48 protein-coding genes (1 of these 48 cut by a window edge) are annotated in these 52753 nt (G+C 64.9%); 19 read left to right on the top strand and 29 right to left on the bottom strand.

Annotated elements, in window-relative coordinates:
- Nucleotides 1-114: 114 nt before the first annotated feature.
- Nucleotides 115-594 carry an Lrp/AsnC family transcriptional regulator gene (locus LR948_RS11345; protein ID WP_232754132.1) on the bottom strand — a complete coding sequence of 160 codons (480 nt, stop codon included), beginning with the start codon at nucleotides 592-594 and terminating at the stop codon, nucleotides 115-117.
- 142 nt (nucleotides 595-736) lie between these two features.
- Here LR948_RS11345 and LR948_RS11340 point away from each other — a divergent pair, with 142 nt between their 5' ends.
- From LR948_RS11340 to LR948_RS11325, 4 genes are read left to right on the top strand one after another with little or no spacing between them, the layout of a single operon-like run.
- Nucleotides 737-1774 carry a zinc-dependent alcohol dehydrogenase family protein gene (locus LR948_RS11340; RefSeq protein ID WP_232754131.1) on the top strand — a complete coding sequence of 346 codons (1038 nt, stop codon included), beginning with the start codon at nucleotides 737-739 and terminating at the stop codon, nucleotides 1772-1774.
- Between the two features lies 1 nt (nucleotide 1775).
- Nucleotides 1776-2576, top strand: a complete 801-nt coding sequence (gene proC / locus LR948_RS11335) for a pyrroline-5-carboxylate reductase (RefSeq protein WP_232754130.1) — start codon at nucleotides 1776-1778, stop codon at nucleotides 2574-2576.
- A gap of 3 nt (nucleotides 2577-2579) precedes the next feature.
- The gene (locus LR948_RS11330) at nucleotides 2580-2906 is read left to right on the top strand and encodes a hypothetical protein (protein WP_232754129.1); all 327 of its coding nucleotides are present in this window, start codon (nucleotides 2580-2582) and stop codon (nucleotides 2904-2906) included.
- 6 nt (nucleotides 2907-2912) lie between these two features.
- The gene (locus tag LR948_RS11325) at nucleotides 2913-4100 is read left to right on the top strand and encodes an aromatic amino acid transaminase (RefSeq protein ID WP_232754128.1); all 1188 of its coding nucleotides are present in this window, start codon (nucleotides 2913-2915) and stop codon (nucleotides 4098-4100) included.
- Between the two features lie 441 nt (nucleotides 4101-4541).
- On the opposite strand, the gene LR948_RS11320 is transcribed toward LR948_RS11325, so the two are convergent.
- From LR948_RS11320 to dctP, 7 genes are all read right to left on the bottom strand, one after another.
- Complete coding sequence (locus tag LR948_RS11320) at nucleotides 4542-6050, bottom strand: aldehyde dehydrogenase (NADP(+)) (protein WP_232754127.1); 1509 nt, start codon at nucleotides 6048-6050, stop codon at nucleotides 4542-4544.
- 10 nt (nucleotides 6051-6060) lie between these two features.
- Nucleotides 6061-6786, bottom strand: coding sequence for a ribonuclease activity regulator RraA (locus LR948_RS11315; RefSeq protein WP_232754126.1), 726 nt, complete (start codon nucleotides 6784-6786; stop codon nucleotides 6061-6063).
- Between the two features lie 7 nt (nucleotides 6787-6793).
- Nucleotides 6794-8527 carry an L-arabinonate dehydratase gene (gene araD / locus LR948_RS11310; protein ID WP_232754125.1) on the bottom strand — a complete coding sequence of 578 codons (1734 nt, stop codon included), beginning with the start codon at nucleotides 8525-8527 and terminating at the stop codon, nucleotides 6794-6796.
- A gap of 4 nt (nucleotides 8528-8531) precedes the next feature.
- The gene (locus LR948_RS11305; RefSeq protein ID WP_232754124.1) at nucleotides 8532-8729 is read right to left on the bottom strand and encodes a hypothetical protein; all 198 of its coding nucleotides are present in this window, start codon (nucleotides 8727-8729) and stop codon (nucleotides 8532-8534) included.
- Between the two features lie 11 nt (nucleotides 8730-8740).
- On the bottom strand, nucleotides 8741-10057 hold the full coding sequence (locus tag LR948_RS11300) for a TRAP transporter large permease subunit (protein ID WP_232754123.1): 1317 nt from the start codon (nucleotides 10055-10057) through the stop codon (nucleotides 8741-8743).
- Nucleotides 10047-10568, bottom strand: a complete 522-nt coding sequence (locus LR948_RS11295) for a TRAP transporter small permease subunit (protein ID WP_232754122.1) — start codon at nucleotides 10566-10568, stop codon at nucleotides 10047-10049. The genes LR948_RS11300 and LR948_RS11295 overlap by 11 nt, the downstream gene beginning before the upstream one ends.
- An 80-nt stretch (nucleotides 10569-10648) precedes the next feature.
- Entirely contained in the window at nucleotides 10649-11674 is a 1026-nt protein-coding gene (gene dctP, locus LR948_RS11290; RefSeq protein WP_232754121.1) for a TRAP transporter substrate-binding protein DctP, read from the bottom strand.
- Nucleotides 11675-11802: 128 nt separating this feature from the next.
- Here dctP and LR948_RS11285 point away from each other — a divergent pair, with 128 nt between their 5' ends.
- A complete protein-coding gene (locus tag LR948_RS11285; RefSeq protein ID WP_232754120.1) occupies nucleotides 11803-12522 on the top strand; it encodes a GntR family transcriptional regulator in 720 nt (239 codons plus the stop codon).
- A gap of 515 nt (nucleotides 12523-13037) precedes the next feature.
- Here LR948_RS11285 and LR948_RS11280 read toward each other — a convergent pair.
- The 3 genes from LR948_RS11280 to LR948_RS11270 all read right to left on the bottom strand — a co-directional run bounded on the left by LR948_RS11280 (nucleotide 13038) and on the right by LR948_RS11270 (nucleotide 15331).
- Nucleotides 13038-13517, bottom strand: a complete 480-nt coding sequence (locus LR948_RS11280; RefSeq protein ID WP_232754119.1) for a DUF411 domain-containing protein — start codon at nucleotides 13515-13517, stop codon at nucleotides 13038-13040.
- Nucleotides 13518-13577: 60 nt separating this feature from the next.
- The gene (locus LR948_RS11275; RefSeq protein ID WP_232754118.1) at nucleotides 13578-14045 is read right to left on the bottom strand and encodes a plastocyanin/azurin family copper-binding protein; all 468 of its coding nucleotides are present in this window, start codon (nucleotides 14043-14045) and stop codon (nucleotides 13578-13580) included.
- 527 nt (nucleotides 14046-14572) lie between these two features.
- Entirely contained in the window at nucleotides 14573-15331 is a 759-nt protein-coding gene (locus LR948_RS11270; protein WP_232754117.1) for a glutaredoxin, read from the bottom strand.
- 1057 nt (nucleotides 15332-16388) lie between these two features.
- On the opposite strand from LR948_RS11270, the gene LR948_RS11265 reads away from it, so the two are divergent.
- Nucleotides 16389-18659, top strand: coding sequence for a hypothetical protein (locus LR948_RS11265; RefSeq protein ID WP_232754116.1), 2271 nt, complete (start codon nucleotides 16389-16391; stop codon nucleotides 18657-18659).
- A 572-nt stretch (nucleotides 18660-19231) separates the two neighbouring features.
- Here the strand turns inward: LR948_RS11265 and LR948_RS11260 are convergent.
- Entirely contained in the window at nucleotides 19232-21313 is a 2082-nt protein-coding gene (locus LR948_RS11260; RefSeq protein ID WP_232754115.1) for a TonB-dependent receptor domain-containing protein, read from the bottom strand.
- Between the two features lie 215 nt (nucleotides 21314-21528).
- Between LR948_RS11260 and LR948_RS11255 the strand changes: the two genes are divergently transcribed.
- The 4 genes from LR948_RS11255 (at nucleotide 21529) to LR948_RS11240 (ending at nucleotide 25370) form a co-directional block, all read left to right on the top strand.
- Nucleotides 21529-22587, top strand: coding sequence for a hemin-degrading factor (locus LR948_RS11255; protein ID WP_232754114.1), 1059 nt, complete (start codon nucleotides 21529-21531; stop codon nucleotides 22585-22587).
- Nucleotides 22588-22679: 92 nt separating this feature from the next.
- Complete coding sequence (locus LR948_RS11250; RefSeq protein ID WP_370634938.1) at nucleotides 22680-23522, top strand: hemin ABC transporter substrate-binding protein; 843 nt, start codon at nucleotides 22680-22682, stop codon at nucleotides 23520-23522.
- Nucleotides 23523-23556: 34 nt separating this feature from the next.
- On the top strand, nucleotides 23557-24591 hold the full coding sequence (locus tag LR948_RS11245) for an iron ABC transporter permease (protein WP_232754142.1): 1035 nt from the start codon (nucleotides 23557-23559) through the stop codon (nucleotides 24589-24591).
- The gene (locus LR948_RS11240) at nucleotides 24588-25370 is read left to right on the top strand and encodes a heme ABC transporter ATP-binding protein (RefSeq protein WP_232754112.1); all 783 of its coding nucleotides are present in this window, start codon (nucleotides 24588-24590) and stop codon (nucleotides 25368-25370) included. Before LR948_RS11245 ends, LR948_RS11240 begins: the two co-directional genes overlap by 4 nt.
- A 2-nt stretch (nucleotides 25371-25372) precedes the next feature.
- Here the strand turns inward: LR948_RS11240 and LR948_RS11235 are convergent, their stop codons facing one another.
- The 6 genes from LR948_RS11235 to LR948_RS11210 all read right to left on the bottom strand — a co-directional run bounded on the left by LR948_RS11235 (nucleotide 25373) and on the right by LR948_RS11210 (nucleotide 32275).
- The gene (locus tag LR948_RS11235; protein ID WP_232754111.1) at nucleotides 25373-26449 is read right to left on the bottom strand and encodes a DUF1513 domain-containing protein; all 1077 of its coding nucleotides are present in this window, start codon (nucleotides 26447-26449) and stop codon (nucleotides 25373-25375) included.
- A complete protein-coding gene (locus LR948_RS11230) occupies nucleotides 26449-27438 on the bottom strand; it encodes an imelysin family protein (protein ID WP_232754110.1) in 990 nt (329 codons plus the stop codon). Before LR948_RS11230 ends, LR948_RS11235 begins: the two co-directional genes overlap by 1 nt.
- On the bottom strand, nucleotides 27438-29033 hold the full coding sequence (locus tag LR948_RS11225) for a di-heme oxidoredictase family protein (protein WP_232754109.1): 1596 nt from the start codon (nucleotides 29031-29033) through the stop codon (nucleotides 27438-27440). Before LR948_RS11225 ends, LR948_RS11230 begins: the two co-directional genes overlap by 1 nt.
- A gap of 159 nt (nucleotides 29034-29192) precedes the next feature.
- Nucleotides 29193-30455 (bottom strand): imelysin family protein, encoded by a 1263-nt coding sequence (locus LR948_RS11220; protein ID WP_232754108.1) that lies wholly within the window; start codon nucleotides 30453-30455, stop codon nucleotides 29193-29195.
- A 206-nt stretch (nucleotides 30456-30661) separates the two neighbouring features.
- Nucleotides 30662-31123 carry a hypothetical protein gene (locus tag LR948_RS11215; RefSeq protein WP_232754107.1) on the bottom strand — a complete coding sequence of 154 codons (462 nt, stop codon included), beginning with the start codon at nucleotides 31121-31123 and terminating at the stop codon, nucleotides 30662-30664.
- A gap of 279 nt (nucleotides 31124-31402) precedes the next feature.
- A complete protein-coding gene (locus LR948_RS11210; protein WP_232754106.1) occupies nucleotides 31403-32275 on the bottom strand; it encodes a LysR family transcriptional regulator in 873 nt (290 codons plus the stop codon).
- Nucleotides 32276-32403: 128 nt separating this feature from the next.
- On the opposite strand from LR948_RS11210, the gene LR948_RS11205 reads away from it, so the two are divergent.
- Complete coding sequence (locus LR948_RS11205; protein ID WP_232754105.1) at nucleotides 32404-33288, top strand: SDR family oxidoreductase; 885 nt, start codon at nucleotides 32404-32406, stop codon at nucleotides 33286-33288.
- Between the two features lie 56 nt (nucleotides 33289-33344).
- A complete protein-coding gene (locus LR948_RS11200; protein ID WP_232754104.1) occupies nucleotides 33345-33998 on the top strand; it encodes an NADPH-dependent F420 reductase in 654 nt (217 codons plus the stop codon).
- Nucleotides 33999-34330: 332 nt separating this feature from the next.
- On the opposite strand, the gene LR948_RS11195 is transcribed toward LR948_RS11200, so the two are convergent.
- Entirely contained in the window at nucleotides 34331-34819 is a 489-nt protein-coding gene (locus tag LR948_RS11195) for a GNAT family N-acetyltransferase (protein ID WP_232754103.1), read from the bottom strand.
- 169 nt (nucleotides 34820-34988) lie between these two features.
- Here LR948_RS11195 and LR948_RS11190 point away from each other — a divergent pair, with 169 nt between their 5' ends.
- Together LR948_RS11190 and LR948_RS11185 are read left to right on the top strand one after the other, a co-directional pair.
- The gene (locus tag LR948_RS11190) at nucleotides 34989-35621 is read left to right on the top strand and encodes a tyrosine-type recombinase/integrase (protein ID WP_232754102.1); all 633 of its coding nucleotides are present in this window, start codon (nucleotides 34989-34991) and stop codon (nucleotides 35619-35621) included.
- 439 nt (nucleotides 35622-36060) lie between these two features.
- Nucleotides 36061-37101: a calcium-binding protein gene (locus tag LR948_RS11185; protein WP_232754101.1), complete on the top strand. Its 1041-nt coding sequence runs from the start codon at nucleotides 36061-36063 to the stop codon at nucleotides 37099-37101.
- 1293 nt (nucleotides 37102-38394) lie between these two features.
- Here the strand turns inward: LR948_RS11185 and LR948_RS11180 are convergent.
- From LR948_RS11180 to LR948_RS11145, 8 genes are all read right to left on the bottom strand, one after another.
- The gene (locus LR948_RS11180) at nucleotides 38395-39471 is read right to left on the bottom strand and encodes an ABC transporter ATP-binding protein (protein ID WP_232754100.1); all 1077 of its coding nucleotides are present in this window, start codon (nucleotides 39469-39471) and stop codon (nucleotides 38395-38397) included.
- Nucleotide 39472: 1 nt separating this feature from the next.
- On the bottom strand, nucleotides 39473-40459 hold the full coding sequence (locus LR948_RS11175; RefSeq protein ID WP_232754099.1) for a levansucrase: 987 nt from the start codon (nucleotides 40457-40459) through the stop codon (nucleotides 39473-39475).
- 25 nt (nucleotides 40460-40484) lie between these two features.
- Nucleotides 40485-41363, bottom strand: coding sequence for a carbohydrate ABC transporter permease (locus LR948_RS11170; protein WP_232754098.1), 879 nt, complete (start codon nucleotides 41361-41363; stop codon nucleotides 40485-40487).
- On the bottom strand, nucleotides 41363-42439 hold the full coding sequence (locus LR948_RS11165; RefSeq protein ID WP_232754097.1) for a carbohydrate ABC transporter permease: 1077 nt from the start codon (nucleotides 42437-42439) through the stop codon (nucleotides 41363-41365). Before LR948_RS11165 ends, LR948_RS11170 begins: the two co-directional genes overlap by 1 nt.
- Nucleotides 42440-42495: 56 nt before the next feature.
- Nucleotides 42496-43755: an extracellular solute-binding protein gene (locus tag LR948_RS11160; RefSeq protein ID WP_232754096.1), complete on the bottom strand. Its 1260-nt coding sequence runs from the start codon at nucleotides 43753-43755 to the stop codon at nucleotides 42496-42498.
- 25 nt (nucleotides 43756-43780) lie between these two features.
- Nucleotides 43781-44815 (bottom strand): LacI family DNA-binding transcriptional regulator, encoded by a 1035-nt coding sequence (locus tag LR948_RS11155; RefSeq protein ID WP_232754095.1) that lies wholly within the window; start codon nucleotides 44813-44815, stop codon nucleotides 43781-43783.
- A 350-nt stretch (nucleotides 44816-45165) separates the two neighbouring features.
- A complete protein-coding gene (locus LR948_RS11150) occupies nucleotides 45166-45357 on the bottom strand; it encodes a hypothetical protein (RefSeq protein ID WP_232754094.1) in 192 nt (63 codons plus the stop codon).
- Complete coding sequence (locus LR948_RS11145) at nucleotides 45354-45521, bottom strand: hypothetical protein (protein WP_232754093.1); 168 nt, start codon at nucleotides 45519-45521, stop codon at nucleotides 45354-45356. Before LR948_RS11145 ends, LR948_RS11150 begins: the two co-directional genes overlap by 4 nt.
- A gap of 761 nt (nucleotides 45522-46282) precedes the next feature.
- Here LR948_RS11145 and LR948_RS11140 point away from each other — a divergent pair.
- The 3 genes from LR948_RS11140 (at nucleotide 46283) to LR948_RS11130 (ending at nucleotide 50562) form a co-directional block, all read left to right on the top strand.
- A complete protein-coding gene (locus LR948_RS11140; protein WP_232754092.1) occupies nucleotides 46283-47071 on the top strand; it encodes a hypothetical protein in 789 nt (262 codons plus the stop codon).
- A 225-nt stretch (nucleotides 47072-47296) separates the two neighbouring features.
- Nucleotides 47297-49186 (top strand): hypothetical protein, encoded by a 1890-nt coding sequence (locus LR948_RS11135; RefSeq protein WP_232754091.1) that lies wholly within the window; start codon nucleotides 47297-47299, stop codon nucleotides 49184-49186.
- Nucleotides 49183-50562, top strand: coding sequence for a hypothetical protein (locus tag LR948_RS11130; RefSeq protein ID WP_232754090.1), 1380 nt, complete (start codon nucleotides 49183-49185; stop codon nucleotides 50560-50562). Before LR948_RS11135 ends, LR948_RS11130 begins: the two co-directional genes overlap by 4 nt.
- A gap of 17 nt (nucleotides 50563-50579) precedes the next feature.
- On the opposite strand, the gene LR948_RS11125 is transcribed toward LR948_RS11130, so the two are convergent.
- Nucleotides 50580-50825: a hypothetical protein gene (locus LR948_RS11125; protein ID WP_232754089.1), complete on the bottom strand. Its 246-nt coding sequence runs from the start codon at nucleotides 50823-50825 to the stop codon at nucleotides 50580-50582.
- A gap of 429 nt (nucleotides 50826-51254) precedes the next feature.
- Here LR948_RS11125 and LR948_RS11120 point away from each other — a divergent pair, with 429 nt between their 5' ends.
- Complete coding sequence (locus LR948_RS11120) at nucleotides 51255-51638, top strand: hypothetical protein (RefSeq protein ID WP_232754088.1); 384 nt, start codon at nucleotides 51255-51257, stop codon at nucleotides 51636-51638.
- Nucleotides 51639-51771: 133 nt separating this feature from the next.
- On the top strand, nucleotides 51772-52200 hold the full coding sequence (locus LR948_RS11115) for a hypothetical protein (RefSeq protein ID WP_232754087.1): 429 nt from the start codon (nucleotides 51772-51774) through the stop codon (nucleotides 52198-52200).
- 132 nt (nucleotides 52201-52332) lie between these two features.
- On the opposite strand, the gene LR948_RS11110 is transcribed toward LR948_RS11115, so the two are convergent.
- Nucleotides 52333-52753, bottom strand: the final stretch of a protein-coding gene (locus tag LR948_RS11110; RefSeq protein WP_232754086.1) for a type I secretion protein. It continues 1313 nt past the right edge of the window; the window shows 421 of its 1734 coding nt (coding positions 1314-1734); its start codon lies beyond the right edge, outside the window — the gene reads right to left on this strand; its stop codon occupies nucleotides 52333-52335.

Here is a 52753-nt window from a genome sequence, read left to right as displayed (position 1 = left end):
AGCCCTTTCACGACATTCATACGCCGCGCAGCTTCTGTATAAACTCCGGCAAGGTGGGCCAGGTGTGCTATTTTCTCCGAACGAGCACGTAGTGTAACCTCCACAGTCTTCGGTTCAGCCCCCATTGGTTGAAGTCACCGGCAGCTTGCTCGACGCCTTCATCTCCTTCAGGGACAGGTTGGACCGTATGCTTGTTACGCCTGGCAGCCGACGCAGCGTGCTGTCGACGAAGGCGCTGTAGTCGTCGAGGTCGCGTGCCACCACGATCAGCAGGAAATCGTCCGCCCCAGTTGTGTTATGGCAGGCGAGGATGTTCGTCGTGGTCTCGACAATACGTTGGAATTCGGCAGTAGCACGCTGGTCATGCTCGGAGCAGCGCAGCTGCACGAAGGCCATCACGCCGATGCCCAGCTTGCGGCGGTTCAGGTTGGCCTGGTAGCCTTCGATGATGCCGCTTTCTTCAAGCCGCTTCAGCCGCCGCCAGCAGGGCGTCTCGCTCATCCCGAGGTGATCGGCGAGCTTGGCGTTGGTCATGCGACCGTCCTCCTGCAACAGGGTCAGAAGCTGGGCATTGACGGCGTCGATCTCTGGCATTGGGGGTGGTTTCCCTCTCAAAATGGCCCGCCATTAGCGGAACCTGCCCTGAATATCCGTGATGGAGGGAAGATTGGCAAAGGTATTTCACGTCCGTGGGGCTAAGCTGGCGCCAATCCGCCTCAAACCGAAAGGCCCTGCCATGAAAGCCGTCCTCTTCGAGAAATTCCAGGAAACCCCCAAGGTGACCACCGTCGCCGACCCTGCGCCCGACCCCCACGGTGTGGTGCTGAAGGTCGCCGCCACCGGCGTTTGCCGCAGCGACTGGCACGGCTGGATGGGCCACGACAGCGATATCGAGCTGCCGCATGTGCCAGGCCACGAACTGGCCGGCGTGGTCGAGGCGGTGGGCCGCGACGTCAAGAACTGGAAACCCGGCGACAAGGTCACCGTGCCCTTCATCTGCGGCTGCGGCAGCTGCTCGGAATGCCATTCCGGCAACCAGCAGGTCTGTCTGCATCAGGAACAACCGGGCTTCACCCACTGGGGGTCGTTTGCGGAATACGTGCCGATTCATCAGGCTGACTTGAACCTCGTGGCGCTGCCTGAGACGATGGACTTTGCCACCGCCGCAAGCCTTGGCTGCCGCTTCGCCACGTCATTCCGGGCGGTGATTGATCAGGGCAAAGTCAGCGCGGGCCAATGGGTCGCGGTGCATGGCTGTGGCGGCGTCGGCCTCTCAGCGGTGATGATCGCCGCGGCTGCGGGCGCAAACGTGATCGGCGTTGATCTCGACCCGGCGAAACTCGCCATGGCGCAGGAGCTCGGCGCGGTGGCGGTGATCGACGGGCGCGAGGCCGACGTCCCCGCCGCCATTCAGGAGATCACCAAGGGCGGCGCGCATGTCTCGCTCGACGCGCTGGGGCATCCCGTGACCATGACCAACTCGATTCTCTGCCTGCGCCCGCGCGGCAAGCACGTGCAGGTTGGCTTGATGCTTGGCGAGCACGCGGCCCCTGCGATCCCGATGCCGAAGATCGTCGGGCAGGAGATCGAGCTGCTCGGCTCTCACGGGATGCAGGCGCACCGCTATGGCGCGATGCTGGACATGGTTGCCAGCGGGCGGCTTGACCCGTCGCGGCTGGTGGGCCAGCAGATCAGCCTCGCCGAGGCCCCCAAAGCCCTGATGGAATTGGACAAGTTTCAGTCCGTCGGCGCCACCGTGATTACGCGATTCTGACATGGGAAGCATCGCATTTATCGGCGGCGGCAACATGGCCACCGCGATCCTCGGCGGGCTGATCGCCAAGGGCATGGCACCAGATCAGATCACCGTCGTCGATCCGGGTGCGGAGCAGCGCGAACGTTTGCAGACCGGCTACGGCGTCCGGGTCACGGATGACCCGCGCGCAGGCTGTGCCGGGGCCGACACCGTGGTCCTTGCGGTCAAGCCGCAGGTCATCGTGCAGATGGCCGGGCAGCTTTCCGGCACGCTGGACGGCAAGCTGCTGATCAGCATTGCGGCGGGGGTGCCGGTGGCCCGGCTGGAGGAGCTCTTTGGCCTCCGCGCCATCGTCCGCACCATGCCCAACACCCCGGCGATGCTGGGGCTGGGCGCGACGGGGATCTTTGCGAACGCCCATGTGGACGACGCGCAACGGGCCCGCGCGCGCGACATCGTCGAGGCCTTCGGTCTCTGCATCGACCTTGCGCGCGAAGACCTGCTGGATGCGGTCACCGCCGTCTCCGGCAGCGGCCCGGCCTATGTCTACCTGCTGATCGAAGAGATGACCCGCAGCGGCGTCACCTTAGGCCTGCCCCCCGAGGATGCCGCGACGCTGGCAGTGCAAACGGCGCTTGGCGCGGCCACCATGGCGGCGACAGGCGACGCCGCGACAGAGGAACTGCGCCGCCGCGTGACCTCGCCCGGGGGCACGACCCATGCGGCGATCACCTCGATGCAGGCCAACGGCTTTGGTGATGTGATCGCAAAAGCAATGACCGCTTGCCGCGACCGCGCGGTCGAACTGGGCAAGGAATAGAACATGATCATTCGATGGTGGCGTGCTGTTGCAGGCTCTCAAGAGGTGCTTCAGCACTATGCGGACCATCTGGACCGCACGACATTCAAGGAGATGGCTGCATTGCCCAGTCATCTCGGCGCGTCTCTTGCGGTCAAGGTGAACGGAACCGATTGCGAGTTGGTCGTGACCAGCCTTTGGTCAGACCTTGGCTCTGCGGGGCATTTTGAACAGGGGGCGTTCGATGACGCCGTGGTCAAGCCGAGCACCCAGAAGCTACTGAAATCCTTTGACTTGAAGGTCGAATATTTCGAGACGCTGGTCACAACCGGGATCTTGAAGGGGGAATGATGCAGGATGTTTGAACAAGTCGAAGACTACCCCATCGACCCGATCATGATCGGCGCCGATCTCTTTGCGCAGGACCCGCGCCGTGACAAGCTGAACCTGACCGTGGGCATCTACCAGGACGCCCACGGCCGCACCCCGGTGCTGGAGGCGGTGAAGCGCGCCGAACAGCGGCTGGCCGATACGCAGGACAGCAAGTCCTACCTCGCCCTGACCGGGGACAAGGACTACTGCGACACACTGGGTCAGGCGGTGCTGGGCGAGGCGTTTGATGCGGGCTGGGTCGCAGCACAGACCTCCGGCGGCGCGGTGGCGTTGCGGGTGATGGCGGATTTGCTGGCGCAGATGCCAGAGCGCCCCACCGTCTGGCTGCAATCGCCCACTTACGGCAACTACGTCCCGATCCTGACCGCCGCCGGGGCGCGCTATCAGGCGCTGCCCTACTACGACCGGCTGCGCGCGGAACTGACGTTTGACCAGATGCTGGACGGGTTGCAGGCCGCCCGCCCCGGCGATGTCTTTTTGATGCAGGGGGTGTGCCACAACCCCACCGGCGCGGATATGTCCGAGGACCAGATCACAGCGCTGCTGGATCTGCTGGAGGCGCGTGGCATCATACCTTGGATCGACCTCGCCTACCTCGGCTTTGCCGAAGGGTTCGAGGCCGATTGCGCCGTGTCCCGCCGCATCGCCGCGCGTTTCCCGGAATGCGTCATCTGCATCACTCTGTCCAAATCCTTTGGCATCTACCGCGACCGCGCAGGAGCGCTGTTCGTGAAAACCCGAGCGCAGGACCACGCGCGCCTCACCCGTGCCATCACCGCCATCGTGCGCTCCGGTGCCTCGCACGCCCCGGACCACGGCCCGTCGGTGGTGCGCACCATCCTGCGGGACCCGGAGCTGACGGCCCTCTGGCTGCGCGAGCTCGACCAGATGCGCCAGCGCGTTGTTCGGATGCGAAAGAAAATCGTAGTCATAGAACGCGAGCTCTTCGGCACCGACCGCTTGGTCTACCTCGCAGGGCAGTCAGGCATGTTCTCGCTGCTGCCGCTGGACGACGCACAGGAAACGGCCCTGACCCGCGACCATGGCATCCACGTGGTCCAGGGCGGCCGGATCAACGTCGCCCGCCTTGGCAACGACGACGTCGGCTGGCTGGTCAAAGCGGTATGCGGGCTTCTGTCACCGTCCATCTGAAAATGCGCGAACCCGCTATGCTCTTTCTGCTGCCTCGTGACTGGTGATCGGGCGACGAACATGCCGCCTTCTGCGAAGCTGCGGTGCAGAAAGCCCCAGTCATTCGATGTCTGGAGGGGGCCGGTTGGGCTTGCGGTGTGCTCTTCCAGTTTGACAGAGCAAGTCCGTTTCCTGCGCATTCTGGTCGTTCGCACGTAGCGCAGCGAACTTCCGCTCCCCGCCCAATGCGGCCCTCCGCATCACCCCCATTGCAACCCCGGCTCTGGTGCCGGGGCCGCCTCCTTCACGGCGACCCAACCGGCCATTTCCCTGGCTGACCGCTTGCCGAGCTGCCAGGCCGACACAGACGTCTCAGATGCTACCCCAGGCCAGTGGGAGCGTGCTGCTCACCACCTCTCATCCGCCAAAATAGCGTCGTGTCGGGGGCGATCGCTCTCAGCCTCAGCCCGCGGGCATCAAATCGTCTGGCATATTCTGATAGCACACCGGTCGCAGGAAACGGCGGATTGACAGCGTTCCGACCGATGTGGCGCCAAAGTTGGTCGAGGCAGGATAGGGGCCGCCATGGACCATTGCGTCGGCCACCTCGACACCGGTCGGGAAGCCGTTGACCAGCAGGCGGCCTGCCTTGCGTTCGAGCACGGGAACAAATGATCTCGCAACCTCGGTGTCGCCGTCATCCATCTGCAGCGTGGCTGTGAGCTGCCCCTTCAGGCTGCGCGCCACCTCGAGCATCTGCTCGGACCCCGAGGTCGTGACGATGATCCCGAGCGGGCCGAACACCTCTTCGGAAAGGGCCTCGTTCGCCAGCCAGTCCTCGGCGCTCACCTTGAAGACCGCGGGCGCGGCATTGCGGCGCTCGCAAGGCGTGCTGATCATGTCCTGGACACCGGCCGCCCCGGAGACATCGGCCACGCCGCGGCGATAGGCTTCCGCAATCCCTTCGGTCAGCATCACGCCCTCGCCTGCTTCAGAGAGGGCATTGGCGGTCGCCTCTGCGAAAGCGTCCAAAGCGCCGCCTTTGGGCGCGACAACGATGCCCGGGTTGGTGCAGAATTGACCCACGCCCATCGTCAGGGACGCGGCCCAGGCTGCGCCGAGCTGGGCGCCACGATCGGCCAGCGCCTGCGGCATGACGAAAATCGGATTGACCGAACCGAGTTCGCCAAAGAAGGGGATCGGCTCTGGCCGTGCCGCGCAAAGATCGAACAGCGCGCGCCCCGTGCCGAGCGACCCGGTGAAACCCACGGCGCGGATCAGAGGATGACGCACAAGCGCCCCGCCGAGGTCGTGGCTGGTCCCTTGGATCAGCGAAAAGGTTCCCGAGGGCATGCCGGTCCGCTCTATGGCGGCCGCTATGGCCTCCGCGACGATCTCGCCGGTCGCGGGATGGGCCGGGTGCCCCTTGACCACGACCGGGCAGCCCGCGGCGAGCGCGGAGGCCGTATCACCGCCGGCGGTGGAGAAGGCCAGTGGGAAGTTCGACGCCCCGAAGACCGCGACCGGCCCGATGGGCCGCTGCACCATCTTGAGGTCGGGGCGCGGCAGAGGCTGCCGGTCCGGCAGCGCTTCGTCGTGGCGCCGGTCAAGGTAGTCGCCCGCACGGATGTGGTCGGCGAACATGCGCAGCTGGCCGGTTGTGCGGCCGCGTTCGCCCTGCAGGCGTGCCTCGGGCAGGCCGGTCTCTGCGCAGCCCAGCCTCGTGATGTCGTCGCCGCGCGCTTCGATCTCTTCCGCGATGGCTTCAAGAAAGACCGCACGCGCCTCGCGCGAAGTCCATCCGTAGGTGAGGAAGGCCTCTTCGGCCGCCTGCACAGCCTGTTCGACCTCAACGGCGCCGCCAGAGGCGACCGTCAGCGGATCACCGGTGACCGGTTGCGACGTGAAGGTATCGTCCGAGCTGATCCACGTCCCGGCGATCAGGTGTTTGCCCAGTGGCTGATAGGTCATGGGGTCCTCCTTACTGGCTGCGCGCGCGCTGCCAGTCTTCGAATTTCTTTTGGTTTTCGTCCTTGGTGCAGGGATACAGGCCAATGATCGGCGTGCCCGCGAGGACCTCCTCCAGAACGAAGGCCTCGAAGCTTTCCATCCCGGAACAAACCTCGGCGATCTCGTCCGCAAGGTGCATCGGGATCACCATGACGCCGTCGCCGTCGCCCACCAGAACGTCGCCCGGGAAAACCGCGACACCGCCGCAGGCGACAGGAATGTTGCGCTCCATGGCCTCGTGTTTCGTCAGGTTGGTCGGTGCCGAGGGGCCGGCGCAAAAGGCGGGCATGTCCAACTCGCCGATGCCGTCGAAGTCGCGGAAGCCGCCATCCGAGACCACGCCGGCGCAACCGCGCACCTGGAGCCGCGTGACGAGGATCGAGCCGGCTGTCGCCGCTGAGGCGTCGCCGCGTGCATCCATCACGAGGATCTGGCCGGGCGGGCAGGTCTCGACGGCGACGCGCTGCGGGTGGTCGGCGTTGCGGAACACCTCGAGCGGATTGCGGTCCTCGCGCGCGGGCAGGTAGCGCAGGGTAAAGGCCTGGCCGACCATGTTCTCGGCTTTCTTCGACACCGGGCGCACGCCCTGCATGAACTGGTTGCGCAAGCCCCGCTTGTAGAGCTGCGTGGCGATGGATGCCGTTGATATCCGCTTGTACCGCGCGCGGGTTTCTTCGGAGAGTACGTAGTCGGTCATATGTGCCTCAGAAAATATCGGGCTCGCCCGCCGCGCGGCCGAAATCGGATTGCAGGAAGTCGAAGTCGCAGCCGGCGTCCGCCTGGGTGACGTGCTTGAGGAACATGTAGCCGTAGCCGCGTTCATACCGGGGCTTGGGCGGCGCAAGCGCCGCGCGACGCGCCTCGAGCTCCGCCTCGTCGACCAGCATGTCGAGCCGCCGGTTGGCGAGATCCAGGCGCACGGTATCGCCGGTCTTCAGGAGCGCGAGCGGACCGCCCACGTGGCTTTCCGGCGTGACGTGCAGCACGCAGGCGCCGTAGGAGGTGCCCGACATCCGCGCGTCGGAGATCCGCAGCATGTCGCGGTGCCCCTGTCTGATCAGCGCTTTCGGGATCGGCAGCATCCCCCACTCGGGGAAGCCCGGACCGCCCTGTGGTCCGGCGTTGCGCAGCACCATCACGTGGTCGGGCGTGATCTCGAGGGTCTCGTCGTCGACGGCCTTCTTCATCTCGGGATAGCTGTCAAAGACGATCGCCGGTCCCTCATGCCGATAGAACCGCGGATCGCATGCGGCCGGCTTGATCACCGCACCCGAGGGACAGAGATTGCCCTTCAGCACCGCCAACGAGCCTTCGTGGTAGACCGGGTTCGACAGGGGCCGGATCACGTCATCGTTGTAGACCTCGGCGCCCTCGAGGTTCTCGGCCATCGTCTTGCCGGTTACCGTCAGGGCCGAGGTCTCGAGCATGGACTCGATCTGCTTCATCAGCGCGCGGAGACCGCCGGCATAGTAGAAGTCCTCCATCAGGTAGTCCCTGCCCGCAGGCCGCACATTCGCGATCAGCGGGGTGACGCGCCCCAGGGCATCCAGATCGTCGAGCGTGAGCGGCACCCCTGCGCGCCGCGCCATGGCGATCAAGTGAACCACCGCGTTGGTCGAACAGCCTGTCGCCATCGCCACGACGGCGGCGTTGCGGCAGGACTCGGGGGTGACGATGTGATCCGGGGTCAGGTCTTCCCAGACCATATCGACGATGCGGCGCCCGCAGGCCGCCGACATGCGCTGGTGGCCGCTGTCGACCGCGGGGATGGACGAGGCGCCGGGCAGCGTGAGCCCCATCGCGTCGGCGATGGCGGTCATGGTCGATGCCGTGCCCATCGTCATGCAGGTCCCGGCAGAACGGGCGATACCGCCCTGCACGCCCAGCCATTCCTCGTCCGAGATATTGCCGGCGCGGCGTTCGTCCCAATACTTCCAGGCATCCGAGCCGGAGCCGAGGATCTTGCCGGCATAGTTGCCGCGCAGCATGGGGCCGGCGGGCAGGTAGATCATCGGAACACCGGCGCTGATCGCGCCCATCACCAGCCCGGGCGTGGTCTTGTCGCAGCCGCCCATCAGCACCACGCCGTCCAGCGGATGCGAGCGGATCATCTCCTCTGTCTCCATGGCGAGCAGATTGCGGTAGAGCATCGAACTGGGCTTGGTGAAACTCTCGTCTACCGATAGCGACGGCATCTCGACGCCGAATCCACCGGCCTGGGCGACGCCGCGCTTCACGTCCTTGACCCGTTCGCGGAAATGCGAATGGCAGGTATTGAGCTCAGACCAGGTATTGAGCACCCCGATCACCGGCTTGTCGCGAAAGTCCTCTTCGTCATAGCCGAGCTGCATCATGCGCGACCGGTGGCCGAAACTGCGCAGGTCGTCCGGGGCAAACCAGCGCGCGGAGCGCAGGTCGCCTGGCGTTTTCTTCGTCATCGGATCACCCTGTGAAGCTGAAGCTGTACCAGATCACGGCGACCGCGAAGGCCAGCCCGACCAGGTCGGGCCAATTGCCGAAATCATGTTTGTCCTTGATCTCATCGGCCGTGAAATGGGCCTCGTCGATCTCCTCGTCCTGCCGCGTCAGGTCCCTGTCGTCATCCTGACGGGGCGGGCCCCGGTCGTCGTCCTGGGTCATGACGGATCTCCTCAATCGAGTAGGTTTGGCAGCCAAAGTGCGATGTCCGGGAAGAACAGCACGAGGGCGAGGCCGAGGGCCTGCAGCGCGATGAACGGCAGCACGGCGACGAAGATGTCTTGAAGCTCGATCCCTTTTGGGGCGACGGATTTCAGGAAGAAACAGGCCGGGCCGAAGGGCGGCGACAGGTAATAGATCTGGATGTTCATGGCGAAGAGGACGCCGAACCAGACCGGGTCGAACCCGAGGTCGACCACCACCGGCGCGAAGATCGGAACCGTGATGAAGATGATCGCGATCCACTCGAGGAAGGTGCCCAGCACCATGACGATCAGCATCATGACCAGCACGATCATCAGCGGCGGCAGGTCGAGGCCGGTCAGCAGTCCCCGTAGGAAGTCGCCGCCGCCGATGCGGTTGTAGATCCCGATCAGCGAGACCGCGCCCAGGACGAGCCAGATGATCGAGCCAACGGTGAGCACGGTCTGGCGCATGGCGTCGCGTGCCATGGTCCAGTTGAGTTCCTTGCGGACGCCGGCCACGACCAGCGCGCCGACAGCCCCGATGGCCGCTGCCTCGGTCACTGTGGCGATGCCCGAGTAGATCACGCCCAGCACGGTGAAGATCAGCACGCCCGGCAGGATGATGCCCTTGAGGAACTTCAAACGCTGGAAGAAAGGCAGCCCGGTTTCGGGAATATCGTAGATCGGCGCCATTTCCGGCTTCAGCCGCACGCGCACCAGGATGTAGGCGATATAGAGCGAGGCCAGCATCATGCCGGGCATCGCCGAGGCGGCGAAGAGCTTGGTGATCGAGACCTGCGCGGCGAGCCCGTAGACGATGAGCACGACCGACGGCGGGATGAGCGTCGCCAGAGCGCCCGCGGCGCAGATGATGCCGATCGACAGTTTCTTGTCGTATCCCAGTCGCAGCATCTGTGGCAGCGCGATGAGACCCAACATGACGATCTCGCCGCCCATGATGCCCGACATCGCCGCGAGCAGCACCGCCACGATGCAGGTCTGCACGCCGACCGACCCGCGGAACCGTCCGCCGGCGATGGCCATCGAGTCGAAGAGCGATTTGGCGATCCCCGATCGTTCGAGGACGTTCGCCATGAAGACAAAGAACGGCACAGCGATCAGCTCGTATTTGTGCAGCACTTCGCTGACGTTCGCGGCCACGATGAAGAAGCCCGCGCGTTCGCCGAAATAGAGGATCGCCGTGACCAGCGAGACCGACAGTGTGGTGATGCCCAGCGGCACCCCGATCGCCATCAGGCCCAGAAGGGCCACGACGATCAAAAGCGTGATCAGTTCAATGCCCACCGGACAGGTCCCCCTCGGTCTTCTGGAACCAACGAATGATGTTGGCCAACAATTGCGCCAGGTAGAGACCGCAGCCGACGACGATCAGAACCTTGAGATACGTGGGCTGGGGCGAGTTGAATGCCGTTCCGGAATGCTCGGGACGTCCGAGCACCTTCTCGGCGGGCCCCCAGAGCGCCATCGCCAGAACCAGGATTGCGGCGAAGGCGATCAACAGCTGAAGCAGCCGGAAATATTGCCACATGCGCGGGCTCACGAGCAGTTCCAGCATGGTGATGGAAATGTGCCGGTTGCGCTGGGTCACGTATCCGACCGACAGAACCCAGACAGTCGCGCACAATGTCATGGCAAGCTCGGTCGACCAGACCGTCGGGCTGTCGAAGCCGTAGCGCAGCACGACCTCAAGTGCGGAGACCGCGATGCAGGTGAAGAACAGCGTGGAACAGGCATGCCCGATGAAGACGCTGAACCGGTCCATCACCTCGGCGTAGCCCGCGAGTAGGCGTTTCATGGGTCCCTCCCATTGGCTTGAAACAAATCCCGGGTGCGGCGACGTTCAGAACGTCGTCGCACCCGGGGCGGGAGAGATGGTTATTCCTTGAAGAGGCCGATCTCGGTCATGTAAGCGAGGTGCGCCGCAAGCGCTTCCTGTGCCAGCTCGGACTTCTGGGCGTAGTTTTCCCACTCCTTGCGGGCCACTTCGCGCAGCTGGTCGCGATCTTCCTGCGCCCAGTCGATTACCTCGATATCGTCCTTCTGGTCGTCGCGCTCTGCCAGCTCGCGATCCAGCTTGGTCGTTTCGGCGGCCATGGCCCGCATCGCGTCGTACCACCAGGTGCGCAGCGCCTCTTGATCCTGCGGCTCCAGCTCGTCCCAAACCTCGCGGTTCACGGTGAACTGCATCGCCGGCATCGAGTGGATCCCCGGGTAAAGCGGGTAGGGCGCCACGTCGTGCAGGCCGGTCGCGTCATTGTTCACATAGGCCGAGGCATCGGCGGCATCGACAATGCCCTTTTCGATGGCACCGAAGACCTCCGAGAACGGGATCGCGACGGGCGACGCGCCCGCGGCCTGGAAGACGGCCGCTGCCAGCCCCTCGGGCGAGCGGATCTTCTTGCCTTCGAGATCCTCGAAGGTGCGGATCGGCTCGCGGGCGACCAGTGCCTCGCGCGAGTAGGGACCGCAGGCGACGACCTTGACCTCGCCGCCGGTGATCGCGTCGGCGGCCTTCTGCATCATCTCTTCGCCGGGACCTTCCTGGCAGAAACCGATCATCTGTTCGGGCGTGTCGTAGCCCGAGATCAGGTCGCCCAGCAGAGCGAAGGCGGGTTCCTGGCCGGAGAAATAGTTGACCGAGGTGAAATCGCCGTCCAATGCCCCTGCGGCGACGGCCTCGGGCGTGTCGCGCGCCGGCACAACCGACCCGTTCGGCGTGAGCACGATGGAGACACGCCCCTCTGTCATCTCCTCGATCTTCGGCAGCCACTCCTCCGTGATGTACTTGGTGGAGAAGTCCCCTGCGTTGAAAGAGGTCTGGACGTTCAGCGTCTCGGCATGGGCCAGTCCGGCGAGCATCGAGACGGACATGGAAAGCGCGGCGGTTCTGGAAAAGGTCATAAAGGTCCTCCCTTGGACATCACCAGGGGCCTCCCCCCTCGGCTTCTGATGTACTAATATATTAGTGTATCTTTGGCAAGAAGGCTCTATGCTCTCGAACAAGAAAGCGACAGGATCAGCGGACGCAAATGGCAGAAAGCACTGACACTCAAACGAAAATGAGAGCTGGGCTGGCCTCATCGCAAAAGACGATCAAGCGTGGCTCGGCGAGCGCTCAGCTTCACGAAGCCCTGCGCGAAAGAATCATCCGATTGGAGCTGGCCCCCGGAGAGTACCTGTCTCGCTCCGAGATCGCGGCGCAGTACGGCGTGAGTCAGACCCCCGTGCGCGACGCAATGATGCGTCTCGAGGAAGACGGGCTTCTGGTCATCTACCCGCAGTCCAAGACGATCGTTTCGAAGATCGATGTGTCGCACGCGCAGGAAACGCAGTTTCTCCGCCTCTCGATCGAGCTCGAGGTCGTGCGCGCGCTCGTCCGCCAAGAGGGGAGCGCAAAGATTTCCAAAGCCCGAACATGCCTCGCCCTGCAGCGCGCCGCCCTTGAGGCGGACGACCTCGAAGAGTTCTCGCGTCTCGACCGAGAGTACCACGCCGCTCTATGCGAGGCGGTCGGCGTGGGGGCGTTGTGGAACATCGTGACCGCGAGGTCCGGACACATCGACCGCCTTCGGAAGTTGAATTTGCCGGATCCAGGGAAGTCCGCGTCGATCTTGTCGTGTCATGAACGCATTCTGGACGCGATCGATGCCCGCGATGATCGCTACGCCGAAGAGGTCCTGCGCGAGCACCTCTCCGGCACCCTGTCTCAGGTCGATCAGATCATCGAGCGGTATCCCGGCTACTTCTGAATGGTGCAGGGCTGGGGCGGCGCCTCGGGATCAGCGCGCCTCTCATCCACTCATCGGGACCAATCCTCGGACAGGGAGGCACCGCAGCCGGGCTCCGCGATCGGGCGTCAGTGACTCGGGCTCGGTGAGGTGGCTGGCAAGGTGAAATCCAGACGATCCACCCGGTTCTGTTGAGGACCTATCGCGGTGCACCGGGTCCAACACGTCCGACTGCCCGCTGCTGGATGTTCTCAATGAAGGGCAGGCGGCCATGCCTGCAGGCAGTGCGGCACCGATGGCAATCGCGGGACGCGCGGCGGTCTGCCGAAGGTCCGGGCCAAGACCGCCTGCCCGGCGACCTCCTTGCTCCCCAAACACCCCTTCCAACCGAAGAGACAGACAGCGAGACAGAACCGGTTGCCCAAGTGAGATCCCTGGCAACCTGAACGCATATCGCTCAGTCGCGAGACCGAAGCAGAGTGGGACCGCCAGGCGCGCCGGCTGCAATGGCCGGCGCGTGCGTCTCATCTTGGCGATCAGGCCTCGTCGTAGGAAGTGAAGACCTCGGTCGAGCCGTCCCGCAGGATCAGCAGCACGTCGTAGGCCTCGCGCTGGCTCTCCGGACCCATGCCGGGCGAGCCGTAGGGCATCCCGGGCACCGCGAGGCCGACCGCGTCGGGGGCTTCGTCGAGCAGGCGACGGATGTCGGCGGCCGGTACGTGGCCTTCGATCATATAGCCCTCGATCTTCCCGGTGTGGCACGAGATCATGTCCATCGGGATGCCGTTGTCGAGCTTGTAGCGGCTGAGCGCAGTGCCGGCCGAGGCCTCGGTGGTGATCTCGAAGCCCTCGGCCGCGAGGATCTCGGTCCAGGCGGAGCAGCATCCGCAGTTGGGGTCCTTCAGGACATGCATCCGCGGCGCGGCGGCCCGGACACTGCGGGGCAAAATTGCGGTGAGGCCCGCAGCCGCAAGGCCGGTCAGCATGGCGCGGCGGGTCAGAGTGGTCTGTTTCATCTCGGTCTCCTGGGAGCCGGGCGCGGGTTCCAACAGCACGCGCGCCGGCCCCGAACGGGTTCAGTTGACGGTGACGGGGCCGTGCATGCCGGCCTCCATGTGGCCCGGGATCAGGCAGGCGAACTGGAAGGTGCCTTCATCGGTGAAGGTCCAGACGATCTCGCCGCTCTCGCCCGGGTCGAGGCGCAGCGCGTTCGGGTCGTCGTGCTCCATGTCCGGCATCTCCGCCATCTCGGCCATATGGGCGCGGTTGCTCGCTTCGGTGCCCAGCACGAGCTCGTGCTCGAGCGCGCCCGCGTTGGTCACCGCGAGCCGGACGGTCTCGCCGGCCTCGACCTCGAGCGCGCCCGGCTCGTAGCCCATGCCGCCGGCGGTCTCGATCATGCGGATCTCGATCGTGCGGGTGACCTCGGCGGCCGCTCCCGGCTGGCCCGCGGGCATGTCGCCGTGGCTGTGGTCCCCGGAGCCCGCGGCAAAGGCGGTGCCGGCGAGGCCCAGAAGGGCGGTGGAAAGTGCAAATTGTCTCATTTGTCCTCCATAAGGAGATGCGCGCCGGCAGCCTGCCGGCTCAGGATCGGAAAGCTTCGTCTGACAGTGAATTATTCAGCGCGCGGGAGGACGATGCGGCGCCGCTGCGCGTCTGCGCGGTGCCATGCCTGGACCGGCCCGGGGGAACTCGGCGGCCCGCGCGGCGATATGGTCCGGCGCTACGCCGGCCTCCAGAAGAAACGCGCCGCAGCCGTGCAACGCGCACTGCGTCGGGCCGTGCCCGGCCAGGTGACCCGCGTCGCAGCAATCATCCGGGAGGGCGTGACCCAAGAGGACCTCTTGCGCCTTGGTGCAATCCGCGTGGCTGGCGCAGTGCAGTTCGGATCCCGCATCGCGCGCTTCCGCATGCGCCGCCCCGGCGAAGGGCAGAAGCAGCGCCAGGCAAAAGGCGCGGAGGAACAAGAGAACCGTGAGGCGCATCGTCGGTCACGCTATGCCGCCGGCCAGCGCCGGTGCAAGCCTCCGCGCCCTGGCTGCCGCATCACGGTTTCGTTCAGCGCGCCGCATCAGAACAAGAGCGCCTTCGCCGGCATCCAGAGCCCCATGAGGATCATCATCAGGTTCTCGGTCAACGAGACGAAGCCAAGGGGCACGTTGCTGCCACCCCCGACGCAGGCGCATTTCAACTCGCGCTTGTCGATGTAGACCGCTTTGAACACCGAAACCGCGCCCACCGTGCCGATGAAAAGCGCCACCGGCGCCGAGATCCACACCAGCGCACCGGCGATCATCAGGACGCCCGCCAGCGTCTCGCCGAAGGGGTAGAGGTAACCGTAGCGCACCCAGCGCCGGGCCAGGAGGTCGTAGTTCAGGAACATCGTCGAGAAGCCCTCGACGTCCTGCAGCTTCTGGATCCCCAGGAGCGTCATCGAGATCGCCACGAACCATTCCAGCGCGCGGAAGGTGAAGATCATCTCAAAAGCGACCCAGCTCACCGCCAGTGCCATCAGGAAGGCCACCGAGAAGATCGCGATCACCGGCTGGTAACTGGTTTCGTCCTCGCTTTTCACGCGCTTGCCGAAATGCGCGCGCAGCTCGTCGTAGCCGCCGATGCGGGTATCGCCGATCCAGACCTGTGGCGTCGTCTTTACCCCGTGACGGTCCTTGAAGGCGTCGGTCTCCTCGCGGTTCTCCAGCCAATGGTCCTCGACCTCGAAGCCCTCGCGTTCGAGCAGCGCCTTGGTTTTTAGGCCGAAAGGGCAGAGATGGCCGGGCATGACCATCCTGTAGAGGGTGGCGGTCTTTGCGGTCTGGTCGAGCGGCATGGCGCACCTCCGGTCGGTCGGTCTTGCCAGTGAAACACAGATCCAGCGCTGGATGGTTCCCGTCTCGAGGTCGGGCGCGCCGCGCCGCGAGCAAAGGCAGGGAGGGGGCGCCGCTCACAAGAGGCTCCCGCCATCGCAGGAGTCCATACGATGGCTGAACGGGGGCTGTTTCTGTGGCTGCGATCCTGCGCAAGGGCTTTGTCGGTGCGGTCTTGGCGTCCAGGGGAGGCAAACAATTCGGGTGGGCAGGTCAGCCGGTACGTCCTGTCTTCGAGACGTGCAAAGGCTGTGCGGTCTGAGCGAGGCCACGGATATCAGTCGTCTTGTCGAGGTAGGTGCGCCCGAGATCCTCGAAAAGAGAAAATTTTCTGACTCACTGGTGCGAGCGATTGATTGCGGCGGTCCGACCCAGTCAAGACCTGCGCCTAAGCCGCCATTTCCAGGGCATAGGCAGGGTTTGACTCCCGGGTCCTTTTCCTGCGACCTCGGGTCCTGTTCTTGCGACCTCGGGTCCTGTTCTTGCGACCCCCGGGTCCTGTTCCTGCGACCCCAGGGTCCTGTTCCTGCGGCCCAAGGGTCCTGTTCCTGCGACCGACGCCTCAGAACCCTTTGAAAACAAGGGCCGAATCCAGCCCCTGAATCAAGGAATCTGGAATCCCCTGAAAAGACGGTCGGCTGCCGCCAACCGTCGCCGAGAGATTTTGCGCTGAAGGGGGTGGGCAGCCCGCAGGATGTCACCGCCAGCGAGTTGTTCTGATCGCCGTAGCGATCTGACGGGTCGAGCGATCTTTCTGCTGAAAGCCTTTTTTGGCCCGCGTGGGCGCGGAGCCATGTGCTCATCGAGGCTTCTTGGCACCGCCGTGGAACATCGCAGCGACGGCAGTAGCATTCCGGCGCAGATGAACGCGGTATTTCCTTCGCCTCACGAGTGCCTGGCCAACCTACGGATCGATGCCCGGCAGATCGCGAGTAGGAACGGCCAGCCAAGGCAATTCAACGACGTCAGACAGTGCCGGATCGCTTTCCGGCCCCCTCGAACAAAGCTGGTCCTCTGAACATGACACAAGACAACACTCTTCTGAGCCTGGCCGACCTTCGGGCCCACATCGAGGCCAGCACACCTCCAGCCGAACGCGCCTCCATTCTGGCATTCCTCGATCTTGCGCGGGCAGCCTTGGGCCAGGAGTTCTTCCGCGATCCATCCGTGCTCGCGTCAGAGGCGGATTTCTCGGGGCGGCTACCGAAAGCCCCCGACGAGGCCCTCGCCGCGTCCTTTGGAGATGCGGCTTTCTACGGGCGCTGCCGGGAGAGCATTCTGCGACATGCGAAGATCGCGGGGCTCTGGGCTGATACAGACCCATACACGCTTCTGAACGAGGTGGCTCGGTCCTTCGGTCTTGCCGGCGTGAACCGCCGGATCATGGAGGCAACGTTTCCCGGGTTGGCGCCACGGTACGTGACGCGAGAAATGGCCATCCAGGCCGATCGTGGGCTACGTGGGTTTGATCGCCAGGAATTCCGCGCATGTATGGCTGCTCTGGATCGGGTTCGAAGCGATCCCCGAATTTCTGCAGCCGGGATCCTCGGTCCTGAACCGATCGGTCTCCTGCCGCGCTACCGCGATGGCGACAGGAACCGCATAGACCTCCCCGAAGACGCGCTGAGCGTCTTGCCTCGCTTGATCGCCAGTCACGCCAGGCGTGCGCGGCGCGCCTTCGAACTGGCGGTCGATTTCGGCATCCTTGCTCCATCCGGCCCCGCAAAAGGATGGAGCCTCAGCCAGGAAGAGGCGGCACGGTATCACGCCCGAGTCGGGGAAATCGTCTCTCTCGCGGCGGCCTCAGATAATCTCCGGGCTCTGACCGCCCTCCTGCGACGTTGGCGACCGTCGTCGGTTCCAGAGAACCTCAGCGTGGACAGGGTCTGCAATCCTAAGCGCGAGCCAGCTAAAACCCGCCCGGCACCCAAAAAGACAGACAGACAGCCGGCGACACTGCCCCAAGCGCTAAATGCGGAGGTTGCCGCCTACGTCGCGAAGCGCGGCCTGAGCCGCAAACCAGCCACGACCCTGCGACGGGTGCTCCGGTGTTTGCTCGCTGCCGGCTGGCATCCGGAGGACGGGATTTCTATCTCTCAGGCAACAGCCATCCTTCAGCGAGAGAAGCCCAGGCTCGGCGCAGGCAGCCTGCAAGTCTACCGATCGCTTTTGAAGGGGTTCCTGCGTCACATCGAGTGCCTTGCGCCGTGGGACGATCTCCTGGCTCGAGCAAGTGACGTCGGCGGGATGAACCTGCGTGGTCTTTCGGCGCTTGCCGAGCTGGCAGACGACATGATCCCTCCTGTCGTACCAGACGGCATCGACGGCGACCGGGCGAAGGAGCTCGTGGCGCGAGCACAAGAGCGCGGCACAGGCACGCAGGTGAGGCAAGGACTTCAAGCGCTCGATCGCCTGCGGGAGGTTCTGCCGGAACTTCCATCGATCCCGGTCATGCCGGCGCTCAAGGACGACACCATCCCGAAACAGCTGGCCTCAGAGATCAGAGCGCAGGCGCAAGCCGCAGGATACAGCCCGCAGGGCATCCGGGCCCGCCTGGTCGCGGTGCGAGCGCTCTATCGTCTTGCCCCGGACCGGGCGCGCTTTTCGGGGCCTGTTGCCAGCATTGCTTGGCAGGAGATCATCGACGCCGTGCTGGTCCAATACCCCAAGGAGATGGAACCCTATCGAAACGAGCTTCGTCGGTTCGCAAGGCAGGCGGCCGAGAAATGGTCGGCGGGATGGAAGGATCTCCAGTCTCGCATCGTCGCGACCGGAATTCCCAAGGCGGACAACCCGGTCGCGCATCTGGCCACAGTCGCGGTCCGAGATGGCAGAGAGCCCTGGCAGATCGATCGCGAATGGGCCTGGACCCACGAACGGAGCTTGCGTGCGGATCTGCGCCACACGTGGAGCCGGGCGGTCGATCATTTCGATGCACTGCGGAAGCATCCGGAGATCGCAACTTCCGGCCTCCTGCCAGCGGATCAGCTGGGGCCGATGCCGGAGACCGGGTCACGGCTAAAGAATGCACATCTGCCCTTGCCGCGCCGGGTCGAGGCCGCTCTTGAAGGTGAGTCGAAGCAGATTTTCGAGGCCGCACATTTCATCTGGCGATGCCTTCGTGCGCTTGGCACGCACGCGAAGCACGACAATCCTGGCGCCCGCGCACTCTTGGCCGAGGTGAATCTGGAGCTCGTGCTCGAGAAACAGACCTTCATGACGCACCACAGCGCCAGGCTGCACGTCGCGCGTTTGCGCGATTGGCGCGAAAGCCGGCCGGGGCTTGCGTAGCGGCCTGCGAAAGCTCGAGCGAGGCGATGCTGTGGGGTGGGATCGCAAGCCCTCCATGAGGATGAATGGATGATTAGCCCTACAACGGGACGTTCGTTCGAGAGACTCAGAGGCCGTCTGCGCGCCGCTACGCAGCCGAATGAGCCTGGCGTGCCTCCTGCGGGGATACGCCCAAGCCGGGCAGGGCGCCGAGCCACTTCAGGTAGCACGGCTGCGCGATCTCTCCCGCCGTGTCGTGCGGCCAGAGCGCAGATCGCACGTAGGGGGGAATGCGGATCGGGGAGGCGGCGCCGCCATGCCACATCTGCGGGAAAGAGCCGGATCTCTGGTCGTGACGCATACGACAATCCGAGTGTGGTCGCCGCAGCGGCGCGGAGGCGTGGGCGGCCGTTAGGGCTGCGAAAAGTGTGGTTAGGTCAGCGGCAGCGTGCCCATGCATTTGCGGTCAGGCGTCGGTCGACTCGGCCCCGATTTCTGGCCCCCTTGCAGCTCTTCAAGGTGCCTGTCCACGAGCTGGATGACTGATTGCGCCGCGGGATCTCTCCGCGGCGCAATTTGACATGAAGGAGGCCTCAGAACGTCTTGGCGAGCGTGACCTTGATGTTGCGGCCCGGTGCACTCCGGGTGGCGCGGCGCGGCTGGTAGTCGCGATCAAAGGCGTTTTCGATGCCCAGACGGATCTCGGTAGCCTTGAAGACCCCGTTCTGCGGGACGTAGGTGGCGCGGAGGTTATGGACGTTGAAGCCGGGTGTCTTCTCGCCTTCCACCTCGATGTCGTTGAACGCGACGGTTTCCCAGCTCAAGTCGAGCGTCTCGCCGAACCGCTTGCCAAGCGTGAGCCGAAGGCTGTCGCCCGGCAGGGCGCGCCAGTCCGCATCGCCGAGTCCTTCGGGGTAGTGTTCCTCGCCTCGGGCGACCGCCAGGTTGAGATCGGAATACAGGCCATTGACCGTTGCGTAGCTGGCCTCGAGTTCCAACCCGCGGGTATCGACTGCGTCCACCAACTCGCCGCTGTTCCCCGGCACGGTATAGGAGGTGATATCCCAAAGCCGGGTGTCATAGGCGGTCGCCTTGAGGGCCAGAGTGTCCCCTGCGCCGAAAACGTCCATGGCATCGTAGCTGGCCCCGATTTCGTAGGTTCGGGATTTCTCGCTCTGTCCCATCAGATCGGGCTGGGCAATCGGCCCGGAGGTGCCCTGACCGGTGGTGTAGAGATCGTCGAGAATAGGCAGGTTTTCGGTGTAGGCGGCAGAGGCAAAGAGGCCGACGCCATTCGCGAAATCGTAGCGGGCGGAGACCCCGCCCATCACTGCATCGTTTTCGTAGCTGTCTGGCCCCGCGAAACCGGTGCCATCGGTGATCTCCTGTCGCTCGAACCGTAGGGCGGGCGAAAAGGTCCAGTTGCCTTGGCGTATCTCATCGACGGCATAAAGGACGAGCCGGCGGTCGGTGCCGCCCGGCGCGCTGTCGGCGGTTTCGCGGTCCTTGTGAATGAACTCGAGGCCGGTTCGCAATTCATGGTCGAAGGCCCCGGCGACAAAATGCGCCGTGTTGCGGAATGCAAGCTTGGTGGTCTGGTATCTGTGATCGGCGTTCACTGTTCCGAAGCCGCCCGCAGGGAAGGGGAAGCCACATGGCATTCCCGGCCCGTCGCAGGACGAGGAACCCGGAATATAGTCCTGCTCGATCTCCTGGTCTGCATACGACAGGACCACGTCGAAATCGATCAGGTCGTTGCCGTTGGGAGCGTAGGTATAGACCAGCGAGGTCGTCTTGCTGTCGATGTCCCGATCGACATTGCCGAAGACATCGTCGGTCGTCGAGAAAGAGTCGTAGGGCACATCGCGCTCGGCGGTCGAGGTGTCGGTGTAGGAGAGCGTCAGAGAGTGTTCCTTTGCTGCGTCGAGCCAGAAGCGGCCCTTCAGCAGCCAGGACGGCGTCTCGAAGGCACTGTTGCCGATCGTGTCGCCGGAGCCGTCGGTCTGATCACTCTGTCGCCGGAGCGTGTAGTTGGCGAGAAATTCCGCGCGGTCCGACGGCTGCCAGGCCAGGATCGTGGAGGTCGCAAATCCATCGCCGTTGCTTGAAAACTCCAGGGTCTCGCGCAACCGGAATCCAGGCACGCCGCCGGTGAAGTCCGAGGCGTTCTTGGTTTCGGCGCGGACCATGCCGCCCACGACACCCGAGCCGTATTCGAAACTGCCGACGGTTCCGCGCAGAACCTCCACGGAGCGATAGAGTGCTGGATCTGTGAACAGCTGCGTTCCAATCCGATAGATCTCTTCGGAGCCGGTCACGGCCTCGTCGACGATGACCTGAACCTTCTGATCGGTTCCGAATGTTGATGTCGCGCCGTAGCCCCGGATCGAGATGCCGGACCCGGTGGGGGTCGAGCCGTTCACCAGGGCTACGCCTGGGACGGAATCGATAAGCTCGGCGATCGTGCCGGCCTGACGATCGCGGATTTCCTCCTCGTCGATCCTGGTGACCGGCAGGGCGGTGTCGGTGGCGACGCCACGTTTGGATTCGGAAACCTCGATGGGATCGAGAACGATGAAGTCGGATGGCGTCTCGGTGGTCTGTGCCTGAACCGACGGCACGACGCCGATGATGAGCGCAAGCGCTGTGCTTGCGCGCTGTGTCTTGGTGGACATGGTCTTCCCCTCGTGAACCTTCGACCTTGCCTGGCTTGCGAATGGCTTGCGGGGGGTCTTCGTGGTGAAATCCAAGCGTCATTTTCGAGAATTGTGTCGCTTGGCCTTGAGTGCGGTAAGTCAGTTGACTAAAACAGTCAAGAAATACCGGAAGCCAAAGCGCAGCCTTCGCGGGCGTCGTCGTGCAGCCACCGTGTCGAACCGGAAGGATGCAGATGACCGATCACCTCACACCCGCAGAGATTCGCACTGAAGCCCGCGCCGAGCCCCGCTTGCGCATGCGTGAGCGCGACATCGCCGATCAGCTGGCCATCTCGGAGGCAGAACTTCTCGCCGCGCACACCGGGCGCGGTGTCACGCGGATAGCGGCGCACCCGGACCTGCTGATCCCGGCTGTCGAAGCTCTGGGCGAAGTCATGGCCCTGACGCGCACCCCCTCCGCGGTCCACGAAAAGGTGGGACGCTACGAGAACTATCACCCTGGCGCGCATGCGGCGATGGTGCTGGCAGAAGACATCGATCTGCGCATTTTCCCCAAACATTGGGTGCACGGCTTTGCAGTCGAGAAACAGACAGACAGTGGAACGCGCCGATCGCTCCAGGTTTTCGACGCGGCGGGGGATGCGGTGCACAAGATCTTCCTGCTTGAGGGGAGCCGCGCGCAGGCCTGGGGGCATGTCGTTGAGGCACTGGCCAACGGTGACACATCGGAGGCGCTGACTGTCGATGCTCGAACACCGCCGGAAGCCCCCAAGGCAGACCTCGACAAGCGCGACATCCTGCAAAAGGAATGGCGGCGGCTGACCGACACCCACCAATTCCTGCGGCTATGCTCGAAGCTCAAGATGAACCGTCTCGGAGCCTATCGGATTGCCGGAGCTCCTTTCGTGCGCGCTCTGGCGCCGACGGCGGTGGACGCGATGCTCTCGGCTGTGCGCGAGGCCGGCATCGAGATCATGCTCTTCGTCGGCAATCGCGGCTGCATCCAGATCCACTCCGGCAAGGTTGGCACGCTGAAGCCCATGGGGCCCTGGCAGAACATCCTTGATCCCGGCTTCAACCTGCATCTGCGCGGGGACCACGTCGCCGAGGTCTGGGCGGTGGAAAAGCCGACCCAGCGCGGCCCGGCGGTTTCGGTCGAGGCCTTCGACAAGCAGGGTGCGCTGATCTTCCAGGTTTTCGGCCTCGGCAAGGAGGGGCGTGACTCGCGCCCTGAATGGGGTCGCATCGTCTCAAGCCTCGAGACCCGGGAAGCCGTGCAGGTGACGCAATGAGCAAGCAGTGGTTCCTGGGCAATCTGCCGTTCAGCCTATCTCGCGCAGGGTCACGCTCCGCGCTCGGCATCTCGACCCTGTCGACGGTGATGATGTCGGGTCTCGGCGCTGCCTTCGCCTGGACGATCCTCAGCGAATCCGAGGCCTTTGCCTCGGCCGAGCCGCGCGTCCTGTCGCTGGGCGGAGCCGTGACCGAGATTGTCTATGCTCTCGACGAGGAAGACCGGTTGGTTGCTCGGGACACGACCTCGAGCTGGCCACCCGAGGCAACAGAGTTGCCGGATGTGGGGTATTTGCGCGCCTTGTCGCCCGAGGGTGTCCTCTCGGTTGGGCCGGACCTGATCCTCGCCGAGGAGGGCGCCGGTCCGCCCGAAGTCGTGGATATCCTGCGTGCGGCTGATGTGGCCTTTGTCAGCGTTCCTGACGGCTATACCCCGGAAAGCGTCATCGCAAAGATCGAACTTGTGGGCGCGGCGCTCGGCGTCGAGGCGAAGTCCGAGGCGCTGGCGGCGGAAACGCGCGCGGCGCTTGCAGATGCTACGGCTCAAGCCTTGGCGCACGACGGACAGGCCAAGCGTGTTCTCTTCGTGATGAGCGCGCAGGGCGGCCGCATCATGGCGGCGGGCTCAGGCACGGCCGCTGAGGGCATCATCACTCTTGCGGGCGGCGAGAACGCCCTGAGTGGCTTCGAGGGTTACAAGCCGGTCTCGGACGAGGCTATCGCCGCTGCCGCGCCGGACGTGGTGCTGATGATGGATCGTGGCGGCGATCATTCGGTCACCGACGCTGCGCTCTTTGCCTCGCCTGCGCTGCGCACCACGCCCGCGGCACGACAGGGACGGGTGCTGCGCATGGACGGGCTGAAACTCCTGGGCTTCGGGCCGCGGACCGCCGAGGCGGTCACGGAGTTGTCCGCGGCGCTCTACGGGAACTGACCGCGTGGCACTGTCTTCAGACGCTGACGTGGCGATGCTCCGCGCCGACCGGCTCGGCCGGGCGCGGGCGATGCACGCGGTCTTCGCGCTGCTGCTCGTGGTGGTTGCGGTTGCGAGCCTCGGGGTCGGCGCCACCGGTCTCGGGCTCGGCGACATGCTGCGACCGATCGCGGGCGGCGCGCCGCTGTCGGACATCGAGCGGGTGGTGCTCTTCGACATCCGGCTGCCGCGGCTTCTGACCGGCATCATCGTCGGCGCGGCGCTGGCCGCTTCCGGCGCGGTGCTGCAGGGGCTCTTCCGCAACCCGCTGGCGGATCCTGGCATCATCGGCGTCAGTGCCGGCGCGGGGCTGGGTGCGATCGTGGTGATTGTGCTGGGCGGCACCGTCGCCTTCGTGCCCGCGGGACCCTTCGCGGTGCCGATGGCGGCCTTCCTCGGCGCATGGGGCACCACCTTTGGGCTCTACCGCGTGGCGACCCGCGGCGTGCGCACCTCAGTGGCGACCATGCTGCTCGCCGGCATCGCGGTCGCGGCGCTCGTCGGCGCGATCTCGGGCCTGCTGATCTTCGTCGCCAACGACCAACAGCTGCGCGACCTGACGTTCTGGGGCCTCGGATCGCTCGCCGGTGCGAGCTGGATCAAGCTCGGTGCCACGGTGCCGGTGATCCTCGCCGCCACGACGCTGGCCTGCACGCTCGGGCGTGCGCTGAACGCGCTGGCGCTTGGCGAGGCGACAGCGGCGCATGTCGGTTTCGCGGTCGAGCGGGTGAAGACGCTGGCGATCCTGTCGGTGGCGCTCGGCACCGGCGCGGCGGTGGCGATTTCCGGGGGCATCGGCTTCGTCGGCATCGTGGTGCCGCATCTGCTGCGCCTCGCCACCGGGCCGGACCACCGGGCGCTGATCCTGAACTCCGCGCTCTGCGGCGCGGCTCTCTTGGTCGCCGCCGATGTCGTCGCGCGGGTGATCGTGGCGCCGACCGAACTGCCGATCGGAATCGTCACAGCGGTGATCGGCGCGCCGGTGTTCCTGTGGATCCTGCTGCGCCAGCACCGGTGGGTCGAGGGATGAGCCTCGAAGCACGCGACATCCATGTATGGCTTGGAAGCCGCGAGGTGCTGCATGGCGTGGACCTGTCGGCCGCGGCCGGAACGCTGACCTGCATCGTCGGCCCGAACGGCTCGGGCAAGACCACGCTCCTGCGCGCGGTGACCGGCGACGTCGGTTACTCGGGCTCAGTGACCCTCAATGGCTCGGACACGCGGCGCCTGCGCCCCTGGCAGCTGGCCGCGATCCGGGCGGTGTTGCCGCAAGCGGCGACGCTCGCCTTCCCGTTCACCGTGGCCGAGGTGGTGCGCATCGGCCTGCAGGCGGGGCAGGAAGGCGATCACGCAGAGATCGTCGGCGCGGCGCTCGGCCGGGTCGGGCTCGCGGGCTACGCCGCGCGCGCCTTCCACGAGCTCTCGGGCGGCGAGCAGCAGCGGGTGCAACTCGCCCGCGTGCTGGCGCAGGTCTGGGAACCGGTGGCCGAGGGCGCACCGCGCTGGCTGTTCCTTGATGAGCCGGTCTCGAGCCTCGACGTCGGCCACCAGATCGAGGTGCTGCAACTGGCCCGCGACTTTGCCGATGCGGGCGGCGGCGTGGTGGCGGTGATGCACGACCTGAACCTCTCGGCGATGTTCTGCGACCGCATGACCTGCCTCGCCAAGGGCGCCATCGTCGCCACAGGAACGCCGGCCGAGGTCATGTCCGACACCACGCTCTCGCGCGCTTACGGCTGCACGGTACGGGTGAACCGCACGCCCGGCAACGGCGTGCCCTTCATGCTGCCGCAAGCGATCGGCGGCTGAGATCAGGCGCCGACCGCCACCAGGTGATTGTCCCAGGCCAGCGGTGCGCGGGCGACGGACGCGAGGGCGTCGTCCTCCACCGCCAGCACGCCGCCCTGACCGTCGGTGACGACGAGGCCGCGCCGACTCGGCGCCACGCCGCAGACGTCGCCGCGGCGGAGCGCGGCGCGGAAGGTGCCTTCGCCATCGAAGAGATGCAGCCGCCCGCCGCGCGGCGAGGTGATCGCCACGCGCGCGCCGTCCCGGGCGAAGGCGACGCTGCCGGCATAGCCCTCCATGGCGATCTGCTCGGCGAGGCCCGCTTCGGCCAGCACCGGCGCATCGCCGCGGCGATGCAGACCGAGAAGCGGCACCGGCGCGGAGACGTCGCCCTGCCACTGCATCGCGAAGGCGACGCGGCCGTCCGGCGCGACCGCGAGGTGACGGATCGAGTTCCGGTGCAGCTCGGGCGGCAGCACCACCTCGTCGAGAATGTCGCCCGCGAGCGTCACGTAGGCGAGGCTCGGGCGCATGCTGTCGAGGTTCAGCTTCTCGCGGCCGTTGTCCGGGTGGGTGCGGATGCCGCCATTGGCCACCACCAGCACGTCGCCGGGGAGCGCGCGGATCTCGTGCGGGCCGATGCCGCCCGAGGCGATCTCGCCGATCCGGGCATAGCCGTCGGTCCGCGACCAGAGGCCGATGCGGCCTTCGCCGTTCTCCATCTCGTTCTCGGTGGTCGCCAGCACCTCGCCGCCGGCGAGAAAGGCGCCGTGGCCATAGAAGTGGCGCCCCTTGGGCGCGTCGAGCCGCTGCACGAGCCGGCCGGCGGCGCAGTCGATGACCAGCGCGAAACGGCCTGGGCGGCGCGCGAAGGCCACCGCCTCGGGCGCGTGCGGATGCGCCGCGGCGGCGTGGCCGCGGTCGGGCAAGGGGATGCGGAAGAGTGTGTCGCCTGCGGCGTCGAGGCCGGCCAGCAGGAATGCGCCCGAGGCGTCGCGTCCGGCTGCCAGCCAGGACGGCCCGCCAGCATCGGCCCAGCCGAGCGCCGGCCGGGCGCCCGCCGCTGCGAGACCGGCGAGGATGGCGCGGCGCGAGGGCATCAGTCGCCGTCGGCGGAGTTGAACCCGACCGAGACGCCGAGCGCCGGGGCGATCTCCTCGGCGGCTGCCCGGGTGACGGCGCGGATCTCGGTCTGCAACGCCTCGACGCGCAGCCGGCCCGCGGGTTCCGCGACGCCGGCAAGGCGCGGGTCGTCGAGGGTGCGGGCGGTCTCGAGCGCGCGGTCGAAGGCGGCCTCGGTCCGCGGGATCGGCGCGTCCGAGAGCGTCATTGCCAGTTCGCGCAGGGCCTCGAGCGACAGCACCACGTTGCGCAGCGGCCGGTCCGAGCGGCGCGCCTCGGCGACCTGCGGCTTCGGCGCCTCGAAACTGCCCATCGGACGGCCGAGGCGCTGCTGGGCGGTGAAGTCGAGGCCCGTGGCAAGCGCCGTATAGAGCGCCTGCGCCGCCTCGCGGTCGTCGAGGAAGCGGGAATTGTCCTCCGCGCCGGCGGTCTTCAGCGTCTGTGCGAAGTCCTCGCGCCAGGCCGCGTCGACCGCGCCGCCCATGCGGGCGAGGTCGGCGGCGATGGCCTTTGCCAGCGTGCAGGCATAGTCGTCCGCGCCGTAGCCCGCGAAGGCCTCGTCGTAGAGCAGCCGCTCGAGCGCGAAGAGGCCGCGGCCGGCGACCGAGACCTCGGAGAAGCCCTCGGTGTCCCTGGCCACCGGGTCCTCGTCGGCAACCAGGCGTGCGACGGTGCGTCCGACCATGCCGCGGGCGTCCGGCCAGAAGCCGATGGCGAGGCCGGTGCCGTCTTCCTCCAGCGGCCCCAGCGTCAAGTGCGAGATGCCAAGCCAGGCGTCGAAGGCGTCCTGGTAGGCGGGGCGTAGGGCTTCGCCCCTGCAGTCCGCGGCGGCGGCGCCTTCGAGCACGGCGGTCGCCTCGGCGAAGGCCGCGGTGGCGGGCAGGACGTGATCGTCGACGACCTCGGCCACGCCGGCCAGCGCGGGAGCGGCGGCGAGGCAGAGGGCGGCGGTCAGAGGCGCGCGCATCAGAGGCTCTCCAAATAGCGGATCAGGGCATCGCGGTCGGGTTTCGGCATCTCCACCACGGCGTCGCGCGACGCCTGCGCCTCGCCGCCGTGCCAGAGCACCGCCTCTAAGAGCGACCGGGCGCGGCCGTCGTGCAGGAAGCGGGTGTGGCCGTTGACCTGTTCGGTCATGCCGATGCCCCAGAGCGGCGCGGTGCGCCACTCGCGGCCCGAGGCACGGCCCTCAGGGCGGTTGTCGGCAAGGCCCTCTCCCATGTCGTGCAGCAGCAGGTCGGTCATCGGCCAGATCAGCTGGAAGCTCTGTTCGGGCTGATCAGCGAGTCGGTGGGTGACGAACTTCGGCGTGTGGCACGACGCGCAGCCGACATCGTGAAACACCTCCTTGCCGCGCAGCACCTGCCCGTCGTCCACGTCGCGCCGCGCCGGCACCGCCAGGTTGCGCGAGTAGAAGGTGACGAGGTCGAGCCCCTCGGCGTCGACTTCGGTGACCCGGTCGTCGCCGTCGCCGTGCGGAGCGTTGCGGCAATCGGCCTGTTCGGCGGCGCAATCGCCCCAGGGGTCGGGAAAGATCGGGGACGAGATGCCGATGTCGCCGGCGAAGGCGCTGGCCGATTGCTCGCGGATCGTCGGCGCGCCGGCCTTCCAGCCGAAGCGGCCGAGCATCGGGCGGTCGTGCTCGAACGACCAGACCACCTGCGCGCGGCCCGAGATGCCGTCGCCGTCGGCGTCGTCCGGGTCCTCGAGCGCGAGGATGTCTTCGGCCGGGATCGCCTCGAGAAGGCCGAGGCCGATCATCGGCGGCGCGACCCGCGGGCTCAGCATGGCGCCGGGGGCGAGGGGGCCGTAGCCGAGATCCTCGGCGCGCCATGAGGGGTCGAGCAGTGTCGCGATCTCGCCATCCGAGAGCGCCACCTCGACTTCCCGCCAGGAGACGCCGAGGCGGTATTCGCCGGAATGCCCGGCGACGCTCTGGTCTTGCAGCTGGCCGCCGTAGGTCGGATCGGGGCGGGTGCGCGGGGTCTCGTCGCCGATCGACAGAAGGAATGCCTCGATGTCGCTCATCTCGGCGTCCGGCGCGGCGGGGACCGAGACCCGCAGGAACATCGAGGTGGCGTCGTCCTCGGGCCCCTCGGGCGGGTGGCCGCGGCCGTCCTTCAGGTGACACCGCTGGCAGGAACGCGCGTTGTAGAGCGGCCCGAGCCCGTCCGAGGCCAGCGTCGAGGAAGGCGAGGAGACCCAGACCTTCTTGAAGAGCCCGTTGCCGACCTTGAAGTCGAGCTCGCGCTCGAAGGAGATATTGCCCGAGGCTTGGCTGAAGGCGTCGGAAGTGTTTCGGGCGCGCACGGTGGCCGCGCCGGCAGGGTTGGTCTCGAAGGGCTCCGGGGCCGAGAAGTCGGTGGGCGGTGCGGTGGCTCGGTCGATCCTCGCGCGCTCCTCGGCAGTGCGGGGCAGCGCGTCGAGATGCGGCTGGGCCAGATCGGACGATGCGCCGTCGAGCGCCTGGGCAGGCGTCCCCGCGAGCCCGAGCAGAGCCGCGCAGAGCCCCAGGCTAAGCCAATGTCCGCTGCGGCGGCACTGTGCGCTCAGATGGCCCATGGTGCGGGATCCGTTGATATGGCCGAGTTCGCACCCGGGGGCTCGGGCGCCGCCCTCGCAGTGATGGTCCGGGGGTGGCCTGCGATCATCTCGCGCCCAGCTCCGTGGCAAACGAAAAGCAGGCCAGGGCCGCGTCTGCTCGGCCCCGGCGAAGGTTGGTTACTGGAAGACGGCTTCGGGGTCGTCCAGGCTGTCGGATCCCTCGAAGGCGATCTGCTCGACGCCGAGCGCGGTCACGGCCCGCTCGATCGCCCGGGTCTGATCGACCAGCGCGTCGACCGCGCCCATGATCAAGGCCTCGCCCTCGGCATTGCCGCGCGCGAGCATCATGTCGTAGCTGAAGCCCGCCTCGGCGGCCGATTTGATCTGACCGAGCTCGACCATCGTGGCGTCGAGCCTGTCGCGCAGCTCGGCGGCGACGTCAGGATCCGCGGCGGCGACCAGGTCTGCCAGGGCCGGGCCGGTCACGACGGAGCCGTCGACCCGCAGGTATTCCCCAAGGTAGACGTTCCTGACGCCCAGCCCGTCGTAGTAATGGCTGTTGTGGGTGTTGTCGGAGAAACAGTCGTGCTCCTCCTCGGGGTCGTTCAGCATGACGCCGAGCTTCATGCGCTCGCCCGCCTGTTCCCCGTAAGACAGCGAGCCCATGCCGGTCAGGATCGCGTTGATCCCGGCGTCTTCGTCCTCCAGCACCGCGGCTCGCGCCGCGCCACCTTCTGCCCATTGCCCGGACATCCACTCAAGGTCGCTGACCAGGAGATCGGTCGCCGCCTGCAGGTAGTCGCCGCGCCGGTCGCAGTTGCCGTTGGTGCAGTCCTCCCCGGCGGAATAGTCGGTCCAGGGACGGTTGCCGGAACCGTAGTCGGTCCCGTTCAGGTCCTGGCCCCAGAGCAGGAATTCCACGGCGTGATAGCCGGTGGCCACATTTGCCTCGACCGCGCCGGCCTCGTGCAGCTGGCCTTCAAGGAGGTCCGGAGTGATCTCGGAGGCGTCCACCTCACTGCCACCCAGGCTGAAGCTCGGATTTGCGACGACGTTCAAGGCTGCCAACTGGTTGGCATCCGTCGGCCCGCCGTAGGAGGCATCGACGTAGTCGATCAGCCCCTCGTCGAGCGGCCAGGCGTTCACCTTGCCTTCCCAGTCATCGACGATCGCATTGCCGAAACGATAGATCTCGGTCTGCTGGTAGGGCACGCGGGCTTCGAGCCAGGCTTGCCTGGCCGCCTGCAGTGCCTCGGCGGAAGGGGTTTCGACCAGTGCGTCGACGGCCTTCTGCAGGGCCTGCGCCTTGATCAGGCTGTCCTCGTAGCCGGCCTGTGCGATGTTTGCATAGGTGTCGAGAACCTCGGTCTTGCTCTGTGCCAGCGCGGGCGAGGCGGCCATGGCAATCAGCCCGACGGCTGTGATGGGTCTCAGGTGCATGTGTCGTCCCTTCCTGTTGGTGTCTTTGCAGCCGGTCTTGGGGTTCGGCGGATTGTTCGAAATTGGCTGAGTAAGGTCGTTGGATGGATCAGCGAAGGGCAGTTCGCCCGCTGGTGACGCCCGTTGTCGCTGGCCTGGACGGGGCCGCCGGTCCCTGCGGTGCCAAGTCCCGCGACCGGGCAGGGGCCAGCCACGCCGACCCCGGCTCACAACGGCGCCTCTGCCAGCGCGGGCATGAAGCTGCCGAGGGTGAGGAAGGCCTCTGTCGCTTTCGTGGGATCGTTGCTTTCGCAGAGCAACCAGAGTTGCCCGGCCAGGGCTTGCTCGTCGCGCCGGACGGCGGCCCGCAGGGCGCTCATGTAGCTGCGTTCATTGCCCGAGAGGTATCGGGCGCAGTCCTTGCAGGTCGGGCAATTGAAGCGGAAGGACGAATGCCGGATCTGGCGGACGGCTTGAATGGCATTGAGCGTGGCCAGCGCAAATTGCGGCCCCTGATCCGGCCCCCGGGCTCGCAATGCATACCCGAAGGCTCCGATCCAGCCTTGTTTCCCTGGCTCGCAAAAGGCGTGAAAGAAGTGCCGCGCGATCCGCAGCGCGTCCAGTTCCGCATCCGAGTAGCCCAGGCTCGACACCAATGCGCCGCGGTCTCCGAAATGCAGATGCGACATGACAGTTCCCCCTCGTCAGATGTACCTGGGTCATGGCTGGGGGAACCTGGCGAGACCTATTTCCCGATTTAATTACTCGGGCAAAGGACGGTGGTCAATGGTGGCGCGGCTCCGGTCGTGATTACTTGCGGAGTGCGATCAAGGACCCCCCCGGTTTCCTACCGGCGCGCGCAGCGAATCTGCCGGAATGTCGTCTGTCGAAACTCGAGTGTTTGCCGGGGTCGCCAAGGGTAACCCGAGCGCCGTGATGGGAGGGGACCGTTCTGCCTCGTGATCCTCTCACTCTCTGGAGAGGTCCGGCAGAATCTCCTCGGCGACTTCCAGCACGGCAGCCACCCGGGCAATGTTGCGGGTGCCCGGACGAAAGGTAAGAAAGACAGGCGCCTCCGGCGAGGTCCATTCCGGCAGGCAGCGGACCAGCGCGCCGCAGGCCAGCGCATCACGCAGCATGAAGGCGGGCAGGAAGGCAAAGCCCTGGCCTGCGCGAGCCAGTTCCAGCAGAACACCGAAGTTGCGCACTGCGATGGGGCCGCTGACATCCACGGCAGCCTCCTGATCCTCGGCGACGAAGCGCCAGGTTGCCCCGGGCCGGTCGCCCCGGAAGGTGAGGCAAGGCTGCTGCGCGAGGTCCGCGGGAGCCTCGAGGGACGCCGCCTCGGCAAGCTCCGGCGTGGCGACGAGCCAGCGGCGGAACCCGCCCATCGGCTTGGCGATCAGCCGGTCGTCATGCACGCTGCCGACGCGGATGGCGAGGTCCGTGCCCGGGTCCTGCATGTCCTCGAAGGCATAATCGGCGCGCATCACCAGGCTGAGGTCCGGGTGGCGGCGGCGCAATTCGGGAAAGAGATACGCCGCAACCAATGCGCCGAACTCCGGCGTGGCGGCGATGGTGACCTGCCCGGTCACGCCCGCGCGTTCCTCCTGCACGATATCTCCCAGCAGCTCGATCTCCGCGAGGATCGAGCGGATGCGATCGTCCAGCCGTCTGCCAACCGGGGTCAGGCGGACGGAGCGCGCGCCGCGCTCCAGAAGCCGCACGCCAAGATGATCTTCGAGCTGGGAGACATGCCGGCTGACACCCGACTTCGCCATACCGAGCTGCGCCGCCGCGGCGCTAATCCCGCCAAGACGCGCGACGGTGCGAAAGCTCACGAGAGCAGGGAGGCCTATCGTTCTAAAATCTGGAACCATGAGTTCAAGATAGTCCGTCTGTTCTGAGTTCGGAAGGGCTCGTATCTCTTCGAACACAGCGCGAGGACGCGCGAGGCAAGGAGACGAACATGAACATTCTCATCACGGGCGCCGGCAGCGGCTTTGGCAAACTCATCGTTGCGGACCTGCTGAAGGCGGGTCACCGGGTCGTCGGCTCGCTGCGCGACATCGAGGGCCGGAACGCTGACTCGACCGAGGCACTGCGGGCCCTTGGCGCCGAGATCGTCGAGATCGACGTCACCGACGAGGCCTCAGTCGAGGTCGGCGTGGCAGCGGCGCGCGCGCACCTGGGTCAGATCGACGCCCTCATCAACAATGCCGGTGTCGGTGCCCACGGGCTTCAGGAGAATTTCTCGGCCGAGGATTTCCGCCGCCTCTTCGAGATCAACCTCTTCGGCGTTCAGCGCATGATCCGCGCCGTGGTGCCGGAGATGCGGGGTCGCGGCGAGGGTCTGATCCTCAACGTCTCGAGCCTCTTGGGCCGCGTCGCGCTGCCCTTCTACGGGCCCTACAACGCGACGAAGTGGGCGCTTGAGGCACTGTCTGAGAACTATCGGGCCGAGCTGTCTGCCTTCGGCGTGGAGGTGGCCCTGGTCGAGCCCGGCGGCTTCCCGACCGGCTTCATGGCCAACCTCATGCAGCCCACCAGTCGCGACCGCGATGGAAGCTACGGCGAGATGGCGGGCGCGCCAGAGGCTTCGCTGGCGGGCTTCGAGGGCTTCCTGGCCGAAAATCCGCAGCAGAACCCGCAGCTCGTGGCCGATGCAGTGGTTGCCGTGGTCGGCGCCCCGCATGCGACGCGCCCCTTCCGCACCGAGGTAGACCGGATCGGCATGGCCGAGCCGCTGAAGGGCTACAATGACCACCTTCGGCAGGTGACCGAGGGGATCTACGGCAACCTCGGTATCGAGGGCATGCTGTCTCTGCCGCGCCAGACGCCGACCGCGGCTTGATCGAAACGGGCTGGTCGGCCTCTCCGGCCAGTCCTCCGACAAAGAGGAGAATACAGATGAAATACGCGGTTCTTGGCACCGGCATGGTCGGACACACCCTGGCATCCCGGCTGCACACACTGGGCCACGAGGTTCGCATGGGCGCCCGCACGGCGGACAATGAGAAGGCCACCGAATGGGTGAAAGCGCGCGGCGAGCGGGCGGGGCAAGGCACGTTCGCCGAAGTCGCCGCCTGGGCAGAACGGGTGATCGTTGCGGTGAACGGCGCGCAGATCGTGGCCCTTGCTGAAGCGCTCGGCAATGCCGCGGTTGCCGGTAAGACGGTGATCGACGTGACCAACCCGCTCGACTTCTCGAAGGGTATGCCGCCGATCCTCGTGCCTGAATTGTCGAACACCACATCGGCGGGCGAGGCGCTCCAGGCGCACCTACCAGAGGCGCGGGTGGTCAAGGCGCTGAACACGATGAACCACGAGGTCATGGTCGATCCCGGCCGCGTGCCCGGTGACAGCGATGCTTTCCTGTGTGGTGACATAGATGCCGCGAAGGCCGAGACCCGCGAGTTCCTCGCGGAGCTGGGTTGGACAGCGCCGATCGATATGGGCCCTCTCTCGGCCGCTCGCGGGCTCGAGGGATTGATGCCTTTCTGGCTGCGGATGTGGGGCGTGGTGGGAAGCGCGGATTTCAACTATCGGATCGTGCGCGAGTGAGAACAGAGACCCGGAAAAAGGTCGTGAGGACTGGGCTCAACCCAGTGATGCTCCACGCCAAAAAGACATACCCAATGCTCCACAGCTGTCAGTCGCTCGTGGTTTGGCGCAATTGGGCGCACGGCGGGCGGCAGCGGCCGTTGAATGGATAAAGAATTTCAGATGCCGGGCTGGAGTTGATCATGGCGGTTTCCGGCCCTCACCTGCCATTCGAAGGTCGACCAGTCGCTGCGCCGCTCCTTCCCCAAACCGGCCCTCGATTGCGTCAAACAGCATGATCTGGCGCCGAACGTCCGCACTGCGGGACAAAGCCGTCGTTTGGGCTGCTTTGCCTACCGCCTCGCAGTCATTGGTAATATCAAGCCCCAGTCCGTCTCCTGAAGCGGTCCTGACGGCGAGAAACCCAGCTTCTTGTATACTGCTACTGCTCTCGCATTGTCCGGATGCGGATCGGTCGCAATGATAGGTGCCCCCTCATCGAAGAGCGCCTGCATTCTTGTCCCGATAAAAGCCGATCCGTGCCCAATGCCGACCATGTCAGGCTCACCGATAAACTGATCAATACCCCGCGTCCCTTTGGGATGATGGTCAAAATGATGATCGCCCCAACCGTGGACCGTGTAGTCTTGCATGAACGCGAAGGGCCGCATGCCGAATGAAACGATCCAGCGAGCCACCCGAGGATCAGCTAAATCCGCTTCTGCATACGGCTCATTTGCGTCCCACCATTCCCGAACATGCGATTTCAACTGCCACGCTCTGATCAAGGCGAGATCATCCACATTAGCTCTGCGGAAGCGATAGTTTTGGGTCCCGGTCATTCGACCACTCTACCAGACCGTGCGACGGTGGGTATGGGGTCGAAACGGTCTTGCGGCAGCGCGGGACGCTCCAGTTGCGGAATCTTCGGGCGGCACAGCAGGTTTGCTATGCTCGGCCGTCGGCAAGGTGCCGAAGATGTGGCGGGCGTGGTGGATCGGAGGAACCACCATGCAGACCGCAAACCTGCCAGCCATCCGCGCTTGCCGTCCCGCTTGGAACAAGGGCCGCATCGTCGGCCAGAAGCGTGCGCTCGAACCGCAACATGTATGGGCGATCCGGGTGCGCCTCGAGATCGCGCAGCAGACTCGCGAGCTGGCGCTCTTCAATCTCGCCATCGACAGCAAGTTGCGCGGATGCGACCTGGTGAAGCTGAAGGTCGCCGACGTCTATGCGGCCGGACAGGTCAAGCGCCGCGCCTCTATCGTCCAGAGCAAAACCCGGAGGCCGGTCAGCTTCGAAATCACCGAGAGGACTCGAAAAGCGGTCGCGGCTTGGCTCGAGGCTCCGCTGATGATCGGGTCTGAGCACCTCTGGCCCGGGCGCATTCACGAACGCCAACATATCTCGACACGGCAATATGCCCGCCTCGTGCAGGACTGGGTGACTTCGATCGGTCTCGAGCCAAGCGCCTATGGCACTCACTCCATGAGGCGAACCAAGGTGGCGCAGATATATCGCAAGACTGGAAACCTCCGCGCCGTGCAGCTCCTGCTCGGCCATACGAAGATGGATAGCACTGTGCGCTACCTCGGTATCGATCTCGAAGATGCGCTCGCTATCTCTGAATCGGTGGAGCTCTGAGACGCCGAGCTGGTCGGTCCCTGCCGGCAAGAGGGATCGTTCATCCCAGATACGGTGAACGGCGGCTCTCCGCTTTTCTTCCAGCGCCCCGAGGTCACCAAGGTTGGCAAGAGAACGCCTGTTTCGGGCAGGGGGCGGAAATGTCTCGGACCTGGCGCGAACGGTGGCCATGGGCCGTTCCTGCACCTCGTTACACACCGCTCGCATCGTATTTGCACAGTCCGCTGCCTGCGTACCCTGGTCTTTTTGTGCGCAGGGTCGGTAGCGCAACCGTACTACCAAGGCATGCTCTGTCCCAAAAAATCTGCGATCGGGAAACAGTCGCAGGTCTGGGGAGGCTTTGATCCGAAAATGGTGACTTTGGCAGAAATGTGGCGGGCTTAGGCATTTTTCGTGTCACCCTTCCGGCATGATTCTTTCCGTGATCCGGGGGGTAGAAATGGAATTCTTACTATTGTTGTTGGCAGGCTTTGCGGGCTTTGCGGTGATGGGTGGCGGCGACGGCGGCAGTGACGACGACGATGCCGACAGCTCCCATGGAGACGACGGCGGTGGCGACGGTGGCGGTGATGTCGGCGGCGGTCCACTCGACGATGTTCTTCGCGGCACTGATGGCGACGATACACTCGATGGCACATCAGACGACGACACTTTGGTTGGGGAAGCCGGTGACGACAGCATCGACGGCGGCGAGGGAGATGATGTTATCGATGCCGGCGAAGGCAACGATACCGCGCAAGGTGGCCCGGGATTTGACTCGATTTATGGAGCAGAGGGCGACGACCTCATCTCCGGTGGAGACCAGGATGACTTGCTGGCCGGCGAGGCGGGCAACGACACGATCACCGGTGGGAACGGCTTCGACCAACTCTTCGGAGACGAGGGAGACGACTCTCTCGATGGGGGAGACGGCAACGACGAGATAGTTGGCGGTACCGGCGACGACACTATGGACGGTGGCGCGGGCATCGATTTTCTGTTCGGTGGTGAGGGCGACGACAGCATGGTCGGCGGTGACGACGGAGATTTCCTCCGCGGCAACACCGGGTCGGACACCATGAACGGCGGCGCCGAGAACGACACGCTTTATGGCTACACCGATGGCCAGAACGACGACCGGTTCCGGGAAGAGGACCTCACAGATCCAGATGTGCTGGATGGTGGAGATGGGCCGGACAACCTGATCATGGGCACCGGCGACTCCGCTACAGGCGGAGAAGGGGCGGACCTCTTTTATACAGGGACCTGGGTTGACCCGAGCGCGCCGCCTGTCGTCGAAGACTTCGGCGCCGACGACCTGCTGTTCATCACCTATGACATCGATGCTGGGCTCGACGGTGACATCACAACCGAGCTGGATCCGGTCACCGGCGATACGACGGTCCTGGTTGGAACAGACCCGGTCGCAATTCTTCGCGCGACCGGACACGCCGTATCCGCTGACCAGGTTGCCGCTTTCGGCACGGATCGCTTCGTTTGAGGACAGAGGGCACACAAATGAACAAGCTAATTGCACTGATGGCGATTGCGGCGATGTTCGCGACCGGGGCGGCACATGCATTGCCAACACCGCCTCCAGAGCCAACCTATGATCGTCCGAGCTTTGATCCGCCGAGCGAGCCCCCCGGAAATCCTCCGGAAAACCCGCCTGAGAACCCCCCGGAGAATCCTCCGAAGACCCCGCCGAAGCCAAAGGTCCCCGAGGTGCCGCGCGTGGAGCACACAGTGGTCTGTGAGCCGACACCCCAAGGGATGGTGGTCAAGTTCACCCACAACGTGGAGCACCGGTTTTACAAAGAGGGGAAGAAGTTTTGCCATAAGCTGCACCCTCAGAGGCCGATTGTCGCGAAGTGCGTCACACAGGGAGACGAGCACTTCATCAGCCTCAGTGAGAGCGTGTCAGCTCGAGCGCAGAAGTCGCTCAATCGGTTTTGCCTATGCCTATGGGGGCTCGACTAAAAGTCGCGAGGCCTGGTCAATAAGTTCTTGCAATAAAGGCAAAAACTGCGACTATTGTGAAGTGACAGCAAGATGTTGACTCACGCCCCCAAAAGTCCCCGCTGCCTTGTACCCTCTCGGCAGCGGGGCATTTTTTTTGTCGCGTACGAAGTTGGAAATGGGCTGCGTTGTTGCGCGGTCCTGGGCATTCCGGCTGCATTGGGACGGTGGCACATCGCGCCACTAAGTTTGGCTGCGCGCTTAGAGCCACCGTCCCTGGGTGCAAATCAACTATAAATTGCATTCTGGCGTATTTAAAGTGAAACTTTCAAAGATCATCTACTATAGGTTGTTCGCCCTGAGAGCCGGATTGGCGCACAACTTGGCCGTCGCAGTTCCAGATGACCTACACCCCACGATCTGGTCCGTTCGAAACTGAGGTTTTCCTGTAAGTGGTCTGCCCCGTGAAAACTGGAGCGTTTGAAGCTGGAGTTTTCGGATAATCTTTCGTGGCTGGGAGAGGGCCGGAAACGCATGCAGGCATCGAAATCTACGGAGGCGCAGAAGGCGTTCACCCTGAAGTTCGCTCGACCTCCCACAAAAGTTCGCTTGCGGCCCGAAGCAGTCATCTGTGGTTTCTGCAGCGAATGACTGCTCCCCGCCCTTACTCGCTATTGCTTCGCAGCCGGAGCAATGCTCCGCATCCCGCCCTCTAAGACCTTGATCGCCGCCAACCCCCAACTGAATTCGTTGCCGGTCACACCACAGTTGCCGCAGCGATGATCACGCCGCAATCAGGTGGTCGCTTCAGGGACGTCCTGTTGTCAACGAGCCCTCAGTCGGCGCCGGGTCGAAACAGATGTGTCTGCTCGGGGCGGAAGGTCAAACTCACTTCGCGTCCGCGCTCGAACATCGCGTCTTCGGAGAGCGCGGCGATGAGCGAGCTGCCATCGGTGAGCTCCAGATCGACGACGGTCTCCGAGCCGAGCCTCTCGGTCAAGGTCACCTTGCCATGCAGCTTGCCCTCGGAGGGATCGAGAGACGGGGACAGGTACTGGGGCCGCAATCCGAGCGTGAGTTTTTCGCCCGCCCTCAGCCCGTCGACCTGACACGGCAGCTCGATCGGGTCGAGTGCGGGGTTGGTCACAACCGCGGTGCCTGCGCGCGCCTCGGCCACCTCGACCTCGATCAGGTTCATCGAAGGTGCGCCGAGAAACTTCGCGACAAAGAGATTGGCGGGGTTGTGGTACAGATCCATCGGCGCGCCGACCTGTTGCACCTCACCGTCCTTGAGCACGACGATCTTGTCGGCCAGCGTCATCGCTTCGACCTGGTCGTGGGTCACGTAGACCATCGTTGTCTTCAGCTCCTTGTGCAGCCGGCCAATCTCCATCCGCATGTCCATCCGGAGGGCCGCGTCGAGGTTTGAGAGCGGTTCGTCGAACAGGAAAACCTCCGGTTTCCTGGTGATCGCCCGGCCGATGGCGACGCGCTGGCGCTGGCCGCCGGACAGCTGGCTGGGCCGACGATCAAGCAGATGTTCCATCTGCAGGATACGTGCCGCTTCCTGAACGGCGGCCTCCTTTTCGGCCTTCTGGGCTCTGGCAACGGTCAAGCCGAAACCGATGTTCTCGCGCACGGTCATATGCGGGAAGATCGCGTAGCTCTGGAACACCATGGCGATGCCGCGTTCCTTCGGCTGCACTTCGTTCACCACACGCCCGCCGATTTCGAGCGCGCCATCGGAGATCGTCTCCAGTCCCGCGATCATCCGAAGCAAGGTGGACTTGCCGCAGCCGGAGGGGCCGACGAAGACGACGAACTCGCCATCTTCGATCTCAAGGTCGATGCCCTTGATCACTTCCGTCGCGCCATAGCGCTTTCGGATATCCTTCAGTTTCACGGTCGCCATGTCAGTCCTCCCCCTCGGAAGCCTCGATATGCAGCAGTCCCTCGGCGTCGGTTTTCAGCGGAACCGGGTCCATCACGTAGCCACCGAAAGTCTTCTTGTCGCCGTCTCGGAAGCCCATCAGCACTGGCCCGGTATCCCTCATCAGCACCTGGGCCGCGTAGCGGTAGCAGGGCAGGGCGCCGTCGAGGAAACCCGGGGCCACACGCCATGGACCGCGCGGGCTATCGCCCATGAGATAGTGGTTGCCCGTGACCGGCGCGGTGCCGGAATTGGCCCGGCGCTCCTCGGACCAATGCTCGGCCGCGGTGCAGAACAGGCAGTACCAGCGCCCCTCGATTTCAAAGACTTGCGGCACTTCGAGCTGGCCATAGCCTCCGACGAAAACCGGCGGCTGCAGCGTCCACTCATAGAGGTCAGGCGACGTGGCAAAGCCGATGGCGCCACCGGCATTGGCCTCCGCGATGCCCGGAGCGCGAGCGGTGAAATACATCAGCCAGCCATCGCACTCCGGGTCCTTCATCACGAAGGGATCGCGCATTGCCCGGTCGTGCCAATGGCCGACCGCGTGTTCGCGCTCATAATGCGCGGCGTTCGGTCCTTCCATGTCGAGGCAGAGGCCGGTGCCGACCCGTTCCCAGCTGTGCATGTCCGTCGACGTGGCATGACCGATGCGTTGGTAGAGACCCTTTTCCGCCGAGCCGCCGCCGGTGTAGAACAGATGCCAAAGCCCGTCGGGCCCCTGAACCACCGATCCTGTCCAGGTCGTGGTGTCGTCGAAGGCAGGGCCTTCGGAGGGCGCGAGGCAAGTGCCAAGATGCTCCCAGTTCACCAGGTCATTGGAAATCGCATGGCCCTGGCTGACGTTGAAGTGCCGCAGCTCGGGGTCGCCAAGGGATTTGTTCGCCTTGAGGAAATACCCGTGCCAGCGCTGTCCGTCGTGGGTGTACCAGCTGTCCCAGATCCATTGGTTTTCGAGTGCGAGGGTCATGCGGTGTCCTTGCGAATTGGTGGTGTCAGCCCTTCACGCCGGTCGAGGCGATCGAGGAAATGAAGGCGCGTTGTAGTACGAAGTAGAAGGCGAGCACCGGCAGGGTGATCAGCGACAGGTAGGCCATGATCTCGCCCCAGGCGCGGTTGAGCTGGAAGAAGTACTGGAGACCCACCATGACCGGTCGGTATCCTTCGTCCTGAACCACCATCAGCGGCCAGAGGTACTGGTTGTACATCACCAGGAATTTCAGGATTGCCGCGGTCGCCAGCACAGGCCCCGAGAGCGGCATGACGATGCGCCGGTAAATCATCCACCAACTCGCGCCCTCGACCCGGGACGCCTCAATGAGCTCGCGCGGCAGGTCGCGGAAATATTGCACGAAGAGGAAGATCGTCAGACCGTCCGATACGAAGGGCAGGATCTGCACCCTGTAGCTGTTGAGCCAGCCAGTGCTGATCCCGTCAAACCCGATCCAGGGCAGCTGGTTGACGATCAGAAGCAGCGGGATGGCGATGGTTTCGAACGGCACGATCAGCGTGGCGAGGATGATCGAAAGCAGGAGCCCCGAGCCGCGCCATTCGAGGAAGACGAAGGCGAAGGCCGCGAGCGAGCAGACCAGAAGCGACAGCAGCACGGTCACACCCGTCACCAGCACGGAGTTGAAGATGAACAGCCCCACCGGCGCGCGCTGGAAGGCGGCGGCGTAGTTGTCGAGGCTGATGTCGCCCACCGGCAGGAAGGCCCGCAGGCTGCCGGTGTCGGACAGGAGCTGCTGGTCCGGCTTGAGCGAGCTCACCACCATGAAGACCAGCGGGAAGATGAAGATCACGGCGATCAGCACCAGCACCGCGTAGCGGGCGGCCAGGCGCAGGCCGCGATTGGATGGATCTATCTGGGCCATTAGTCCCGCTCCCGCGTCAGGTATCGCTGGATCAGCGAGATGGTGAGAACGAGCAGGAACAGGAGCACCGAGATTGTCGAGCCGCCCGAGATGTCCTGCTTGCCGTAGCCGCGTTCCACGGCCTGGAAGACGATGGTCTGCGTGCTGTCGAGCGGCCCGCCGCCGGTCATCACGTCGATTTGGGCGAACAGTGCGAAGGCCTGCATGGTGATCACGATCAGGACCAGCACGGCGGTGTTCCTGAGCCCGGGCCAGGTCACGTAGCGAAAGGTCTGCCAGCGCGAGGCGCCTTCGATATCGGCCGCCTCGTAGAGCGTCGGGCTGATTGTCTGGAGCCCGGCGAGCCATATCACCATGTGAAAGCCGACGGCCTGCCAGATTGACATCGCCATGATTGACGGAAGGGCCGTTCCGGGATTTCCAAGCCAATCGACCGGCTGGAAGGCGCCGAAGGTGAGGGTCTCGAGCAGGTTGTTCAGAAGCCCGTCATTGCCATCATAGATGAACCGCCAAAGCAGGGAGACCACGACGATCGAGACCACGACCGGCATGAAGTAGATCGTGCGGAAGACGTTGATGCCTCGGAGCCGCTGATTGATCAGCAGCGCCAATACCAGCGCCAGCCCCGCTTGAACCGGCGCCACAACCGCGACGAAGGTGACCGTGTTGACCACCGCCTTCATGAAGACGACGTCGCGCGCCAGCACCACCACGCGGTTCTCGCCCCACGGCCAGCCCATCCATTCGCGCATGCCGTCGAGATGGGCATAGTCTGGATTGCCGCGGGTGAAGTTGCGCAGCCTCGGGTATTCGATCGCGCCGTCCTCGTCGCGGATCACAGCGCCCGCCTCGTCGCGCTCGGGTTCGAGTGTGAGGACGCCGAGACCCATGAGTTGGCGGTAGTTGTCGAAGCCCACCCACTCGGTCGGATTGGGCGAGATCAGCCGTTGGTTGGTGAAGCTGAGCGCGAAGGCAAAGAAGAACGGCAGGATGATGAAGACGGCGATCAGCCCGAAGCCCGGCAGCGCCATCGCCCATCCGGCCCGGTTCGATTGCGTCAGTCTGGAGCGGGACATGGATCACCTCGCAGCTTGGTCCGGCCCCCTCACGAGGAGAGGGGCCGGAGAGAGGATCAGTGGCCGTAGCCCTGGTTGCGCTCGATGTCGGCGTCGATCTCGTCCACCGCCGCGTCGAGGGTGTCGATCACGTCGGCGCCATTGGCGATATCGGCCAGAGCCTTCTCGAAAACCTTGGCGGCGACCACGTAGCCCGGCGTCACCGGCCGCAGCTGCGCTTGCTGCTCCGAGAGTTCGTAGAAGACCGCCATCGGGCCGCCCTCCTGGTAGTTCTCGGTCATCTCGGCAGCGCTCTCGGTCGGCGGGATCAGCCCGATGCCATTCGAGAAGGCGGCAAGATACTCGTCCTGCAGCGCAAACTCGATGAAGGCCGCGGCACCCTCGGGATGCTCCGAGGTTGCCGAAACCCCGAACTGCCAGCTGGCCGCGCCGATCACCGGGCCGTTGCCGAAGTCGGGCGCGGGCAGGAACAGCGTGTCATCACCGTATTCGTTGAGGATGTTCAGCGCGGCCCAATTGCCGTTCCAGCTGATCGCGTATTTGCCCTCGACGAAGCCGTTGTCGCGATCGGCGGGGTCCTGGCTGGTGCCGGGCACGAGCTCGCGTTCGAACAGCGATTGCCACCATTCGCCGAATTCAACGGCCGCATCGCCGTTGAGCGCGCGCTCGGCAGTGTCGTAGGTCTCGCGGTCGACGATGTCGCCGCCGAAGCTTTGCAGGAACGGGCTGAAGGCATAGGGATACCACTCGCCGGTCCAGGCCATGCCGAGGTCGAGGGGATAGGCGAACTCGCCGCTTTCCTTGATCTTCATCAGTGCGGCGTCGAACTCCTCCAGCGTCCAGGGCTTGTCGAGCGTTGGCACGCGGATATCGAATTTCTCGAGGTAGCTCTCGCGTGTCACCATCGCGACGGCGGCATCCCAGAGGCCGATGGAATAGAGTTCGCCGTTCCACTCGCCCTTCGTGCCGGGCAGGAAGCCCTCAATGGCGCTTTCGTCGATCGGCAGCGGCTGCAGGTAGCCCGACCAGGCCCAGTTCGCCATCACGGGGCCGTCCACGTCGAGGATGTCCGGCAGATTGCCCGCCAGAGCCGCGGCGATCACGCTGTCGTTGTAGCTGCCCTGTGGAAAGGATTGCAGCTTCACGTCCCAGTCGTCCTGGCTCTGGTTGAAGTCGCTGACGATACGATCCATGATCTCGCTTTCGACCTCATTGCCGGCGCCGTGGTACCACATGCTCAGCTCGGTCTGCGCCGCCGCGCCGGAGGCGAGGGCGCTTGCAAGGATCGTGCCTGCCATCAGGTTCGTTCTGGTCATCTTCGGGTCTCCTCCCTTTTGGATGTCAGTTTTGGGTGACGGATTGCCGCCAGCAGACCGGGCCGCCGATCCGCTCGACGTCAGCCGAAGCGGGCTCCCCTGCAATCAGCGACAGCAGACGGCGCGCAGCGGCTTCGCCGATGCCGTGATAGTTCAGGTCTGCCGTGGTGAGCGGCGGGTACAATGTCTCGGAAATGACGCGATAATCGTCGTAGCCCGCGACGGAGATTTCTTGCGGCACGCGGATGCCGCGGTCGCGCAGCTCTCCATAAAGCCGGAGCGCCAATTCATCGTTGCCACAGCAGATCACCGTGGGCCGATCGTCCAGTGACAGCAGCCGGTCGAGTGCCGAGGCAATGAAGGGCCGGGGCCCCTTTCCGTGGTCGGCGAAGCCCTCGGACACCAGCGCCGGGTCATAGGGAATTCCGGCGGCCTCAAGTGCCTCGCGATAGCCCTGGCTGCGGAGTTCCGTGGCGATCATGCCCTCCGTCAGTGTGAGATAGGCAATCCGGCGATGACCTGAGGCGATCACGCGCTCGACCAGCGCCCTCTGGCCGGCCCGGTCGTCGGGAAGCACCGCGGGTGTTCCGGCATCATCAAAACAGTTGGCGAGCACCAGCGGCATGCCGCTCGCATCGAGTGTTTCAATCCGCTGGTGGTGGTCGGCCACATAAATGAGACCCTCGACCCGATGCTGCGCGAAGGTCTCGATCAACGCCCCCGCCCGGTTCTCCTCGTCTCCGGTGTCGGCGATCATCAAGGTCAATCCGGCCTCGGCAACCACGCGCTGGATCGCCTGGACGATGAAAAGGTCTGGCAGGCCGGACGGGCCGGAGGCTCCGTCGCCGCGCGAGATCGCGCCGGTGATCAGGCCAATCAGCCCCGACCGGCTCGAACGCATCGTCCGTGCGGCTCGCGAGGGGCGGTATTCGAGCTCGCGGATGGCTGCCTCGACCGCCTCGCGGGTCTTGGGGCCAACCGGCGCATCGCCATTGATCACGCGGGATACCGTCTTGGGTGAGACCCCGGCCTTTTTCGCGACATCGTAGATCGTAGCCACAGCCTTCCTCCCTCGGAGCGCTCGGTCAGAGCGACTCATGACATCGGTGTCATGACATCGATGTCATAACAGTGCGATTTCCGCCCGGTCAAGCCCTGCCTTAATCCGCATATCCGCGAGCCCAAAAGCTCACTTCGACCTGTCCTGACCCGCTCGCGGTCGGCGGCGTTGCACGGCCTTGCGCGCCTGCGAGTGGGCCTTCAATCCGGCCGAACGGATTGCGGATCCGAACGCCGCTCCCAATGTGCCGGTCGAAGAGGCGCCCGAGCGGATCGAAGCTCGCGGACCCCGTCTCCATGCCGACGGCGAGGCGGGATATCGGTAGGGGGCTCTGAAGCGTTGAGCGGCCATCAGAGCCGTGACTTATGGCCGATGCCTCCGTCGGTTTTCCCCTCGCCGGGGCCGCCAGGCCGTCCGGAGGGCCAGGTGTCGAGGTAGCGCCGCACATTGAGGATGCCGTCGAGGCCGCCCTCGACCATCAGTTCGATCGCGGCCTGCCCGCCGAAGATCTCGCCGCAATGCGTCCCTTTGAGCCATGTCATCGACTCGGCAACGACCGGGAAAGAATTCCCAGCCGCTTGTGAATGCCGAGAATGCCCGAGATGCGGGTCAGAGTGTCGAGCGACAGCGACAAGGGCGCGTTTGCACGGGCCTTTTTCAGCCATGCGTAATAGCTCGCGTTCGATGGCTCGCCGAGAAGAGCCACGCGGTCTCACGTGCGGATGCCGTAACGATCGCAGATGGCCAGGAAAGCCCGCAGGCTTCGGCCGCTCACACGCCGGCGCGCCGCTGCGTCTATCTTATGACACACGGGTTCCGTGTCAGCCTGCTTGGGAAGATGGAGAGAGCTCACGTCTGGCCTCCGGTATGAACCGGATGTTTGGCCCAATTCCGATTAGTCGGCAAAAGAACGCGCCGGCCAAGCACTATCCCGGTGGTTCTCCGGCCTGTCATCGTCGGGCAAGCGGAAAAGTCCGACATCCGGCCGGCCAGTGCGGGACAGCACACCTGGATGCCAGAAGATATTGAAGAGGTCGCAGGTGCCGTGATTCCAGATCCGGTCCACGTGGGTCCCGTCACAGTGGTGCATTTAGCGCGCACCTGGAACCGGGGTGGTGGTGACGTCCGGCCATACCCCCAATACAGCGGTCGGCCGGATGACGAACGCTTCTCCAGGACACGCCGTCGTTGCCTTCGGCGCGGAGCGCCACGCTCGCGACCGGTGAGGGTCCGCAGCTCACCGGATCCTGGAGGCCGGGACCAGCATCGATACCATCAAGATCACCGCCCTCTCAGCAATCGAAGGCTTCGCGATTTTCGGCCGTCATGGCGCACAATGCCCACCCTGAGGAGGACCGGAGGGGCACCAAGTGAGCCGAGGTTCGTGTTGTCGGCAAACCTGGGTCGAGAGATGTCATTTCCGTCTCGTCCGCGCGGAAACCATGTCCTGGGAAACAGGAGATGCCCGTGTTGCCTTTCACCAGATTCCATGCCGCCACCCTCAAGGACCTGCACGACTGGTCGACCCTATCGCGCAACGAAGTGGGCCCCTTCCTCGCCCGCTTCGGTATCGAGCCTCTCGGGCCCAAATACCCGATCCTGCGGGTCTACAAGCACCTCCTGGGCCTGTCGCCTCAAAGTAATGCGGACGACGCGATCCTGGGCGCTGGCCTGGTGAGGGTCACCACGGTGGCAGGCTGGCTCGGCACCTCAGCGGAGAGGCTGCTGAGCCGACTGCGAACCCACAACAACGGTTTCCCGCCACTCTATGCCTTTGGCCCCCATAGGCATCTTCTGCTAAAGGGTCAGGTCGCGCAGATGTTCGCGAGCCCGAAGAACGGCTTCGCGCCTCTCAAACCGGTTGCGGGACATGCCATGCCCGCCTCACGCTTGGCGCGACACTTCGATGTCCCGCAATCCCGGATCGACGTCCTGCTTGCCGATCCGACCAACCTGCCGGCGCGCGTAATCACAGAAGGGCGCACGCGCTTCATCGTATCAGATGTGGCCCACTGGCTTTCGGGCCGCGGCGAAAATGTCGCCTCCACAAGCGCGACATCACAGCGGGCGCAACCGGCAGCTGATCAGCCAACTGTCCCTAAGACAGACAACCGCGGCGGCCTCTTTGCCAGTGCAGCGGCGCAGGCTGCCGGCGGGTCGCGTCCGCCGCGTTCCTGCACACGATCCGCCTCCGATGCACAGAGAGGCGATGGCCTGCACAGGAACCCGCCCGAGGCGAAACTCTCGGGAGCATAAGGCACCGCTAAGTCGTCATAAATTTCGCCTCGAGTGCACATTTTCCCTTCGGATGCACGCGACGCGACCAATCTCCCTAACAAGCCGGACGAAAGGATTTCCAATGGTCGCCACGACTTCGACGCCGCCGCCGCACCCGATGATCCCTTCGGCCATGACTGCCCTGTCGGTTCGCATCCTGCCTTGGCGCGGCCCGGGCTCCGAACCCGACGCCGACTGACACCAATGATCACGGCCGACCGCGAGGGCGGCACCTCTCCAGACAGCAAGGAACATCGAATGGGAGTTTTCTCCACCGCCTCTAAAGCCGCGATGGCCGCGGCAGTGCCATCGCCCAACACGATGCAGACCGTCTTCGACGAAACCCCGGAAGGCACAGAGCGCACACGCGTCGCGCGCCTGGGCGAATACTTCTCTGCGCCCCTGTCGGCCCTCGATGGCGCCGGCGTGGATCTCGTGACGTGGTTCGAGGCGAATTTTCCGCACCCGAAAATTCTTGGTGCCCAGCCCCTGCCTGGCGCTGCGCGGGCTTTCTGGTCGAGCAGGACAGCCTATGCCAAGTGGCGAGAGGTGGTTCACCGCCGGATCCGGACCACGCTGGGCCTGGTCGAGGCCCAGAAGGCCGTGCGGGCGCGGGTTGATGCCTGGACCCCATTCCTTTCGCTGCTTGAAAGCCTGTCGAAAGATCACGGGCCGGTGCATCCCGGGACCTTCGGCGCGATCCGATCCCTTTCCGATCGGGCGCGGACGGCCGAACTCGACCCGCTCGATCTGACACCGGATCAGGTTCCGGCTTTCTTGGAGGCCCTGCCGGTCCACGAGCGCGGCAGCTCCATGACCGCACTCAAGGCGCTTGATCGGCTCAAGCGCTTTCCGCAGATCGCGGGTCATCTGCCGAGTGATTACGATACGGCCTATCTCCTGCCGCCGTCCCGCAGTGTCGTTCCCAAGGAGATCCGCAGGAAGATCGCGGAAATGGTCAAGGTCGCGCGCTTCGATCACAGCACCTATGATGATGTTTCCGAGAGCTGCACCGAGAATTTCAACGAGCAGACAGCCCAGACCTACCACGCCGCCTTTGTGACCCTTGCCCGGGCCGCAAAGGAGAGCGGGCAGGTGGATCTGGCGTCCCTGGATAGCCTCAGCCCGCTTTTCAAGAAAAAGAACCGGATCGAGGCCATTCGATCCCTGATCGACCGGGCGGAGACAGACGCAGGGTTCAGCCTCCGGACCGCGGCTGATTACGTGCGCATTGTCGCGCAGATCGGCGAGGCGAACGGTTTCAAGATGAAGGGATGGCGCCGGTCTCTGAAAAAGAACCCGGCTCTGAAGGAGGGCCATGCTGCTGGGGAAAAGATGTCGCCGAAAAACCAGGAATTCTGCGAGCGCCTGATCCACAATCCCAGCGATGTGCGCACTTTCCTGCGCCAGCATGTGCTCTACCAGGAACGGGCTCAGGACATCCTCGCGACAGACAAACCAATTCCGAAGGAGAAACTCCGCACCGCGCGCCGCCTCGCGACCTGTGCCGCCTTTTCTACTCTTGAGATCCGCGGCGCCGGCCTGCGCAAAGGCAGTGCTCTGGCCGCGCAATGCGAGGGCGCCCAACAGAATTTCTTCCGCAAGACATCGGGCGGCAAGAAGCTATTCGAGCTGCGGCTCGCACGGAAAGACATGAAAGGCGGGTATGTTGAAATGCCACCGATCCACGTCCGGGACGACAAGTATTGCGGCTACGAGGTGCTCGACTGGTATCTGACAACTGCTCGACCTCTTTTCGACTACGCCAACCCGGAGTTCTGTGAAAAGGAAAAATTCGCAAGAGCCACGCATCTGTTCGTCGCAGAGAAATCGGCGCGTCCACTCGGCGGAGCCACGTTCTATAATTGGATGATCCGGAGCAGCGCGGAGATCGGCCTGCCGATGTTCCCGCACAACTTCCGCCACGGTTTCGCAACCCTGCTGCTCGCGCGGTCCTGGAGCAACCGGGGCAGGGCCGCCGCCTACCTTGGCTGTTCGGTCGGAGTGCTCGACACCTATTATGGGTGGATCGACAAGCGTCAGAAGCTCGAGGAGGTGCAGGACCTCCTCGCGGAGGCCATGTCCGGACTATGACCCGCCACGTGATCCTCGCGAAGCCACAATGGCAACCGCATGCGACCTCTCCTGTCCTGCTCGCCATGCCGCTGGCAGAGTTGCAGGCGCTCGACAGCCTGATCGAGTTCATGACCGAACATGGTTGCACGAACCTCGGGCAAAGCGACTGCCAGGTCTGGGCGCGCTTAAACGAGGGCGCGGCATCTCTCGCGCTCGCGATCACCGCGATGGAGAACACCGACGGGCCAGACGCTGCCCCGCTGGACGTCCTGAGGAAGGCGCAGAACGCGCTCTCCGCCTGCGAGGATTTCAGGGGTGTCCCTCGAGAGACCCGCCGCAAGTACACCCGGTCGATCTCGCTCCACCTCGAGGATCTCCCGGACGACTGGCGCCATCATCTGGCCCACATCCGAGATCGGATCGACGACGGCGAGATCAAGCTGGCGCCGGATATCTACGAACGCATGACACGCAAGATCTGCCAGTACGGGTGGTTCCTCCAGCAGGCAGGGTCAGCCCTCGACTTCGACATCCCGTCGCTGAGAGACTTCTACACCTACGAGACGACACGGATCTCCAACAGAGGGTCACCCCTCAGCTTGGCGACCGTCGTTGCGACGATGAGCGATCTCCGGGATTTCCTCCGCTTCTCCCGTGCCTATCCGAAGCGCCTTTCCAAAGAGATGGGCCGGTTGCTCCGGAAACTGCGGGAGCGGGAAGCCGAAGAGACATCTCGGAAATTTGCCGCGCTTGCCGCGATCGACATCACGACCATTCATCCTCGGGCTCAGGCGATCCTGGACGCGGTTGCGCGGTACCCCAACCCCGCGCAGCGCCTCATCCAGCGCAACCGGGCCCTCGCCATCGCGGTGCCGCCGCTTACACCGCTCCGGCGGGAATGGCACGATCTGCGGTTCGGCAGGGATCTGGTCTGGACCGAGGGTCGCTACCGCCTGCGCGACTACAAACTGCGCAAGACACGCCACCGACTCGGGCGCGAGACCTACCCGGGCTCGGTGCATCCCGACGTCCAGCATTTCGTCGATGCAAGGCTGCTGCAGGATGATGACCCGAGATACCTCGATGCCCTGCGCGCCGCGGCGGAAGAGCAGGAATGGCCGCTCTTCCAACACCCCGATGGCTCGTTCGTCTCTGCGAACTATGTCTCGCAGGTCTGGTCGTCCGAGTTCGGGACAGGGGCTCACATCTGCCGCTCCATCGTCTACGACGTGGTCTTTGCGATCAGTGAAGAGGCGACCCTGGCCGGGATGCTGCTCAACGATCACACGTCGCGACAGGCACGCAAGAAATACACCGGCGACAGGGCAAAGCAGGCGGCGCTCGCCGCAGCCGGGCAGGAACTCAACGATATCGCCGCAAAATTCGGCCTGTGAGTAGCCGACGGACCCCGCTAATCCTCGTCCTCGCCCTCATCAGAGGCCCAGACGAGTTCGCCGTTCGCATCGAGACCTACGCCGAGCCCGAGCTGGCGGCGCCGCGCGAAGAAGGCCTCCTCCTTTTCGCCGGGCTCACCCATCAACCTGGTGAACTCGTTTACCCTGACCGTATCTTCGCCATCCGGTAGCTCTGCTGGATCGATCTTCGCCTGTGAGGCTGCGGCGATGCGGGCAGGGTTAGGTTTTCTGGAGCCTGTCATGGCGGTCTGCCTGAATGGTCTCTGGGCTATGATATCGCGACATCGTGGCTCCGCCTATTCTCCAAGGGCGATGGGGCTTCAGCTTGGCTGATGCCGCTCTTGCCGGCGGTGCCCTATTGGGCGTCCTCATCGTCGTTCTCGCCGAATAGGATCGCCATCATCTGCTGGACCTTGAGGGCGGTTGCCGCTGCAGGTCATTGATCTCGTCTTGACGGCTGCTCGTGCCCAGCCATGAGAGCGTCTCGAGCACCGGGACACCCGCCATTACGTGCAACGATCCTCCCGGTTCGACTTGGAGCCACTCACGGGAGAGGATCTCATCAACACAGGCAGCTCGAGGTCCGATTTCCGAATGCACGGGTTTTCTGTTTCGTCGCGGCCTCTGCCGGCCAACATCCTGCCTATCAAGAGGCTGGCGAAGGAAATGCCATGGATGGGATCGAAGATCACGGCTACTGGCTCGGCTGTGTCGAGCTGTTGCTGCGCGAAGAGAACCCGGATCTCCCGCATTTGCGGCTGATCGGTCAAGCCCACTATGGCCCCGGTTACCAAGTCGCATTCATCGACCTTCTTGGTGTCGACAATGACCGGGACAGGCGGCGGTCGCTCCGAACGCGCGCGGGCGTCTTGCTGGGGCGGTTGGGCGTGCCGGTCGCTGCGTACCCTGGGTGCGATGTCTACGATTTCGAGCCGGTGCGCCCGACATCGATGCATGAACGTCTGCAGATGATGATGCGGATGCGGGGTGTTCTGCAGAGCTATGCGAGCTCGGCGTCAGGCGCGCGCAAAAAAGACCCAAGGATAAGGGGGTAGGGCGCGACCGCCCGGCAAGGCCGGTTGCGCCCTACTGGGGCACTGGACCGGCCTCAGGAATGATCGACGGGTCGCTTCATCGCGGTCCTGAAAGTTCGGCATGGCGTCGATCTTGTCCAGGAAAGGACCGATCATGAACCAGATCAACACATCCCTCGAGGACCTCCTTGTGGCGGCCTGTGGCGACGCCCGGGCCCTCTCCGAGGGCCTTCAGGCCACCTATGTTGGCAGCAGGGCCAGCGACGCTCACGCTGTTCGTCGCTGCATCTCCGGTCTTGAGACGGGAGACCTCCTGCGATCAGACCTCGATGGCAGTCTGGCCGAGCTGCGGCGGCGCCTGCAGAGTGCTCTCGTCGAAGAGACGATCGACACCGAGACCTATTTCGACGGCTATTTCGACCCGGACTTCGGCGATGTCGGCACCGTCCGCGAGATTCCTATCCTCACCGACCACGGTCACGCGCTGGCGGCGCTTTTCGAGCGGCTCGAGGCCCTGATCGAGCTGCGCCAAGAGGCGCGCGACTTGCTGCGCGCAGAGCGCCTGCTGGTGAGCCTCATGTAGGGCGCATTCGTGCGGCGGCGTCGAGGCCGCCGCACGGGCCTCGCCCCAGATTCCTCATGGTCGGCCCGTCGAGACGCTTGGGGCAGATCCAACCAGCATCAAATCTGAGTGCCTTGGCCCAAGAGAGGCGTCTCAGAACCCCACGATGCCACCGAGAACCAGGAGCGGAAGGAGGCCGAGGAAGATGTCCATATCGGCCCCGTCCTCGCCGCCATCGCCGCCGCCATCGCCACCCTCAGAACTCCCGTGGTCTGTCTCGACCACTTCGGCAGGGGCGGGATCGTCAATCATCAGTTCCTCAAAGAGCGAGGGGTCTTCCGAAGCGCCGGCGGCGGCCATGACCGGCGCGAAGTCTTCGGTGGGCTCGACGCCGGAGAGGGTGATCTCAAGGATCTCGCCTGGCGCCAGCGTTGCGGTGATCACGCCATCTTCGAGCACCTCTTCCTCCGGCAGGAGTTCCAGGCGGGCTTGGGAGTCGGTGTCCCCCGGAGCGTCCCCTTCGGCGACGCCGAGCTGGCGCGCGCTGACGGCTTGTTGGTCGACGACCAGCCCG

It is taken from the genome of Roseivivax sp. GX 12232 (assembly GCF_021272185.1).
GTDB lineage: Bacteria > Pseudomonadota > Alphaproteobacteria > Rhodobacterales > Rhodobacteraceae > Roseivivax.
This window is presented reverse-complemented; position numbering and strand designations above follow the sequence as displayed.

What these genes read in the sequence shown, in the direction of transcription:
- LR948_RS11345 (WP_232754132.1), bottom strand. Translation starts at nt 594, where the DNA reads ATGCCAGAGATCGACGCCGTCAATGCCCAGCTTCTGACCCTGTTGCAG.
- LR948_RS11340 (WP_232754131.1), top strand. Translation starts at nt 737, where the DNA reads ATGAAAGCCGTCCTCTTCGAGAAATTCCAGGAAACCCCCAAGGTGACC.
- proC (WP_232754130.1), top strand. Translation starts at nt 1,776, where the DNA reads ATGGGAAGCATCGCATTTATCGGCGGCGGCAACATGGCCACCGCGATC.
- LR948_RS11330 (WP_232754129.1), top strand. Translation starts at nt 2,580, where the DNA reads ATGATCATTCGATGGTGGCGTGCTGTTGCAGGCTCTCAAGAGGTGCTT.
- LR948_RS11325 (WP_232754128.1), top strand. Translation starts at nt 2,913, where the DNA reads ATGTTTGAACAAGTCGAAGACTACCCCATCGACCCGATCATGATCGGC.
- LR948_RS11320 (WP_232754127.1), bottom strand. Translation starts at nt 6,050, where the DNA reads ATGACCTATCAGCCACTGGGCAAACACCTGATCGCCGGGACGTGGATC.
- LR948_RS11315 (WP_232754126.1), bottom strand. Translation starts at nt 6,786, where the DNA reads ATGACCGACTACGTACTCTCCGAAGAAACCCGCGCGCGGTACAAGCGG.
- araD (WP_232754125.1), bottom strand. Translation starts at nt 8,527, where the DNA reads ATGACGAAGAAAACGCCAGGCGACCTGCGCTCCGCGCGCTGGTTTGCC.
- LR948_RS11305 (WP_232754124.1), bottom strand. Translation starts at nt 8,729, where the DNA reads ATGACCCAGGACGACGACCGGGGCCCGCCCCGTCAGGATGACGACAGG.
- LR948_RS11295 (WP_232754122.1), bottom strand. Translation starts at nt 10,568, where the DNA reads ATGAAACGCCTACTCGCGGGCTACGCCGAGGTGATGGACCGGTTCAGC.
- dctP (WP_232754121.1), bottom strand. Translation starts at nt 11,674, where the DNA reads ATGACCTTTTCCAGAACCGCCGCGCTTTCCATGTCCGTCTCGATGCTC.
- LR948_RS11285 (WP_232754120.1), top strand. Translation starts at nt 11,803, where the DNA reads ATGGCAGAAAGCACTGACACTCAAACGAAAATGAGAGCTGGGCTGGCC.
- LR948_RS11280 (WP_232754119.1), bottom strand. Translation starts at nt 13,517, where the DNA reads ATGAAACAGACCACTCTGACCCGCCGCGCCATGCTGACCGGCCTTGCG.
- LR948_RS11275 (WP_232754118.1), bottom strand. Translation starts at nt 14,045, where the DNA reads ATGAGACAATTTGCACTTTCCACCGCCCTTCTGGGCCTCGCCGGCACC.
- LR948_RS11270 (WP_232754117.1), bottom strand. Translation starts at nt 15,331, where the DNA reads ATGCCGCTCGACCAGACCGCAAAGACCGCCACCCTCTACAGGATGGTC.
- LR948_RS11265 (WP_232754116.1), top strand. Translation starts at nt 16,389, where the DNA reads ATGACACAAGACAACACTCTTCTGAGCCTGGCCGACCTTCGGGCCCAC.
- LR948_RS11260 (WP_232754115.1), bottom strand. Translation starts at nt 21,313, where the DNA reads ATGTCCACCAAGACACAGCGCGCAAGCACAGCGCTTGCGCTCATCATC.
- LR948_RS11255 (WP_232754114.1), top strand. Translation starts at nt 21,529, where the DNA reads ATGACCGATCACCTCACACCCGCAGAGATTCGCACTGAAGCCCGCGCC.
- LR948_RS11250 (WP_370634938.1), top strand. Translation starts at nt 22,680, where the DNA reads ATGTCGGGTCTCGGCGCTGCCTTCGCCTGGACGATCCTCAGCGAATCC.
- LR948_RS11245 (WP_232754142.1), top strand. Translation starts at nt 23,557, where the DNA reads ATGCTCCGCGCCGACCGGCTCGGCCGGGCGCGGGCGATGCACGCGGTC.
- LR948_RS11240 (WP_232754112.1), top strand. Translation starts at nt 24,588, where the DNA reads ATGAGCCTCGAAGCACGCGACATCCATGTATGGCTTGGAAGCCGCGAG.
- LR948_RS11235 (WP_232754111.1), bottom strand. Translation starts at nt 26,449, where the DNA reads ATGCCCTCGCGCCGCGCCATCCTCGCCGGTCTCGCAGCGGCGGGCGCC.
- LR948_RS11230 (WP_232754110.1), bottom strand. Translation starts at nt 27,438, where the DNA reads ATGCGCGCGCCTCTGACCGCCGCCCTCTGCCTCGCCGCCGCTCCCGCG.
- LR948_RS11225 (WP_232754109.1), bottom strand. Translation starts at nt 29,033, where the DNA reads ATGGGCCATCTGAGCGCACAGTGCCGCCGCAGCGGACATTGGCTTAGC.
- LR948_RS11220 (WP_232754108.1), bottom strand. Translation starts at nt 30,455, where the DNA reads ATGCACCTGAGACCCATCACAGCCGTCGGGCTGATTGCCATGGCCGCC.
- LR948_RS11215 (WP_232754107.1), bottom strand. Translation starts at nt 31,123, where the DNA reads ATGTCGCATCTGCATTTCGGAGACCGCGGCGCATTGGTGTCGAGCCTG.
- LR948_RS11205 (WP_232754105.1), top strand. Translation starts at nt 32,404, where the DNA reads ATGAACATTCTCATCACGGGCGCCGGCAGCGGCTTTGGCAAACTCATC.
- LR948_RS11200 (WP_232754104.1), top strand. Translation starts at nt 33,345, where the DNA reads ATGAAATACGCGGTTCTTGGCACCGGCATGGTCGGACACACCCTGGCA.
- LR948_RS11195 (WP_232754103.1), bottom strand. Translation starts at nt 34,819, where the DNA reads ATGACCGGGACCCAAAACTATCGCTTCCGCAGAGCTAATGTGGATGAT.
- LR948_RS11190 (WP_232754102.1), top strand. Translation starts at nt 34,989, where the DNA reads ATGCAGACCGCAAACCTGCCAGCCATCCGCGCTTGCCGTCCCGCTTGG.
- LR948_RS11185 (WP_232754101.1), top strand. Translation starts at nt 36,061, where the DNA reads ATGGAATTCTTACTATTGTTGTTGGCAGGCTTTGCGGGCTTTGCGGTG.
- LR948_RS11180 (WP_232754100.1), bottom strand. Translation starts at nt 39,471, where the DNA reads ATGGCGACCGTGAAACTGAAGGATATCCGAAAGCGCTATGGCGCGACG.
- LR948_RS11175 (WP_232754099.1), bottom strand. Translation starts at nt 40,459, where the DNA reads ATGACCCTCGCACTCGAAAACCAATGGATCTGGGACAGCTGGTACACC.
- LR948_RS11170 (WP_232754098.1), bottom strand. Translation starts at nt 41,363, where the DNA reads ATGGCCCAGATAGATCCATCCAATCGCGGCCTGCGCCTGGCCGCCCGC.
- LR948_RS11165 (WP_232754097.1), bottom strand. Translation starts at nt 42,439, where the DNA reads ATGTCCCGCTCCAGACTGACGCAATCGAACCGGGCCGGATGGGCGATG.
- LR948_RS11160 (WP_232754096.1), bottom strand. Translation starts at nt 43,755, where the DNA reads ATGACCAGAACGAACCTGATGGCAGGCACGATCCTTGCAAGCGCCCTC.
- LR948_RS11150 (WP_232754094.1), bottom strand. Translation starts at nt 45,357, where the DNA reads ATGACATGGCTCAAAGGGACGCATTGCGGCGAGATCTTCGGCGGGCAG.
- LR948_RS11135 (WP_232754091.1), top strand. Translation starts at nt 47,297, where the DNA reads ATGATCACGGCCGACCGCGAGGGCGGCACCTCTCCAGACAGCAAGGAA.
- LR948_RS11130 (WP_232754090.1), top strand. Translation starts at nt 49,183, where the DNA reads ATGACCCGCCACGTGATCCTCGCGAAGCCACAATGGCAACCGCATGCG.
- LR948_RS11125 (WP_232754089.1), bottom strand. Translation starts at nt 50,825, where the DNA reads ATGACAGGCTCCAGAAAACCTAACCCTGCCCGCATCGCCGCAGCCTCA.
- LR948_RS11120 (WP_232754088.1), top strand. Translation starts at nt 51,255, where the DNA reads ATGGATGGGATCGAAGATCACGGCTACTGGCTCGGCTGTGTCGAGCTG.
- LR948_RS11115 (WP_232754087.1), top strand. Translation starts at nt 51,772, where the DNA reads ATGAACCAGATCAACACATCCCTCGAGGACCTCCTTGTGGCGGCCTGT.